This is a genomic window from Vannielia sp. ABF1_015, from assembly GCF_056160745.1.
Map to the genome: position 1 here is coordinate 55,678 of NZ_JBSWXT010000003.1, position 51,772 is coordinate 107,449.

The 51,772-nt window shown below is 65.8% G+C and carries 64 protein-coding genes (1 of these 64 cut by a window edge); 31 read left to right on the forward strand and 33 right to left on the reverse strand.

The window, feature by feature from the left end; genetic code table 11:
• The 3 genes in view from glcF to ACXAG6_RS17460 are tightly spaced (at most 56 nt apart) and all read right to left on the reverse strand, a layout consistent with a single transcriptional unit that may run on beyond the window.
• A protein-coding gene (gene glcF / locus ACXAG6_RS17450) for a glycolate oxidase subunit GlcF (protein WP_475339144.1) crosses the window boundary here: on the reverse strand, window positions 1–1,092 show its 5' portion. The gene continues 270 nt to the left of window position 1, outside the view; the window shows 1,092 of its 1,362 coding nt (coding positions 1–1,092); it begins with the start codon at window positions 1,090–1,092; its stop codon lies off the left edge, out of view.
• A complete protein-coding gene (locus ACXAG6_RS17455; RefSeq protein WP_475339511.1) occupies window positions 1,089–2,192 on the reverse strand; it encodes an FAD-binding protein in 1,104 nt (367 codons plus the stop codon). Before ACXAG6_RS17455 ends, glcF begins: the two co-directional genes overlap by 4 nt.
• Window positions 2,193–2,248: 56 nt before the next feature.
• Window positions 2,249–3,694 carry an FAD-linked oxidase C-terminal domain-containing protein gene (locus ACXAG6_RS17460; RefSeq protein WP_475339145.1) on the reverse strand — a complete coding sequence of 482 codons (1,446 nt, stop codon included), beginning with the start codon at window positions 3,692–3,694 and terminating at the stop codon, window positions 2,249–2,251.
• 91 nt (window positions 3,695–3,785) lie between these two features.
• Between ACXAG6_RS17460 and ACXAG6_RS17465 the strand changes: the two genes are divergently transcribed.
• Window positions 3,786–4,484, forward strand: a complete 699-nt coding sequence (locus tag ACXAG6_RS17465) for a DUF599 domain-containing protein (RefSeq protein ID WP_475339146.1) — start codon at window positions 3,786–3,788, stop codon at window positions 4,482–4,484.
• A gap of 63 nt (window positions 4,485–4,547) precedes the next feature.
• On the forward strand, window positions 4,548–4,892 hold the full coding sequence (locus tag ACXAG6_RS17470; protein ID WP_475339147.1) for a hypothetical protein: 345 nt from the start codon (window positions 4,548–4,550) through the stop codon (window positions 4,890–4,892).
• Between the two features lie 67 nt (window positions 4,893–4,959).
• On the opposite strand, the gene ACXAG6_RS17475 is transcribed toward ACXAG6_RS17470, so the two are convergent.
• From ACXAG6_RS17475 to ACXAG6_RS17490, 4 genes are read right to left on the reverse strand one after another with little or no spacing between them, the layout of a single operon-like run.
• Complete coding sequence (locus ACXAG6_RS17475; protein WP_475339149.1) at window positions 4,960–7,065, reverse strand: hypothetical protein; 2,106 nt, start codon at window positions 7,063–7,065, stop codon at window positions 4,960–4,962.
• The gene (locus tag ACXAG6_RS17480) at window positions 7,062–9,878 is read right to left on the reverse strand and encodes a DUF4159 domain-containing protein (RefSeq protein WP_475339150.1); all 2,817 of its coding nucleotides are present in this window, start codon (window positions 9,876–9,878) and stop codon (window positions 7,062–7,064) included. The genes ACXAG6_RS17475 and ACXAG6_RS17480 overlap by 4 nt, the downstream gene beginning before the upstream one ends.
• Window positions 9,878–10,807, reverse strand: a complete 930-nt coding sequence (locus tag ACXAG6_RS17485; RefSeq protein ID WP_254695358.1) for a DUF58 domain-containing protein — start codon at window positions 10,805–10,807, stop codon at window positions 9,878–9,880. Before ACXAG6_RS17485 ends, ACXAG6_RS17480 begins: the two co-directional genes overlap by 1 nt.
• Window positions 10,804–11,811 carry an AAA family ATPase gene (locus ACXAG6_RS17490; protein ID WP_475339151.1) on the reverse strand — a complete coding sequence of 336 codons (1,008 nt, stop codon included), beginning with the start codon at window positions 11,809–11,811 and terminating at the stop codon, window positions 10,804–10,806. Before ACXAG6_RS17490 ends, ACXAG6_RS17485 begins: the two co-directional genes overlap by 4 nt.
• A 61-nt stretch (window positions 11,812–11,872) precedes the next feature.
• Here ACXAG6_RS17490 and ACXAG6_RS17495 point away from each other — a divergent pair, with 61 nt between their 5' ends.
• The 3 genes from ACXAG6_RS17495 to ACXAG6_RS17505 all read left to right on the forward strand — a co-directional run bounded on the left by ACXAG6_RS17495 (window position 11,873) and on the right by ACXAG6_RS17505 (window position 13,762).
• Window positions 11,873–12,463 (forward strand): DUF1285 domain-containing protein, encoded by a 591-nt coding sequence (locus tag ACXAG6_RS17495; RefSeq protein ID WP_475339153.1) that lies wholly within the window; start codon window positions 11,873–11,875, stop codon window positions 12,461–12,463.
• Window positions 12,464–12,634: 171 nt separating this feature from the next.
• Window positions 12,635–13,042 (forward strand): VOC family protein, encoded by a 408-nt coding sequence (locus ACXAG6_RS17500; RefSeq protein ID WP_475339154.1) that lies wholly within the window; start codon window positions 12,635–12,637, stop codon window positions 13,040–13,042.
• Between the two features lie 3 nt (window positions 13,043–13,045).
• Window positions 13,046–13,762: a helix-turn-helix transcriptional regulator gene (locus ACXAG6_RS17505; RefSeq protein ID WP_475339155.1), complete on the forward strand. Its 717-nt coding sequence runs from the start codon at window positions 13,046–13,048 to the stop codon at window positions 13,760–13,762.
• On the opposite strand, the gene ACXAG6_RS17510 is transcribed toward ACXAG6_RS17505, so the two are convergent.
• The 11 genes from ACXAG6_RS17510 to ACXAG6_RS17560 form a co-directional block, all read right to left on the reverse strand.
• Complete coding sequence (locus tag ACXAG6_RS17510; protein WP_475339156.1) at window positions 13,759–14,334, reverse strand: pseudouridine synthase; 576 nt, start codon at window positions 14,332–14,334, stop codon at window positions 13,759–13,761. The genes ACXAG6_RS17505 and ACXAG6_RS17510 overlap by 4 nt on opposite strands.
• A gap of 79 nt (window positions 14,335–14,413) precedes the next feature.
• A complete protein-coding gene (gene polA / locus ACXAG6_RS17515; RefSeq protein WP_475339157.1) occupies window positions 14,414–17,239 on the reverse strand; it encodes a DNA polymerase I in 2,826 nt (941 codons plus the stop codon).
• A gap of 82 nt (window positions 17,240–17,321) precedes the next feature.
• A complete protein-coding gene (locus tag ACXAG6_RS17520; RefSeq protein ID WP_475339158.1) occupies window positions 17,322–18,023 on the reverse strand; it encodes a DUF2459 domain-containing protein in 702 nt (233 codons plus the stop codon).
• A 93-nt stretch (window positions 18,024–18,116) separates the two neighbouring features.
• Entirely contained in the window at window positions 18,117–18,782 is a 666-nt protein-coding gene (gene trhA / locus ACXAG6_RS17525) for a PAQR family membrane homeostasis protein TrhA (RefSeq protein WP_475339159.1), read from the reverse strand.
• Between the two features lie 105 nt (window positions 18,783–18,887).
• Window positions 18,888–19,325: a hypothetical protein gene (locus tag ACXAG6_RS17530; RefSeq protein ID WP_475339160.1), complete on the reverse strand. Its 438-nt coding sequence runs from the start codon at window positions 19,323–19,325 to the stop codon at window positions 18,888–18,890.
• 29 nt (window positions 19,326–19,354) lie between these two features.
• Window positions 19,355–19,735 (reverse strand): hypothetical protein, encoded by a 381-nt coding sequence (locus ACXAG6_RS17535; RefSeq protein WP_475339161.1) that lies wholly within the window; start codon window positions 19,733–19,735, stop codon window positions 19,355–19,357.
• 114 nt (window positions 19,736–19,849) lie between these two features.
• Window positions 19,850–20,416, reverse strand: a complete 567-nt coding sequence (locus tag ACXAG6_RS17540; RefSeq protein WP_475339162.1) for a F0F1 ATP synthase subunit B — start codon at window positions 20,414–20,416, stop codon at window positions 19,850–19,852.
• Window positions 20,416–20,997, reverse strand: coding sequence for a F0F1 ATP synthase subunit B' (locus tag ACXAG6_RS17545; protein ID WP_475339164.1), 582 nt, complete (start codon window positions 20,995–20,997; stop codon window positions 20,416–20,418). Before ACXAG6_RS17545 ends, ACXAG6_RS17540 begins: the two co-directional genes overlap by 1 nt.
• Before the next feature lie 80 nt (window positions 20,998–21,077).
• Window positions 21,078–21,314, reverse strand: coding sequence for a F0F1 ATP synthase subunit C (locus ACXAG6_RS17550; RefSeq protein WP_140015448.1), 237 nt, complete (start codon window positions 21,312–21,314; stop codon window positions 21,078–21,080).
• A 56-nt stretch (window positions 21,315–21,370) separates the two neighbouring features.
• Window positions 21,371–22,147 (reverse strand): F0F1 ATP synthase subunit A, encoded by a 777-nt coding sequence (locus ACXAG6_RS17555; protein ID WP_475339165.1) that lies wholly within the window; start codon window positions 22,145–22,147, stop codon window positions 21,371–21,373.
• 1 nt (window position 22,148) lies between these two features.
• The gene (locus ACXAG6_RS17560; protein ID WP_140015450.1) at window positions 22,149–22,475 is read right to left on the reverse strand and encodes an AtpZ/AtpI family protein; all 327 of its coding nucleotides are present in this window, start codon (window positions 22,473–22,475) and stop codon (window positions 22,149–22,151) included.
• A 205-nt stretch (window positions 22,476–22,680) separates the two neighbouring features.
• Between ACXAG6_RS17560 and ACXAG6_RS17565 the strand changes: the two genes are divergently transcribed.
• Window positions 22,681–23,028: an ArsR/SmtB family transcription factor gene (locus ACXAG6_RS17565; RefSeq protein WP_475339167.1), complete on the forward strand. Its 348-nt coding sequence runs from the start codon at window positions 22,681–22,683 to the stop codon at window positions 23,026–23,028.
• A gap of 83 nt (window positions 23,029–23,111) precedes the next feature.
• Here the strand turns inward: ACXAG6_RS17565 and ACXAG6_RS17570 are convergent, their stop codons facing one another.
• Window positions 23,112–23,996, reverse strand: coding sequence for a LysR family transcriptional regulator (locus ACXAG6_RS17570; protein ID WP_475339168.1), 885 nt, complete (start codon window positions 23,994–23,996; stop codon window positions 23,112–23,114).
• A 331-nt stretch (window positions 23,997–24,327) separates the two neighbouring features.
• On the opposite strand from ACXAG6_RS17570, the gene ACXAG6_RS17575 reads away from it, so the two are divergent.
• The 20 genes from ACXAG6_RS17575 (at window position 24,328) to ACXAG6_RS17670 (ending at window position 37,800) form a co-directional block, all read left to right on the forward strand.
• Window positions 24,328–24,834, forward strand: a complete 507-nt coding sequence (locus tag ACXAG6_RS17575) for a hypothetical protein (protein ID WP_475339170.1) — start codon at window positions 24,328–24,330, stop codon at window positions 24,832–24,834.
• Window positions 24,835–25,191: 357 nt separating this feature from the next.
• Window positions 25,192–26,685 carry a signal recognition particle protein gene (gene ffh / locus ACXAG6_RS17580; RefSeq protein ID WP_475339171.1) on the forward strand — a complete coding sequence of 498 codons (1,494 nt, stop codon included), beginning with the start codon at window positions 25,192–25,194 and terminating at the stop codon, window positions 26,683–26,685.
• Window positions 26,686–26,687: 2 nt separating this feature from the next.
• A complete protein-coding gene (locus ACXAG6_RS17585) occupies window positions 26,688–27,212 on the forward strand; it encodes a GNAT family N-acetyltransferase (protein ID WP_475339172.1) in 525 nt (174 codons plus the stop codon).
• Between the two features lies 1 nt (window position 27,213).
• Complete coding sequence (locus ACXAG6_RS17590) at window positions 27,214–27,783, forward strand: GNAT family N-acetyltransferase (protein ID WP_475339174.1); 570 nt, start codon at window positions 27,214–27,216, stop codon at window positions 27,781–27,783.
• Complete coding sequence (locus ACXAG6_RS17595) at window positions 27,780–28,316, forward strand: GNAT family N-acetyltransferase (protein WP_475339175.1); 537 nt, start codon at window positions 27,780–27,782, stop codon at window positions 28,314–28,316. The genes ACXAG6_RS17590 and ACXAG6_RS17595 overlap by 4 nt, the downstream gene beginning before the upstream one ends.
• The gene (locus ACXAG6_RS17600) at window positions 28,313–28,843 is read left to right on the forward strand and encodes a GNAT family N-acetyltransferase (RefSeq protein ID WP_475339176.1); all 531 of its coding nucleotides are present in this window, start codon (window positions 28,313–28,315) and stop codon (window positions 28,841–28,843) included. The genes ACXAG6_RS17595 and ACXAG6_RS17600 overlap by 4 nt, the downstream gene beginning before the upstream one ends.
• Entirely contained in the window at window positions 28,840–29,511 is a 672-nt protein-coding gene (locus tag ACXAG6_RS17605; protein ID WP_475339177.1) for a GNAT family N-acetyltransferase, read from the forward strand. Before ACXAG6_RS17600 ends, ACXAG6_RS17605 begins: the two co-directional genes overlap by 4 nt.
• A complete protein-coding gene (locus ACXAG6_RS17610) occupies window positions 29,504–29,818 on the forward strand; it encodes a chorismate mutase (protein ID WP_140015460.1) in 315 nt (104 codons plus the stop codon). The genes ACXAG6_RS17605 and ACXAG6_RS17610 overlap by 8 nt, the downstream gene beginning before the upstream one ends.
• 46 nt (window positions 29,819–29,864) lie before the next feature.
• Entirely contained in the window at window positions 29,865–30,275 is a 411-nt protein-coding gene (gene rpsP, locus ACXAG6_RS17615; protein ID WP_475339179.1) for a 30S ribosomal protein S16, read from the forward strand.
• A gap of 6 nt (window positions 30,276–30,281) precedes the next feature.
• Window positions 30,282–31,079: a hypothetical protein gene (locus ACXAG6_RS17620; protein WP_475339180.1), complete on the forward strand. Its 798-nt coding sequence runs from the start codon at window positions 30,282–30,284 to the stop codon at window positions 31,077–31,079.
• Window positions 31,080–31,111: 32 nt separating this feature from the next.
• Window positions 31,112–31,330: a hypothetical protein gene (locus tag ACXAG6_RS17625; RefSeq protein ID WP_475339181.1), complete on the forward strand. Its 219-nt coding sequence runs from the start codon at window positions 31,112–31,114 to the stop codon at window positions 31,328–31,330.
• Complete coding sequence (rimM, locus tag ACXAG6_RS17630) at window positions 31,327–31,830, forward strand: ribosome maturation factor RimM (RefSeq protein ID WP_475339183.1); 504 nt, start codon at window positions 31,327–31,329, stop codon at window positions 31,828–31,830. Before ACXAG6_RS17625 ends, rimM begins: the two co-directional genes overlap by 4 nt.
• Window positions 31,831–31,833: 3 nt before the next feature.
• Entirely contained in the window at window positions 31,834–32,232 is a 399-nt protein-coding gene (locus tag ACXAG6_RS17635) for a hypothetical protein (RefSeq protein ID WP_475339184.1), read from the forward strand.
• 87 nt (window positions 32,233–32,319) lie between these two features.
• Window positions 32,320–33,123 (forward strand): tRNA (guanosine(37)-N1)-methyltransferase TrmD, encoded by an 804-nt coding sequence (gene trmD, locus ACXAG6_RS17640; protein ID WP_475339185.1) that lies wholly within the window; start codon window positions 32,320–32,322, stop codon window positions 33,121–33,123.
• Window positions 33,124–33,257: 134 nt separating this feature from the next.
• Window positions 33,258–34,076: a hypothetical protein gene (locus ACXAG6_RS17645; protein WP_475339186.1), complete on the forward strand. Its 819-nt coding sequence runs from the start codon at window positions 33,258–33,260 to the stop codon at window positions 34,074–34,076.
• A gap of 169 nt (window positions 34,077–34,245) precedes the next feature.
• Complete coding sequence (locus ACXAG6_RS17650; protein WP_475339188.1) at window positions 34,246–34,440, forward strand: hypothetical protein; 195 nt, start codon at window positions 34,246–34,248, stop codon at window positions 34,438–34,440.
• Window positions 34,441–34,863: 423 nt separating this feature from the next.
• Window positions 34,864–35,256, forward strand: a complete 393-nt coding sequence (gene rplS / locus ACXAG6_RS17655; RefSeq protein ID WP_140015468.1) for a 50S ribosomal protein L19 — start codon at window positions 34,864–34,866, stop codon at window positions 35,254–35,256.
• 11 nt (window positions 35,257–35,267) lie between these two features.
• The gene (gene rpmE, locus ACXAG6_RS17660) at window positions 35,268–35,489 is read left to right on the forward strand and encodes a 50S ribosomal protein L31 (protein ID WP_140015469.1); all 222 of its coding nucleotides are present in this window, start codon (window positions 35,268–35,270) and stop codon (window positions 35,487–35,489) included.
• Between the two features lie 405 nt (window positions 35,490–35,894).
• A complete protein-coding gene (locus ACXAG6_RS17665; protein ID WP_475339189.1) occupies window positions 35,895–37,286 on the forward strand; it encodes a sensor histidine kinase in 1,392 nt (463 codons plus the stop codon).
• 55 nt (window positions 37,287–37,341) lie between these two features.
• The gene (locus ACXAG6_RS17670) at window positions 37,342–37,800 is read left to right on the forward strand and encodes a hypothetical protein (protein ID WP_475339190.1); all 459 of its coding nucleotides are present in this window, start codon (window positions 37,342–37,344) and stop codon (window positions 37,798–37,800) included.
• Window positions 37,801–37,816: 16 nt separating this feature from the next.
• On the opposite strand, the gene ybgC is transcribed toward ACXAG6_RS17670, so the two are convergent.
• The 5 genes from ybgC to ruvC are packed head-to-tail and all read right to left on the reverse strand — an operon-like array spanning window position 37,817 to window position 41,055.
• Window positions 37,817–38,197, reverse strand: coding sequence for a tol-pal system-associated acyl-CoA thioesterase (ybgC, locus tag ACXAG6_RS17675; RefSeq protein ID WP_475339192.1), 381 nt, complete (start codon window positions 38,195–38,197; stop codon window positions 37,817–37,819).
• Window positions 38,194–38,811 (reverse strand): hypothetical protein, encoded by a 618-nt coding sequence (locus ACXAG6_RS17680; protein ID WP_475339193.1) that lies wholly within the window; start codon window positions 38,809–38,811, stop codon window positions 38,194–38,196. Before ACXAG6_RS17680 ends, ybgC begins: the two co-directional genes overlap by 4 nt.
• 45 nt (window positions 38,812–38,856) lie before the next feature.
• Window positions 38,857–39,879: a Holliday junction branch migration DNA helicase RuvB gene (gene ruvB, locus ACXAG6_RS17685; protein ID WP_140015474.1), complete on the reverse strand. Its 1,023-nt coding sequence runs from the start codon at window positions 39,877–39,879 to the stop codon at window positions 38,857–38,859.
• Between the two features lies 1 nt (window position 39,880).
• Complete coding sequence (gene ruvA, locus ACXAG6_RS17690; RefSeq protein ID WP_475339194.1) at window positions 39,881–40,549, reverse strand: Holliday junction branch migration protein RuvA; 669 nt, start codon at window positions 40,547–40,549, stop codon at window positions 39,881–39,883.
• Complete coding sequence (gene ruvC, locus ACXAG6_RS17695) at window positions 40,546–41,055, reverse strand: crossover junction endodeoxyribonuclease RuvC (protein ID WP_475339196.1); 510 nt, start codon at window positions 41,053–41,055, stop codon at window positions 40,546–40,548. Before ruvC ends, ruvA begins: the two co-directional genes overlap by 4 nt.
• A gap of 334 nt (window positions 41,056–41,389) precedes the next feature.
• Between ruvC and ACXAG6_RS17700 the strand changes: the two genes are divergently transcribed.
• The gene (locus ACXAG6_RS17700) at window positions 41,390–41,587 is read left to right on the forward strand and encodes a DUF1127 domain-containing protein (protein WP_140015477.1); all 198 of its coding nucleotides are present in this window, start codon (window positions 41,390–41,392) and stop codon (window positions 41,585–41,587) included.
• Between the two features lie 72 nt (window positions 41,588–41,659).
• On the opposite strand, the gene ACXAG6_RS17705 is transcribed toward ACXAG6_RS17700, so the two are convergent.
• Both ACXAG6_RS17705 and mscL read right to left on the reverse strand, forming a co-directional pair.
• Window positions 41,660–42,352: an adenylate kinase gene (locus ACXAG6_RS17705; protein ID WP_475339197.1), complete on the reverse strand. Its 693-nt coding sequence runs from the start codon at window positions 42,350–42,352 to the stop codon at window positions 41,660–41,662.
• Window positions 42,353–42,515: 163 nt separating this feature from the next.
• Window positions 42,516–42,947 (reverse strand): large conductance mechanosensitive channel protein MscL, encoded by a 432-nt coding sequence (gene mscL / locus ACXAG6_RS17710; RefSeq protein ID WP_475339198.1) that lies wholly within the window; start codon window positions 42,945–42,947, stop codon window positions 42,516–42,518.
• A 150-nt stretch (window positions 42,948–43,097) separates the two neighbouring features.
• Between mscL and ACXAG6_RS17715 the strand changes: the two genes are divergently transcribed.
• On the forward strand, window positions 43,098–43,799 hold the full coding sequence (locus ACXAG6_RS17715; RefSeq protein WP_475339200.1) for a glutathione S-transferase family protein: 702 nt from the start codon (window positions 43,098–43,100) through the stop codon (window positions 43,797–43,799).
• A gap of 86 nt (window positions 43,800–43,885) precedes the next feature.
• Here the strand turns inward: ACXAG6_RS17715 and ACXAG6_RS17720 are convergent, their stop codons facing one another.
• The 5 genes from ACXAG6_RS17720 to ACXAG6_RS17740 all read right to left on the reverse strand — a co-directional run bounded on the left by ACXAG6_RS17720 (window position 43,886) and on the right by ACXAG6_RS17740 (window position 47,955).
• A complete protein-coding gene (locus ACXAG6_RS17720) occupies window positions 43,886–44,374 on the reverse strand; it encodes a hypothetical protein (protein WP_475339201.1) in 489 nt (162 codons plus the stop codon).
• Between the two features lie 83 nt (window positions 44,375–44,457).
• Window positions 44,458–44,940, reverse strand: a complete 483-nt coding sequence (locus tag ACXAG6_RS17725) for a hypothetical protein (protein WP_475339202.1) — start codon at window positions 44,938–44,940, stop codon at window positions 44,458–44,460.
• Between the two features lie 20 nt (window positions 44,941–44,960).
• A complete protein-coding gene (gene pheT, locus ACXAG6_RS17730; protein WP_475339203.1) occupies window positions 44,961–47,354 on the reverse strand; it encodes a phenylalanine--tRNA ligase subunit beta in 2,394 nt (797 codons plus the stop codon).
• A gap of 80 nt (window positions 47,355–47,434) precedes the next feature.
• Window positions 47,435–47,668 carry a hypothetical protein gene (locus ACXAG6_RS17735; protein ID WP_475339205.1) on the reverse strand — a complete coding sequence of 78 codons (234 nt, stop codon included), beginning with the start codon at window positions 47,666–47,668 and terminating at the stop codon, window positions 47,435–47,437.
• A gap of 5 nt (window positions 47,669–47,673) precedes the next feature.
• A complete protein-coding gene (locus ACXAG6_RS17740; RefSeq protein WP_475339206.1) occupies window positions 47,674–47,955 on the reverse strand; it encodes a YrhK family protein in 282 nt (93 codons plus the stop codon).
• Window positions 47,956–48,108: 153 nt separating this feature from the next.
• On the opposite strand from ACXAG6_RS17740, the gene ACXAG6_RS17745 reads away from it, so the two are divergent.
• Together ACXAG6_RS17745 and ACXAG6_RS17750 are read left to right on the forward strand one after the other, a co-directional pair.
• Window positions 48,109–48,360, forward strand: a complete 252-nt coding sequence (locus ACXAG6_RS17745) for a hypothetical protein (RefSeq protein ID WP_140015485.1) — start codon at window positions 48,109–48,111, stop codon at window positions 48,358–48,360.
• A 261-nt stretch (window positions 48,361–48,621) separates the two neighbouring features.
• Window positions 48,622–48,813: a hypothetical protein gene (locus tag ACXAG6_RS17750; protein ID WP_475339207.1), complete on the forward strand. Its 192-nt coding sequence runs from the start codon at window positions 48,622–48,624 to the stop codon at window positions 48,811–48,813.
• A gap of 110 nt (window positions 48,814–48,923) precedes the next feature.
• Here the strand turns inward: ACXAG6_RS17750 and pheS are convergent, their stop codons facing one another.
• On the reverse strand, window positions 48,924–49,994 hold the full coding sequence (gene pheS / locus ACXAG6_RS17755; protein WP_140015487.1) for a phenylalanine--tRNA ligase subunit alpha: 1,071 nt from the start codon (window positions 49,992–49,994) through the stop codon (window positions 48,924–48,926).
• 141 nt (window positions 49,995–50,135) lie between these two features.
• On the opposite strand from pheS, the gene ACXAG6_RS17760 reads away from it, so the two are divergent.
• Entirely contained in the window at window positions 50,136–50,957 is an 822-nt protein-coding gene (locus ACXAG6_RS17760; RefSeq protein WP_475339209.1) for a MauE/DoxX family redox-associated membrane protein, read from the forward strand.
• Here the strand turns inward: ACXAG6_RS17760 and ACXAG6_RS17765 are convergent.
• Entirely contained in the window at window positions 50,930–51,733 is an 804-nt protein-coding gene (locus ACXAG6_RS17765; RefSeq protein ID WP_475339211.1) for a Hint domain-containing protein, read from the reverse strand. The genes ACXAG6_RS17760 and ACXAG6_RS17765 overlap by 28 nt on opposite strands.
• Between the last annotated feature and the right edge of the window lie 39 nt (window positions 51,734–51,772).

Consider the following 51,772-nt stretch of genomic DNA (forward strand, 5'->3'; position numbering starts at 1 on the left):
GCCCGCCGCTTTCAGCAGCGCCTTGGGGTGATCCTTGATCTTCTGGCCGTGCTGAAGCGAGCAGGCGGCGTGATAGGCCACGCGGATCGGCCCGCTGCCCTCGCCGGGTTGCGCCTTGGCATCGGTGCCGGCGATCTCGGTTTTGGCGAGGTTATGCGCCTCCACCGGGGCCTCGGGCATCAGGTCGGCCAGCACCTCGGAGATATCCTTGGCGATCCCGGCCACCCGGGCGGCCTGATCGGCAAGCTCGGTTTGCGCGAACATGTGGCCATAGTCCTTGACCGTGGTGCCGCAGCCGGAGGTGTTGATGACAATAGCATCGAGCCCCTGCCCCTCCATCTCTGCCGCCCATGCGCGGATGTTCTTGCCCGCCGTCCCATGGGCCTCACCCTCGCGGCCCATGTGATGCGTCAGCGCCCCGCAGCAACCGGCGCCCTCGGCCACCACCACCTCGCAGCCAAGCCGGGTGAGCAGGCGGATGGTGGCATCGTTGATGTCGGTGTTCAGCGCCTTCTGGGCGCAGCCTGTCATCAGGGCCACGCGCTTGCGGCGCGGCGCGATGGGCGCGAAGCTTTGCGGGTCGTCATTGCGGGAGACCGGCGGGATGACGGCGGGGGCCATCTCCAGCATCGCACGCAGCCGGGCCGAGGGGATCAGCCCGCGAAACGGCCGCCCGATCTTGGCCCCCAACAGCGCCAGCCGGAACCGCCCCGGATAGGGCAGGATGCGGGCGAGGATCCAGCGCAGGGCGCGGTCACCCAGAGGCCGTTTGTAGCGCTCTTCGATATAGGCGCGGGCGTGGTCGACGAGGTGCATGTAATGCACGCCGGAGGGGCATGTCGTCATGCAGGCGAGGCAGGAGAGGCAGCGGTCGATATGCTTGACGGTTTTCTCATCGGGCACGCGCTCGTTTTCGAGCATGTCCTTGATCAGGTAGATCCGGCCCCGGGGGCTATCCAGCTCGTCGCCAAGTACCTGATAAGTCGGGCAAGTCGCAGTGCAAAAGCCACAGTGGACACAGGCGCGCAGGATCTCGTTGGCGCGCGCGGTGCCGGGATCAGCCAGCTGGGCTTCGGTGAATTCGGTCTTCATGCCATCAGGCCCCTGTTCAGAATGCCGCGCGGGTCAAACTTGGCCCGCAGTCCAGCGGTGAGCGCGGCCAGCGCGGGCGGCTCGGGGTGGAAGCGGGCAATGCCGCCGCCCTGCCCGCGCACCCGCGTTGCATGGCCGTCGAAAGCCCCCAGCGCCGCCCGCAGGTCGGTGCCCGGTGCGACGGCGGCCCAGATCAGCCCGCCGCCCCAGTCGAGCAACGCCTTGGCACCCTCGGGTAGCCGCGCCACGAGGCCGGGCGCGTCGGAGGGCTTGCAATGCAGCCGCCAGACATCCTCTTCCCCGCCCGCAAAACGCGCTACGTCACGGAACCACGGCCAATCGTGGCTGTCGCTTGTGGCCGTTTCGACCTCGCCGAAAGCGGCAAGATGGTCCTTCAGCCGCCCGAGTCTGTAGGCGACCGATTCCGCCATGCCCTCGATCCGCAGCTGCGTCGAAGGCCGGTCACTGGCGTCAAGATCGGTGTGGCAGGCCGCCGTCACCTCCCAAGGGGTGCCCAGCGCCGCGCTCATCGCCGTCACGGCCTCGGCCACGGACAGCCCGTCGATCGAGAGCACACCGGCCACCTCGGGCTTGGGCAGCACCTTGAGCGACACTTCGGTCAGCACCCCCAGCGTGCCGTGGCTCCCCGCCATCAGCTTCACCAGATCGTAGCCGGTGACATTCTTCATCACCCGCCCGCCGTTCTGCACCACGCGGCCCGCGCCATCGACAAAACGGACACCGAGGCAGAAGTCCCGCGCCGCGCCCACCGAAACCCGCCGGGGGCCGCTGGCATTGGCCGCCACCACGCCGCCAATGGTGCTCTCTCCCTCGGTGCCGAGCAGCCCGCGCATGTCGGGCACCTCGAAGGCCAGCCGCTGCCCTTCCGCCTCCAGCGCCGCCTCAATCTCTGCCACCGGCGTGCCCGCCTGCGCCACCAGCGTCAGCGCGCCCGGCTCGTAGAGCGAAATGCCGCGCCCCGCGTAGCGCAGCGCCGCGCCCTCGGCGACCACGCCCCGCGTGCCGCCACCGCGCACCGAAACCGGCCCTCCCGCGCCTGCAAGCGCCTCTGCCAGTTCCGTTTCACTCGACGGCTCCATGATGCTCAACCCGTTCATTTTCTTGCTCTAAATACTCAATCCCAAGCCCGCCACCTTCACGCCGCCTGATCCGGCGCGCGCCGCCGCCCGGCCGAAACCGTCAGCGGAAACACCTTGGCCGGGTTCAGGATCCAGCTCTCATCGAACACGTCCTTTACGTCCATTTGCGCGGCCAGATCGTCGGGACGATATTGCACCTCCATCAGGTCGCGCTTCTCGATGCCCACGCCATGCTCGCCAGTCAGGCAGCCGCCCACCTCGACGCAGAGCTTGAGGATCTCGGCACCGAATTGCTCGCAGAGCTCCAGCTGCCCCTCCTCGTTGGCGTTGAACAGGATCAGCGGGTGCATGTTGCCATCCCCGGCGTGGAAGACGTTGGCCACCTCCAGCCCGAACTCCTCGCTCATTTCCCCAATGCGGCGCAGCACGCGCGGCAGCTCGCTGACCGGGATCGTGCCGTCGAGGCACATGTAATCGTTGATCTGGCCCATCGCGCCGAAGGCCGATTTGCGCCCCAGCCAGATGCGGGCGCTTTCGTCGGCGCTTGCGCTTTGGCGTAGCTCTACCGGGTTCAGCTCTTCAGCGATGCCGCAGATCAGCCCGAGCTGGTGGTCGATCTCCGCCTCGGAGCCCTCGACCTCCACGATCAGCAGCGCCTCGCAATCGGGGTAGCCCGCCCCGGCGAAGGCCTCGGTGGCGCGGATGCAGGGCCGGTCCATGAACTCGATGGCCACGGGCAGCACGCCCGCCTTGATGATGTTGGTCACGCATTGGCCGGCCACCTCGGAGCTGTCGAAACCGATCAGCACAGGCCGCGCGCCCTCGGGCTTGGGCAGGATGCGCAGCCATGCTTCAGTGACCACGCCTAGCTGGCCCTCGGAGCCGCAGATGAGGCCGAGCAGGTCGAGGCCGTTCGCGTCCATCCACGGGCCGCCGACCTTGGTGATCGTGCCATCGGCCAGCACCATCGTCACGCCGAGCAGGTTGTTGGTGGTGACACCGTACTTGAGGCAATGTGCGCCGCCGGAGTTCATGGCGATGTTGCCCGCGATGGCGCAGGCGAGTTGGCTGGAAGGGTCGGGGGCATAGAAGAAGCCATCGGCCTCCACCGCGCCGGTGACGGAGAGGTTGGTGCGCCCGGTTTGCACATGAACGTAGCGGTCGGGGTAGTTGCTTTCGAGCACCTCGGCCATGCGGGCAACGCCGAGGATGACGCAATCCGCCGTGGGAAGCGCCCCACCCGCAAGCGATGTGCCCGCGCCGCGCGGCACCACGGGCACGCCTTCCTCGTGGCAAACCTTCAGCGCGGCGGCGACCTCCTCGGTTGTCGAGGGCAGCACCACGGCAAGCGGCGGGCACTTGTAGGCGGTGAGCGCGTCACACTCATAGGCCCGTACCTCCTCCTCCGCGTCGATCACGCCGCCGGGCAGGGCCGCGCGCAGGCGGGCGACGATCCGGGCCTTGCGGGCGAGGATTTCCGGGTCTGGCTGGGGCATTTCCATGGGCGCGGTTCCCTCCCTTGCTGAATTGGTCAGAAAATATAACCAATTTTGCCATCTGGCAACCGGCGCTGGCGCGACATAGGGTCCGGCCATGGATCTGATGCCGCTTCTTGCCCCTTTCACCAGCACCGATGGCGTTGCCGTCGCGCTCATTCTGGCGCTTTGGGCCGGGCTGGGCTGGGTGGTGGAGCACCCGCCTTCGGGCAAGCCCTCGGTTTCAGTTTTGATGCAGGAGTACCGCCGCAACTGGCTGCGCGAGCATGTCACCCGGCAGCCGCGCATCTTTGACGCCACCATTCTGGGCAGCCTGCGGCAGGGCACCACGTTTTTTGCCTCCGCCTGCATGATTGCCATCGGTGGCGGGCTGGCGGTGATCGGCAATCCCGAGCAACTGACCGGCCTTGCCGAAGATCTCTCGCTTGGCACCACCTCCACGCTGGCCTTCGAGGTAAAGATCACGCTGATCCTGTTTTTCCTCGCCAATGCCTTCCTCAAATTCGTCTGGGCGCACCGGCTGTTTGGCTACACCTCGGTGGTGATGGGGGCGATTCCGAATGATCAGGATGATCCCTCCACCTACCCGCGTGCCGCCAAGGCTGCCGAGATCAACATCGCCGCCGCCAAGAGCTTCAATCGCGGGATGCGGTCGATCTACTTTGCGCTGGGGGCGCTTGGCTGGCTGGTGGGGCCGTGGGGGCTTGGGCTAGGCGCGGTGGTGACATCGGTGGTGATCTGGCGCCGGGAGTTCTGGAGCCAGTCGCGCGAAGTGCTGATGCGGCCCGATAACTGACTGGCCCGACATCTGACAGTCATGTGAGTGCGCTGCGGCGTCATCTATGCCATGCTGCGCCACATGCGCTGGATTGCTCTTACCCTCTTCGCCCTTCCCGCCCACGCCGACCCTGCGGTTGTAGAGGCAGTCAAGGCCACGCCATCGGGCGGGGCTTGGCGCTTTGACGTGACGATCAGCCACAGCGATACGGGCTGGGAAGATTATGCCAACGGCTGGCGCGTGACGAATGAAACCGGAAAGGTTTTGGGCACTCGAGTGTTGGCGCATCCGCATGTGGATGAGCAGCCCTTCACCCGCAGCCTCGGCGGCGTGAAAATTCCGCAAGGGGTGACCCGCGTTTGGATCGAAACGAGCACGCTCCCCGAAGGCTGGGATGGGGCGCGGTATCAGGTGGATTTGCGTTAGGCGGGTGGTGGGTTGCCCCACACACCACAGTGGGTGCCAAGCCAATGAGCGCGGGCTATCTGCGGCCTCAAGCCGCTTTCGCGCCGCGCCGCCCTTCCACCAGCCATGCGCCCAGTGTCAGCAGCGCCGCCAGCACGAGGAACAGCAGCGGGTTCACCAGCGGAATCACCGTGATATCGGCCGTAACATAGGCCCCGCGCGGGTTTATCCCGATCCAGCCCCGGCCCGAGGCCACCCGGCCCTCGCGCACTTCGCGGATCGCCGGGGTGCCCTCTTCCAACGGCATCACGCCACCGCGCCGGGCGTCGACCGCCGGTTCCACAACAGCACCGGTGGCGATTGTCTCTTCAAATTCCTTGGGCGCTGACGGGCCAAGCGCGACGACGGCTGTCTTTTCGCCCTCGGCGAGCCGGTAGAGGCCAAGGTCGGGGCCTTCGAATACGCCCTGATAGAGCCCGGGTGACACCTCTTTAAGCGGCACCACATGCACCGTGCCATCGGGGGCCGTCACCTCCACCTCGGAGGGCGCATCCCCAAGGGTGCGGCGGGTGATTGTCATCTCCTGACCCACGGCTTCGGCTGTCAGGCTCTCTTCTTCGAGATCCGGCTCTTTCATCATCCAATGCGCCAGCCGCCGCAGAAGCTCCAGCTGCGGGCCACCGCCCTCAAAGCCGCGTGACCAGAGCCATGCGTGATCGGAGGCCATCAGCGCCACCCGGCCCTCGCCGTGGCGTTGGAGCACCAGCAGCGGGCGCTCTTCCAGCCCCGACATCACCACCTGCCCGCCGTTCTCACCGGGCGCAGGGATCAAGTCGACAAGGCGGAACCAGCGGCCCCAGCCCGGCACGCCCTCTTCCTCGGAGGGGTAGAGCGCCTCCAGCCCTTCGGTGACGGGGTGCTTTTCGCCCAGCTCGGTCACTTCGGGAAGGTAGCCCTCTTCAACCACGCGTGCCGATGGCGAGGCGGGCATGATCTCGCCCAGCGGCGAGCGATAGATGGACTCGGCGCTGGCAAAGTCTGGCCCTGCCGCCACCAGCACCGCGCCGCCGCGCTCGACGTAATCGCGGATGTTGTCGAGGTAGAGCGTGGGCAGGATGCCGCGGCGCTTGTAGCGATCGAAGATGATAAGGTCGAACTCGTCGATCTTTTCGATGAAGAGCTCGCGGGTGGGGAAGGCGATGAGGGAAAGCTCGCTCACGGGCACGCCGTCCTGCTTTTCAGGCGGGCGCAGAATGGTGAAATGGACGAGGTCCACCGAGGAGTCGGACTTCAGCAAATTGCGCCATGTCCGCTCGCCGGGGTGCGGCTCGCCGCTCACCAAGAGCACGCGCAGGCGGTCGCGCACGCCGTTGATCTGCACCACGGCGGCATTGTTGCGGTCGGTCAGCTCGCCTTCTGCGGTGGGGGTGATGAACTGGATCACGTTCTTGCCGCCGTGGCTGAGCGTGACGGGCAGCGAAAGCTCCTCGCCCACCGGCACGTCATAGGTGCGCGGCTCCTCACCGTCGATGGCGATGGAGAGCGGCACGGTGGCGCCACGGCCTGCGCCGGAGGGCAGATCGCCCTGATCGTCGATCATTAGGGTAAGGGTGATCTCTTCGCCGAGGATGCCGAAGGCGGGGGCGTTTTGCACCACCAGCCGCCTGTCCCAATCGGTGGAATGGCCGGTCATCAGCAGGTGCAGCGGGCCGGGCAGATCGGGGGTGCGCTCCATGTCATGCACGCGCCCGTCCGAGATGAGGATCGCCCCGGCCACCCGGGCGCGCGGCTCTTCGGCCAGCGCCTCGGAGAGCGCCGCCATGGCGCGGGTGCCCTCGTCACCCTCGCCGTCACCCAGCTTGGCCACACGGGCCTCGGTGTTTGGCATGGCGTCGATCTGGGCCAGCACGCGGCCAAGGGCGGCTGAGGTTTGCTCGGCCCGGTCGGAAAGCCCCTGCGAGGAACTTTCATCAACCAGCACCAGCACGATATCGGAGAGCGGGTTGCGCTCTTCCTGTTGCAGCGAGGGGTTGGCCAGTGCGACCAGAAGGGCCATGGCAGCCAGCGCGCGCAACCACCAGCCGGCCAGCTTGCGCCAGATCGCCAGCGCAATGAAAAGCACGGCGAGGCCGCAGGCGGCATAGAGCGCAACCCACGGCAGGTGGGGGGCGAAGATGAGGGTTTCGGCGTTCATTGGCCCAGCCTGTCGAGCAGCGCAGGCACGTGGACCTGATCGCTTTTGTAGTTGCCGGTGAGCACATGCATGATCAGGTTCACCCCGAAGCGATAGGCGATTTCGCGCTGCTGCTCACCCGCGTAGCCGCGCCCCACCGGGAACATCGCCGCGCCGTTGTTTTCCACCGCCCAGGCTGCGGCCCAGTCGTTGCCGCCGATCACCACCGGCGTCACCCCGTCATTGAGGTTGCGGAAGGGCATGCCCTCGACCACCTCGGCATCGGGCGGGGCGGCCTCGACCCAGACATCGCGGCTCGCCCAGCGGCCGGGGAAATCCTGCAGCAGGTAAAAGGTGCGGGTGAGCACGTGGTCCTGCGGGATCGGCTCCAGCGGCGGCACATCCAACGGGGCGGCCAGCTCTTGCAGCTTGCGGCCCTCGGGCGTGGCCGCGCCGAAGCCGCCGATATCGGCATCGCGGGTGTCAAACAGGATCATCCCGCCGGTGCGCAGGTAGCGGTTGAGCTTTGCATAGGCCTCGGCGGAGGGGATCGGCTGATTGGGGCTGACCGGCCAGTAGAGGAAGGGGAAGAAGGCCAGCTCATCGGTTTCGAGGTTCACCGCGATGGGTTCGGCGGGTTCGATGGAGGTGCGGCGGAAGAGCGTGTCGGAGAGGCCAGTGAGCCCGGCGTGGGCCACCTCGTCGAGCCGGGGATCGCCGGTGATGACATGGGCCAGCACGACCTCGGTTGTGGCGTCCAGCGCAAAGATCTCGGCGGTCTCGTCGGTCTGGGCCTGCGCGCCATCGGGCGCGGCTGCGAAGAGGGCCGCGATAAGCAGCGCGCCCGCCGCCGAAGAGCGCCGCGCAATGCCCTTGGCGCGAGGCGCGAAGAGGCGGCCGCCGAGCCAGAGCGAGGCGATGATATCGAGCGCCAGCGCCACCAGGGCGGCCGTGAGCACGAAGCCTTTCAGCGCCGTTTCCCGGCTCACCGCCAGCCCCTCGACGGGGATGCGGGCGGGCCATGTGACAGGCTCCAGCGTGGCATTAGCCCCCAGCACGTTGAGCGCGATCAGTCTGTCTTCACCCGCGTAGAGGCCGGGGCGCAGCGCGGGGCCGATTGGCGCGTCACCGGCCAGCGCCGCTCCAAGGTCTGCGCCGTCAACGCCCGCCAGCGTGCCTGCATCTTGAACCACGCCAAAGCCATCGAGCACCCGTTCCGGGGTCCAGACGGTGCCCTCCAGCTCGCTGGCCTCCGGGGTTGCGGGCCGGGTGGAAATCGCCAGCCGTTCGAGCATTTGCACGAAGAGGCCGGAGAGCGGCAGCGTGGACCATTCGGCATTGGCCGTCACATGAAACAGAACCACAGAGCCCTGACCGATCCGCTTGCGCGTTACCAGTGGCGTGCCATCGGCCAGCGCGGCAATCACCCGGTCGGCAAGGTCCGGGTCGGGCTGGGCCATGACCTGCGCCGTCACCGTCACGTCATCGGGCAGGGCGAGGCCATAGAAGGGCGAATTTTCGGGGAAGGGGCGCAGGGCCTTGGGTTCGCCCCAGCTCATCGCGCCGCCCACCGAGCGCCCGCCTTCCCGCAGGCGCACCGGCATCAGCGGGTCTTCATCGCGGCGGCTGAGATCGGAGGCCGCAAGCTGCGGCCCGGCGAAGCGCAGCAGCATGCCGCCCTCTTCGACCCACTCCAGCAGATCATCCTTTTCGGCCTGCGGCAGATCGGCGACATCGGCAAAGACGATGGCATCGGGGTTGGCTAGCAGGATATCGGGCAGCGTGCCTTCCACAAGGTCAGCCGTCGGCTCCAGCGCGCGTTGCAGGTAGTGCAGCGGCGAGAGCAGCTCCAGCCCCTCGCGGTCTTCGCGGCCCGCGATCAGGGCGACCTCGCGGCGGCGCAGCCCGTCATCGGTGAGGCTCACGGCCCCTGCCCCGCGTGCGGCCTGAAGCTCAAAGCGTGTGATCCGGTTGCGCAGCTCGGCGGGCAGCACGAGGGCCACCTCGGCCTCGGTGGCCTCCGCCTCGAACGCCGCCTCGGCGCGGGCCAGCACCCGCTCTGTGCCCGAAGGATCACGGCCATAGGCCAGCACGGTGGCGGTTTGCGCAGCGGTCTCGTCCGGGCGCAGCACGGTCAGCCGAACTTGCCCATCCTCAAACCGGGCCGGGCGAAGGCCGAGGGGGCGGCGCGGGCTTTCAAACACCGTCACCGGGCCCTTGTCTTCAAAGGCGGCGAGCACATCGGCCCGGCCCTCGTGTGCGAGGCCATCGGAGAGCCAATAGGTCTCAAACCCCTCGCCGAGGCTTTCCACCCACGCCACCGCATCGCCGCTTTCGGGCGTCCATGCCATCGGCTCCAGCCCGGCAAGGCGCGGGCCCCATGCGGCGGCGGCGAGCATCGGCAACTCGCCCGGTGCGGGCAGCGCGGTGAGCGAGACCACGGCCACCGGCCTGTCAGTTGCGGCGGCATCGGCCAGCAGCCCCTCGATCCGGGCCATGCGCCCCGGCCAGTCGCGGGCATCGGCCCAGCCGCCATCGAGCGCGATCAGCAGCGGGCCGGTGCCCTCGCGGCGCTCTTCGGGGTTCAGCACCGGGCCGGCGAAACCGATGATGATGGCGGCGACCGCGAGCATCCGCAGCAGCAGCAGCCACCACGGGGTGCGGTCGGTCTGACTGTCTTCATCCTCCAGCCCCAGCAGCAGCGCCACACCGGGAAAGCGGCGGCGGATCGGCGCGGGGGGCACGGCGCGGAGCAGCAGCCAGAGCAGTGGCAGCACAACGAGCGCCCAGAGCAGGAGCGGCGCGGTAAAGCCTATGGGACCGATTGCAAACATCAGCGGCCATGCTCCAGCGCACCGTAGAGCCAGAGCAGCGCCGACTGCGCGGGCGTATCGGTGTGATGAGTGGAAAACTGCCAGCCGGTGGTGCGGGCGAGCGCCTCCAACCGGTCCTTGCGGGCGGCGAGACGGTCGAGATAGCGGGCGCGCAAATCACCGGCCTTGCGGGTTTCATGCGCGAGGGAGCCGCCCATGCTTTCAAAGATGGTGCGCCCGTCGAAGGGAAACTCTTCTTCCACCGGATCGAGAATCATCAGCATCGCGCCGCGCACGCCCCGGTCGGCGGCGCGGGACAGGGCGGCTTCGGCGGCGTCGATCTCGCCCATGAAATCAGAGAGAAAGACGGCGCGGGAGTGGAGCGGAAGGGTATCGCCGCGCGGTGCGCCATAGTCAGGGCCGGGCAGCGCCTTTTCTTCGGCCTCCATCGCGCCGCCAAGGGCATCGGCGATGCGGATCAGTTGCAGCGGGCCGGATCGGGCGGGCTGGTCGAGCCGGGCGAGGCCCACACGCTCGCCCCCGCGCACCAGCAGCACGGCGATGGCCAGCGACAGAAGCCGGGCGCGGCCTGCCTTGGAGGGACGTTTGCCCGGCTCACCGGAAAACCGCATCGACATCGCCTCGTCGCACCAGAGCATGACAGATTGCGCGGCCTGCCACTCCTTCTCGCGCACGAAGTGCTGATCGGACTTGGCAGAGCGGCGCCAGTCGATGCTGCGCGCCTCATCGCCCACCGCCAGCGGGCGGTATTGCCAAAACTCATCGCCCATGCCGCTGCGGCGGCGCCCGTGGGCGCCCAGCAGCACGGTTTGCGCAAGGTGCTCGGCATCGGCCAATAGCGGGGGCAGCGCGGCGGCCAGCCCCTCGGCCTTCGAGCGCAGTCCGCGCCCGACGCCGGCATGGAGAGCAACTGGACCGGCGTCGCTCAAGCGGCGGCCTCCACGCGGGTGACGCTTTGGGCAACGGCGCGGATCACGGCAGAAAGCTCTTCGCCCCGCGCACGGGCGGCGAAGGAGAGCGCCATGCGGTGCGTCAGCACCGGGGCGGCCATCGCCAGCACGTCCTCGGCGGAGGGCACGAGGCGGCCTTCCAGCAGGGCGCGGGCGCGCACTGTCATCATCAGCGCCTGTGCCGCACGCGGGCCGGGGCCCCAGCTGACCGAGCGCTGCACCTGCTCGGGCGCGGTCGGGTCATCGGGGCGGCAGGCGCGGACGAGGTCGAGGATCAGCTCGACCACGCTATCTCCCACCGGCATCCGCCGCAGCAGGCCCTGCGCGGCGATCAGCTCTTCGGCGGAGAAGATCTGGTGGCTCTCGGCCTCCTCCGCGCCGGTGGTGGCGAGGATGATATCGCGCTCGGTGTCGCGGTCGGGGTATTCAACGTCGATCTGCACGAGGAACCGGTCAAGCTGGGCCTCGGGCAGCGGATAGGTGCCCTCCTGCTCGATCGGGTTTTGCGTGGCGAGCACGTGAAAGGGCTTTTCCAGCACGCGGTGCTGGCCGCCGACAGTGACCTCCTTTTCCTGCATCGCTTGCAGCAGGGCGGATTGGGTGCGCGGGCTGGCGCGGTTGATCTCATCGGCCATCAGCAGCTGGCAGAAGATCGGCCCTTCGATGAAGCGGAAGGCGCGGGAGCCGTCCTCGGCGGTTTCCAGCACCTCGGAGCCGAGAATATCGGCGGGCATCAGATCGGGGGTGAACTGGATGCGGCTGCCGTTCAGCCCCATCACGGTGGAAAGTGTATCGACCAGCCGGGTCTTGCCGAGGCCGGGCAGGCCGATCAGCAGGCCGTGGCCGCCGCAGACAAGCGCCGACAACACGAGGTCCACCACCTTCTCCTGGCCGATGAACCGGCGGGAGATGGAGGCCCGCGCCTGGCCCAGCTTTTCGGCCAGCGCCTCGATTTCTGGCACGAGGCCCGCGTCGTCGGACATGACATTTCTCCTTGGTCGGCTAGGTTATGGCCTAGTAAGCCATCTATCGCATGTGAGACCAATGGCGAAATCGAAGGCCAGACAAGATATTGTGAAACCAGACGCACAAAGCATCGAAACCGCGGCCCGCAGCGCCGCCAAAACCGGCAAGCTGCCGCCGGTTCACCTGTGGAACCCGGAGTTTTGCGGCGACCTCGACATGCGGATTGCCCGCGATGGCACGTGGTTTTACCTCGGAACGCCGATCGGCCGCCCCGAGCTGGTGCGGCTGTTCTCAACCATCCTGAAGAAGGAAGGCGCGGATTACTTTCTCGTGACCCCGGTGGAGAAGGTCGGGATCACCGTGGATGACGCGCCATTTGTCGCGGTGGATTTTACCGCCGGGGGCGAGGGCAAGGCGCAGGTGCTCCGGTTTGAGACCAACGTGGGCGATTTCACCGAAGCCGGGCCGGAGAACCCGATTCGGGTGGAGCGCGACCCGGACACCGGCGAACCGTCACCCTATGTGCATGTGCGCGCGGGGCTGGAGGCGCTGATCGACCGCAAGAGCTTTTACCGGTTGGTGGAGATTGGCTGCGTGGAGGACGCGTGGTTTGGGCTTTGGTCGGGCGGTGCGTTCTTTCGCATCATTCCTGCGGCGGAGCTGCCCTGAGCTCGTGTTAAATTGAGCGCCTGCGGCGCGTTACATTTTTTGCGTGAGTATTTTTGGCAAGAAAATGAACAGGTTGCGCGAAAGTGGCGTGGGGCTGACAGGCTCCTGACAGGTAGGTGTCAGGAGGGGGGTGCGATGATGAGGTATCGAAACCCTATGAGGACATCTGCCATGACCGATACCATGACCAACCCCGCCGTTGATGCCGCCCTCCCCGACGATGCGCTCGTCTGGTGCGAGATCCCCGTGACCGACCTCGACGCCGCAATGGCCTACTATGGCGCGGTGCTGGGCCACCCGCTGGAGAAGGACGAGAGCGGCCCCAACCCCACCGCCATGCTGCCGGTGAAATCGCCGATGGATGGGGTGGCCGGCCATCTCTACCCCGGCAAACCGGCGGGCGATGGCTCGGGCGTAACGGCACACCTGGCCGTGCCCGCGCTTGAGGCGGCGCTGGAGCGGGTGATGGAGGCCGGGGGAAAGGTGCTGCCGGGGATTATTCCCATTCCTTCCGGCCGGTTTGCCTATACGATTGATCCAGATGGAAATTCCATCGGGTTGTTCGAGACCAAGGATTGAGTGATGCGCCGCGCTGATCGCCTGTTTCAGATCGTCCAGCTGCTCCGAGGGGGGCGGCTGGTGACGGCGCGGATGTTGGCCGAGCGGCTGGAGGTGAGCGAGCGCACGATTTACCGCGACATCGCCGATCTCGTCGGCTCCGGTGTGCCGATCGAGGGCGAGGCGGGCGTGGGGTATCTGATGCGCGCCGGGTTTGACCTGCCGCCGCTGATGTTCAACCGCAGTGAGATTGTTGCGCTGGTGGCCGGGGCGCGGCTGATCCGGGCATGGGGCGGGCTGGAGATGGCCGAGGCCGCCGAGGAGGCGCTGGTGAAGATCTCCGCGGTGCTGCCCGAGGCCGAGCGCGACAAGGCGGCGGGCTTGCAGATCCACGCGTTTTCAATGCCCTACCTGATGGATGATGACACGCGGCGGCGGCTGGACGCGATTGAGCGGGCGGTGGATGCGCGCGAGCGGCTGGTGCTGGAATACGGCGATGCCGAGGGGGCGCAGACGGCCCGGGTGGTGCGGCCTCTGAGCCTGATCTTCTGGGGCCGGACGTGGACGCTGATCGGCTGGTGCGAGCTGCGCGATGATTTTCGGATGTTTCGGGTGGACCGGGTGAAGGGCATGGAGACGGGTGAGCGCTTCCGCATCGAGCCAGGCAAGAGCCTGCAGGATTTTTACCGGATGGAACGGCACCGCGGCGGGTTTGACGAGCGGCGCGAGGGGGCCTGTTAGCGCTTGAGGCGCAGGGTCTTGCGGCGTGGTTCGGGTGGGGTGTCATCCAGTTCGCGCCATGCGCCGGGGGCGAGGCCGCCCAGCGCCCATGGGCCGATTTGTGCGCGAATGAGGCGGAGGGTCGGGTGGCCCACGGCGGCTGTCATCCGGCGGACCTGACGGTTGCGGCCTTCGCGAATGGTGAGCAAAAGCCATGTGTCGGGGGCCTTGCGGATGCGCACGGGTGGATCGCGCTCCCATAGGCCTTCGGGCGGCGCGATCACCGCCACCTCGGCGCGTTTGGTGGGACCGTCCTTGAGGGTGACGCCCATCTTGAGGGCTTCGAGGGCGGTGGCGGCGGGCGTGCCTTCGACCAGCACCCAGTAGGTTTTGGCCATCTTGAATTTGGGCGAGGAAATGCGGGCCTGTAGCTTACCGTCATCGGTGAGCAGGAGCAGGCCTTCGCTGTCACGGTCGAGGCGGCCTGCGGGGTAAACGCCCTTGGGCAGCCCTAGGCCGGAGAGACCCTGCCATTTGCCCTCGTCAGTGAATTGCGAGAGCAGGTTCATCGGTTTGTTGAGCGCGAGGAGCATTGGCTTTCAGCGTGGTGGGCAGATTGCCCACCCTACCCGGCGCTCGTAGGGTGGGCAATCTGCCCACCATTCGTCCGGCTCAATGCGCTTCAGCCCAGCTGTCGCCCTGCCCGGCGTCCACCTCAAGCGGCACGTCGAGGTGCACGGCCGGGGCGGCGGCGCCTTCCATGACCTTTTTCACCACGGCGATGGTGTCGTCGATGGCCGCCTCTTCGACTTCGAAGATGAGTTCGTCGTGGACCTGTAGAAGCATCTTGGCGGGCAGCCCCTCAATCGCTTCGGGCATCCGCACCATCGCGCGGCGGATCACATCGGCGGCGGTGCCTTGGATGGGCGCGTTGATCGCCGCGCGTTTGGCAAAGCCCGCGCCGGGGCCCTTGGCGTTGATCTCCGGTGTGTGGATCTTGCGGCCAAAGAGGGTTTGCACGTGGCCGTGCTCCTTGGCGAAGGCAATCGTGCTGTCCATATAGGCGCGGATGCCGGGGAAGCGCTCGAAGTAACGGTCGATGAAGGCCTGGGCCTCGGCGCGGGGGATGCGCAGGTTGCGCGCAAGGCCGAAACCCGAGATGCCGTAGATGACGCCGAAGTTGATCGCCTTGGCCTGGCGGCGGATGTCGGGCGTCATCTCTTCGAGCGGGACGTTGAACATTTCAGACGCGGTGAGGGCGTGAATGTCCTGCCCCTCGCGGAAGGCCTGCTTCAACTCTTCGATGTTGGCGATATGGGCGAGGATGCGCAGCTCGATCTGGGAATAATCGAGCGACACCAGCTTGTTGCCCTTCTCAGCCACGAAGGCCTCGCGGATGCGGCGGCCCTCTTCACTGCGCACGGGGATGTTTTGCAGGTTCGGGTCGGTCGAGGCCAGCCGCCCGGTGTTGGCGCCGGTGATGGCGTAGCTGGTGTGTACCCGGCCCGTTTCGGCGTTGATGTGGGTTTGCAGGGCGTCTGTGTAGGTGCTTTTGAGCTTGGAGAGTTGCCGCCAGTCGAGCACCCGCGCGGGCAGGTCATGCTCAGTCGCAAGGTCTTCCAGCACATCCGCCGGGGTGCTGTATTTGCCGGTCTTGCCCTTTTTGCCGCCTTCCAGCCCCATCTTCTCGAAGAGGATATCGCCAAGCTGGGCGGGGGAGCCGACGTTGAAGCTTTCTCCGGCGAGTTCGTGAATCTCGGCCTCCAGCCCGGCCATCTTTTGGGCGAAGGCGTTGGACATGCGGGAGAGCGTGTCGCGGTCCACCTTTACGCCGTGCATTTCCATTTCGGCCAGCACCGGCACCAGCGGGCGCTCCAGCGTTTCATACACAGTCGTCACCTTGGCGCGGTGCAGGCGGGGCTTGAAAACCTGCCAGAGCCGCAGGGTGATGTCGGCATCCTCGGCGGCGTATTTCACCGCTTCTTCCAGTGGCACCTTGTCGAAGGTGATCGCGGATTTTCCAGTGCCGATCAGCTCCTTGATCGGGATCGGGTTGTGGCCGAGGTAGCGCTCGGAGAGCGCATCCATCCCGTGGCCGTGCAAGCCGCCGTGCATGGCGTAGCTGAGCAGCATGGTGTCATCGAAGGGGGCCACCTTCACGCCGTAGCGGGTGAAGATCTTGGCGTCATACTTGATGTTCTGGCCGATCTTCAGGATCGACGGATCTTCGAGCATCGGCTTGAGGGCATCGAGCGCCTCGTTCAGCGGCAATTGGCCCTCGGCGGGGGTTTCATCGGCAAAGAGGTCATCGCCGCTGCCCTTCACATGGGCCAGCGGAATATAGCAGGCCTCGCCTGGTGTGACGGAGAGCGAGATGCCCACCAGATCGGCGGTCATCTCGTTAAGGCCGGTGGTTTCGGTATCCACCGCCACATGGCCCGCACTGGCCACGCGCATGAGCCAATCGTCAAGCTGCTCACGAGTGGAGACATGCTCGTATTTGGCGTGATCGAAGGGGATTTCGCTCGCCGTCGGGTCCGGCATGTCGGAGGCTTCGGCGCCGTCAGAGCCGCCGGAGGTGCCGGGCGTGTCGTCGATCACCGGGGCCTCGGTGCCGAACTGCTCGGCCACGCGCTTGGCCAGCGTGCGAAATTCCATTTCCGCGAGGAAGGCGAGCAGCGCTTCCGGGTCCGGGTCTTTCACCTCAAGGTCATCGAGGGTGAAATCCAGCGGGGTGTTGCAATCGAGCTGGACGAGGCGCTGAGAGATGCGAATGAGCTCTGCGTTGTCTTGCAGGCTCTCGCGGCGCTTGGGCTGCTTGATCTCGCCGGCCCGCTCCAGCAGCGTGTCGAGGTCGCCATACTCTTTGATGAGCAGCGCGGCGGTTTTGATGCCGATGCCGGGGGCGCCGGGCACATTGTCGGTTGAATCGCCGGCCAGCGCTTGCACGTCGACCACGCGCTCGGGCTTCACCCCGAACTTCTCAATCACCCCGTCCACGTCGATGCGTTTGTTCTTCATCGCGTCGAGCATTTCCACCCCGCCGCCGACCAGCTGCATCAGGTCTTTGTCGGAGCTGATGATGGTGACGCGCCCGCCTGCCTCGCGGGCCTGACAGGAAAGGGTGGCGATGATGTCATCGGCCTCGTAGCCCTCGATCTCTTCGCAGGCGACGTTGAAAGCGCGGGTGGCCTCGCGGGTGAGCGGGAACTGCGGCACAAGGTCTTCCGGCGCGGGCGGGCGATTGGCCTTGTACTTGTCGTAGATCTCGTTGCGAAAGCTCTTGCCAGAATAGTCGAAGATCACGGCAGCATGGGTCGGGGCATCGGGGCCGGTGTTGGCCTCGATATACTTGTGCAGCATGTTGCAGAAACCCGCCACAGCGCCAATCGGCAGCCCGTCAGACTTGCGGGTGAGCGGCGGCAATGCGTGATAGGCGCGGAAGATGAAGGCCGAGCCGTCGATCAGGTGAAGGTGGCAGCCTTTGCCGAATGCCATGGTGTGGGCCTCCCGAATGCGTTGCGGATTACATGCCACGGGGCGGCGGCGGGGGCCAGCCGGTTGCTGACAGCGGGCGCGCTCATCCGCCCTTCGAGGCGTCTTCGCGCGGGGCGCCGCCGTGCCACCAGAGCGAGAGAGTGACGGCATAGGGCGTGGGCGTCCAGATGCCTGCGGGGTGGCCGGCGGCGCGCAGGGCCTCGGTGATCCATGTGTTGCAGGTACGGAAGAGGTGGAAGCCTCCGTTTGCCTCGAAAAAGGCGTCGGTGTCGCTGAAGCCCGCGCCGCGCACCACCGGGCCGCTGCGGGTTTTGGCGATGAAGGCGAGGAGCGCGGTGTATTGGCCTGCGCTGAGGCGGAGGCGCGGATAATTGAGCCCTTCGGGCAGCGCCCCATAGACCTCGACGCGTAAAACCGAGGCATCGCCCGTGGCGGCCCGCAGCACGGTGGAGGCGGCAATGTCGCCGTAGCTGCCTGCCGTTGTGTAAAACCCAGCAGAGCCCCAGCCGACCAGCACATGCTGCACGCCGGGTGCCTCGACGGGCACGCCCCCCTCTGCCGCGAAGCCGAGGACGGTGCGGGTTTCGGGCGTGGCCGGCAGGATGAAATCATAGTGGATCGGCCCGGCGATCAGCCCGACCTCCACCGGCGCGCCCTGTTTCTGAGGCACCTCGGCCACCCGCCCTGGCACCAATGCGCCCAGCACCGCCGCCGCGAGGTAGGCCAGAGCCGTCACCAGAAGCCAGAGCAGCCCCCTCCCAAGCCATCGCCCAACCCGTCGCACCGCTGCCACCTTTCCTCAACCGTCCGGCCAGAGTGGCACAGTGCCCTCAGCGCAGCAAACCGTAGGGTGCGCATTCATGGCGCACCACCCGGCCTAAACCGCCGATTGCGCGGCGTGCATGAAGACCGCGACGAAGAAGACGATGGAGGCGATGGCGACGAAGAGGTGCCATATCGCGTTATGAAACCGCATCCGCCCCAGCATCAGAAACAGCGTGCCTGCCGAGTAGAGCCCGCCGCCCACCGCCATCAGCACGATGACGGGGGTGGAGGTGACGGCCAGCAGATCCTGCCCGCCGATCAGCACCGCCCAGCCCATGCCGAGGCACAGCGCCACGCCCACCGTTGTGGGGCGGCGTGGCAGGGCGAAGTTGGCCACCGTGCCCACAACTGCCAGCGACCAGACAAAAACCAACAGCCCCTGCCCGGCCCCGGCCAGCAGCGCGAAGGGCGTGTAGGTGCCCGCGATCTTGAGATAGATCGCCGACTGGTCAAAGCGCAGGAGGGTGCGGCGCCATTCCGGGCGCGGCAGGTGGTTGTAGAGCAGCGAGCAGGTGAGCATTGCGATCAGGGTGGCCCCGTAGATCGACACGCCGAGAATGCCCATCGCGTCGCCCCGCCACACCGCCGTGAGGGTAATGAGCACCGGCACGGCACCAATCGCCAGCGCCAGCGCCGCGATATGCACCCATGCGTCCACCGCCAGCTCCACCCGGCTATAGGGGCGGGAGGCGTGAGGCAGGATTTGAGCGTCGCTCATCTCACTCATTTCAGTCATGTCGGTCATGGCCTTAACCTATGCCCCCGGCGCGCGCCTTCAACCTAAATTGCCCCGGCCTAAGGAAACGTGACTGTCGTTGCCCGATCATTGGGCACAGGACCAGAAGCCGCGGTAACCGCGCGTCGGACCTTGGGCGATGGAAAGCACAAGCGCCGCGTCGGAGCGCACCCCAGACGCCTCGTCATCAAGCGGCGTGACCTCGGCCGCAATCCTGCCATCCGCAAAACGCCCCTCGCCGCCTGACAGGCTGAGGTAGGTGCCATTGAGAAGCATTGCGGCGGTATCTCCTTTGGCGTTTGTCCAGAGAATCGGCACATCGGCCTTGGTCTGGCGAAAGTTGCAGCCGCCGGTCGGGCCATCCACCAGTTCAGCAGCCTCTGCGGCGGTGAGGGGTGCGGGATAAAGAGTGGAGAGGCGCAGGGTGCTCAGCGCCTCCTCCGCGCGCCCTTCCCCGGGGGGCGGATCTGCGTAAGCGCTTTCCACCACGCGGCCCGCTTCCAACTCGGCGACGAGCCAGCGCATCTCGGCAATCTCGCGGCGCTGCGCGGCGATTATTTCATCGGCCAGCTCGCGGACCCGTGCGTCCTCGATTTCGGCCCCCCCGAGGTCATCACCGCAATCGAATGGTGCGGGATCATCGCGCGCATGTAGCTGAGCCCGCCCACCGTGGCCTGGCTGCGGACAAGCCAGAGCGTGAGTGCGATAACCATCGCCGCCCCGGCGAAGATGCCCAGCTTCACCATTCGGCCCTCATACTTCGCCCACATGAACCCCATCATAATCACCGCCATAACCGCGCCCATGAGCAGCGCCATGTAGAGCCGCGTTTCGGGAAAGAAGACGTGCCCGAGCGCATAGGTGTTGAGGTACATCAGGCCAAACATCACCACCGTGGAGGTGGCGATCATGGCGGCAAAGCGGGTGTAGGTCATGCGGCTCTCCTGCGGTGCCCTCTGCCACCTCAACCCGCGCACAGCCCTGTAAGGTTCGGCAAAAAAGCAAACGGCCGCCCCAAAGGACGGCCGCTGCAATGGTTTTCCGGAGGGTCAGTGCAGCTTGGCACCGGCCTCTTCGATGGCGCTGTCGATCAGCTTGTTCGCCTCGGCGGCGCCCATCTGCTTGGCAATCACATCGCCAGCGGCGGCCACGGCCACCTGCACGGCGCGGTCACGCACGGAGCGCACGGCGGCGGCTTCGGCAGAGGCGATCTGCTCGTCGGCCCCGGCCAGACGGCGGGCGATGGATTTCTCCAGATCGACCTTGGCCTGCTCGGCGGCCAGCTTGGCCTCTTCCTTCGCATGGGCAACGATGCGCTCGGCCTGTTCGGCCACCTCGGCCTGCTTGCGCTCGAAGCCGGCCAGAACGGTCTGGGCCTCTTCGCGCAGGGCGCGGGCTTCATCGAGCTCGGCGCGGATCGTGTCGGCGCGCTTGTCGAGCAGCCCAGCAATCATCGAGGGCACCTTGAAGAACAAGAGCACGCCGATGAACAGCAGGAAGGCGATGAGCACAACGAAGTTGGAGTTGCGCAGCGAGAAGAACGGGCCAGACGCGGCCAGCGCGGGCGAGGCCGCGAGGGTGATGGCAGCGGTGGTGAGCCAGTAGCGGATCATCATCACGAGGCTCCTTTCAGCCGGGCTTCCACCGCGGCGTTGACGGCAGCGGCATCTGCCGTGCCACCGAGGGCCGAGACGATTTCGCCAGCCGTGTCCTTGGCCACTTCCTCGACATTGGCCAGCGCGCTTTCACGGATTTCGGCAATCGCCTTCTCCGCTTCGGCAGTCCGGGCCGCAATCTCGGCATCGGCCTTGGCAATGGCAGCGTCCACATCTTTCTGGACGTCGGCCTTGGCCTCGGCAGCAATCGCCTGTGCCTCGGCGCGGGCATCGGCCAGCGCCTTCTCATAGGCTTTCTCGGCCTCACCGGCCTTCATCTTGAATTCTTCGGCCGCCGCGATGTCATTGGTGATCGTGCCGGAGCGCTCGGCCAGAACCGCGGCGATGCGCGGCAGGGCGATGCGGCTCAACACGAAGTAGATCGCGACAAGCGTGACGAGGAGCCAGAAGATCTGGTTGGGGAACCAGTCGAAGCACAGCTGCGGCATGCCGATGGCACCGCCATCGGGCCCGACACAGCGGCCAGCCGCCTCAAGATCGGCGGGGCTGACGTGCTCGGCTACAGAGTTTTCAGTTGCCATGGGCTCTCTCCGGAAACCTTAAAGGGACACCGGGGGACGCGGATCGCTGCCCCCCGGCCGTAAGGATCAGAAGTTTTGCCTCAGACGGCGAACATCAGCAGAAGCGCGACGAGGAACGAGAAGATCCCCAGGGCTTCCGCAAATGCGATGCCGATGAACATGGTGGCCGTCTGGCCGCCAGCGGCGGAGGGGTTACGCAGAGCGCCGCTGAGGAAGTTGCCCACAACATTGCCCACACCGATAGCAGCGCCGCCCATGCCCACAGAGGCCAGGCCTGCACCGATGAAAGCACCCATTTGAACGATATCGCCTTCCATGTCGAATTCTCCTTACGTTGGAATTGGCTAGAAACTTGGTTGTCTGACCGCCGGCCTTAGTGGGCCGGGTGCAGCGCGTCTTTCAGGTACACGCAGGTCAGGATGGTGAAGACATAGGCCTGAATGAAGGCCACGAGCAGCTCGAGCGCGTAGATCGCGGTGATTGCCAGGATCGACAGCGGCGTAACCGCGATGCCAACGGCAGAAAACAGGACCAGCGGCGCGAAGGCTGCAAAGACTTTGATCACGGCGTGACCGGCCATCATGTTGCCCATCAGACGGATGGAGTGGCTGACCGGGCGCACGAAGTAGCTGATGACCTCGATCAGCGCGAGGATCGGGCGCAGCGCCAGAGGGGCCGAGGAGACCCAGAAAAGCTCGAGGAAATGCGCGCCGTTCTTCACGAAGCCGATCACGGTGACCGAGATGAAGACGAAGAGCGCCAGAACCACGGTAACCGCAAGGTGCGAGGTGGTGGTGAAGGCACCGGGCAGCAGGCCCAGCATGTTCGCCAGCAGGATGAACATGAACAGCGTCATGATGTAGGGGAAGTACTTCAGCCCGTCCTTGCCGCAGACATCCTCGATCATCTTGTGCACGAGGCCATAGGCCATTTCGGCCACCGACTGGCTGCGCGACGGGATCACCGCACGGCGGCGGGTGCCGATGACGAGCAGCAGGATCACGGCAAGCACGGTGAGAGCCATCCAGAACGTCACGTTCGTCGGAGTGTACCACGCCACCGGGCCGTCTCCGAAGAGCGGCTTGACCATGAACTGGTCCATCGGGTGGAACGCGAGGCCGTCCTCTGCGCCGTGGGCTTCTGTCGCCATGTCAGTCCCTCTTCTCGTCCTCTGCCCCGCTTGGCGGGGCGTTTTGAAACTCTGCTGCCGTGCGCATCATCACGCGAACACCGGCGGCAAAGCCCAGCAATGTGAACAGCAGCAGGAAAACAGGCAGCGTTCCGAACAGAACGTCGAGCCCGTACCCGATGCCAAAGCCAATCCCCAGACCGGCGACCAGCTCGATCACCATGCGCCAGCCCTGCGAGGCGGCGTGGTAGTGATCGTCTTTCGGCGGGGGCGGCGCGTATTTGGCCCTGTGTGCCAGAAGCTTTTCGTCAAGCTCCCGCAGCTTTTGCTCGTCATCCGAGCCGGCCATGCTGTGCCCCCATCGACAGTTGCGCGGAAACTAGGGAGCAGGGGCGGCAGAGTCAATTGGCTGGATTTCCGGTTAAGACATTGATTTTATTTGAGAGTGCCAGCCTGTCGCAGGGCCATTTTTGTGCGATGTGGCGGCTTAGGAGCGGTTTCGTATATTCAACCAAACGGTTGACGATAGCCAGGCTCCGCCCTACCGCTGCGCCATGACCCTGCGCTCGCGCCCCACGCTCGACACCGTCTTCGCCGCCCTCGCCGACCCGACCCGGCGGGCGATCCTGACGATGCTGCTGGAGGACGACATGGCCGTCACGGATGTGGCCGAGCCCTTCGAGATGAGCCTAGCGGCGATCTCCAAGCACCTCACCATCCTCGCTGGCGCGGGCCTGATCAGTCAGGAAAAGCGCGGGCGGGTGAAGTGGTGCAAGCTGGAGCCCGATGCGCTGAAGGGCGCGAGCGTGTGGATGCAGGGGTTTGGGCAGTTCGAGCCGGTAAACCTTGATGCCTTCGAGCGGTTTCTCGGCGCGGAGCTGGGGCTCGGCGGCGAGGAATAGCCCGTAGGGGCAGCTCTTCGCGGCCCTGCTGCCCCATCATCGCAGCTGCGAAGAGGGCCGCACGGGCCGATGAGCCGCCTCTGTCAGAAACTGCCCGGATCGAAATCGTCTTTCAGATGCGTCAGGATCGACTGCACCTTGGCGGTGCGGTGCAGGTCCACATGGGTCACCAGCCAAACGGTGGCCGTCCACGCATCGCGTGGGGCCATCATCTGCACGAGGTCCGGCGAGCGGTCGCCCACGGCGGAGGGCAGAAAGCCGATGCCCGCCCCTGCTCGGATCGCGTCGACCACCGAGCGCTGCGCCGAGGCGCGGTAGCTGATGCAACGGTCGGGCACCATCTCGTGCAGCCAGCGATAGAAGGGGGCGCGGCTTTCGCGGTCATCCTCCGAGACAAAGCGGTGGCGGGCCATGTCGGCCTCGTCGAGCGGCCCCATCTCTTCGACATAGTCGCGGGTAGCATAAAGCGCATGCGTCAAATCAAAGAACTTCTGCACCACGTTGTCGGGCTGATCGGGCCGCTTTCCGGCGCGAATGGCCACATGCGCTTCGCCATACTCCAGCCGGAACAGCCGCTCGTCTGTCATGAAGCGCATCACAACCTGCGGGTTGGCGCGGCTGTAGCGGGCCAGCGTGGCCGTCAAAGAAGGCGAAAGCGCTGGGATGGAGGTGATGATGAGTTCGCCCGTCACCTCTTCACCCCGGCCCTTGATCCGTCCCGCAAGCTGCGAAAACTGGTCATCGGTGGCCTTGGCGACCTGCAACAGGTCCAGCCCGGCTTCGGTGGCGGTATAGCCGCGCGCGTGCCGCTGAAACAGCTTGGTGCCCAGCCGCTGCTCCAGCGCGTCGATGTGGCGGATCACCGTGGCATGGTGCACGCCCAACGCGTCGGCCGCGCCGGACACCGTGCCAACACGGGCCACGTGGTAAGCTGTGCGCACCTCATCCCAGGCATCTAGGCTATTCATCCGTCGCCCTCCGGCAGAAATCTGTTCACCATCCAACATGAGCCACAACCTTCCTGTTTTCTGTGCGCCCACGCAAGGGCGATAGCTATTCTGAACCGTTCAGTATAGTTTACCACGTTCCGCTGCCACCGCAAGAAGCCTCTGCTCTTTTCACAGCGGCTCAGGCCAGTTCCTGCCAAACTGCTGAACCCCACGCCCTTTAGAATGGTCATGAGCGATACGGAGCCTGCGGCCAATTCCGTCGCATTTGGCACGACTTTCTGCACCGCACAGCCTGCGAAGGCACCGCCCCGGCTTGACGCCGGGCCAACGGCGGGCCTCAATGCGGGATATGGGAGAGGACCACAGCGAAAGCATCACGGCAAACGGCGCGGGCCAACGGCTCACGCTGCGCAGCCATCCGCCGCCCCAGCCTTGGGCGGTGTGGCTGGCACTGGCCGGGGCCGGGCTGGTGGTGGCCGGCCTGCTCTTGCGCACCCCCACGGTGACGCCGCTGCTTGGTGTATCTGGAATCCTTGCCGCGCTGCCGCTGCTCTGGGGCCTGCGCCCCGGCCCGGTCACGGTGATCGACCGCCGCGCGGGGCGCATCGAGGAGCGCAACGCCTTGGGGCGTGTCTGCCGCTCGGCCAGCTTTGGGCAGGTCGAACGGGTGGCCTGCGATCACATCACCCTGCCCTCCAGCTCACCGGATGGCCCCGAGTTCACAATCTACCGCACATTGCTGATCACCGCTGACGGCCCGGTCACGGTTTGCGGCTTCGGCGCCCCCGGCCCGGCCCGCAAACTGAAGACCAAACTGGAGCAGTGGCTCCCCACATCCCCAACCAGCACGCCGTAAATGCAACAAAGCAGAGGGCTAGCTGGCGGGTGCAGCTGACCAAGGCCGAGCCAGCGCCGCTTTACACCGCCTTCACGCGAGCAAAACACCGCCAAGCCGCCCGCCTGCGCTGTGCTCCATTGGCTTTTGGGCGAGGGCGCCCCCGAGCCGCCTCTGCTTGACTCACAGGGCGGGCCGCCTTAAACGCCCTGCAAACCTTCGGAAGTGGCACAACTTCCGGTCCTGCCCCGGTTCAGGATCGCCCCCCGTCAGCGAGTTTCGCCCACGGGGGCGCAACTGCATTCGGGCTTGCGATATGAGCCGCCCGCCCCATCTGGGGAAGGCACATCCCGAAAAGGCCTAAGGAGGGCCGAGAGCATGTTTGAAAATCTGTCCGAACGTCTCTCTGGCGTCTTCGACCGGCTGACCAAGCAGGGCGCCCTTTCCGAGGATGACGTGAAGACGGCGCTCCGCGAGGTTCGCGTGGCGCTGCTGGAGGCCGACGTTTCGCTGCCCGTGGCCCGCGACTTCGTGAAAGCCGTGCAAGACAAGGCCACCGGGCAGGCCGTGACCAAATCGGTCACCCCCGGCCAGCAGGTGGTGAAGATCGTCCATGACGAGTTGGTCCACGTGCTTGAAGGAGAGGGCGAACCGGGCGAGCTGAAGGTGGATAACGCCCCTGCCCCGATCCTGATGGTTGGCCTGCAGGGCGGCGGTAAAACCACCACCACCGCCAAGATCGCCAAGCGGCTGAAGGAAAAGCAGGGCAAGCGGGTGCTGATGGCCTCGCTCGACATCTACCGCCCCGCCGCCATGCAGCAGCTTGAGGTTCTGGGCCGTCAGATCGGCGTGGACACCCTCCCCATCGTCGAAGGCCAGAGCGCCGTGCAGATCGCCAAGCGCGCCCAGCAGCAGGCGACGATGGGCGGCTATGACGTGTATATGCTCGACACCGCCGGTCGCCTTCAGATCGACGAAAAGCTGATGGGCGAGGTCGAGGACGTGCGCAACGCCGTCTCCCCGCGCGAGACGCTGCTCGTGGTCGATGGCCTCACCGGCCAGGTCGCCGTGGAGGTCGCCGAGGAGTTCGACGGCAAGATCGGCATTTCCGGTGTGGTCCTCACCCGGATGGACGGCGACGGGCGCGGCGGTGCGGCGCTTTCGATGCGGGCTGTCACCGGCAAGCCGATCAAGTTCGTCGGCCTTGGCGAGAAGATGGAGGCGCTGGAGGAGTTTCGCCCCGAGCAGATCGCCGGCCGCATCCTCGGCATGGGCGACATCGTGGCCCTCGTCGAGAAGGCGCAGGAAACCATCGAGGCCGAACAGGCCGAGCGGATGATGAAGCGCTTCCAGAAGGGTCAGTTCAACATGAACGACCTGAAGATGCAGCTCGAGCAGATGCTCAAGATGGGCGGCATGGAAGGCATGATGAAGATGATGCCCGGCATGGGCAAAATGGCCAAGCAGGTGGAAGAGAGCGGCTTTGACGACACCATCTTCCGCCGCCAGATCGCGCTGATCCAGTCGATGACCAAGCGCGAGCGGGCCAACCCGGCGCTGCTTCAGGCCTCGCGCAAGAAGCGGATCGCCAAGGGGGCCGGGCAGGAGGTCAGCGAGCTGAACAAGCTGCTGAAGATGCACCGGCAGATGGCCGACATGATGAAGAAGATGGGCAAGGGCGGCATGCTGAAACAGGCCATGAAGGGCATGTTCGGCAAGGGGGGGCCGAGCGAGGCCGATCTTGCGGCGGCGCAAAAACAGATGGGCGGCGCAATGCCCAAGGGCCTCGGCGGCATGCCCGGCGGCGGCCTGCCCGGCCTTGGCGGCGGGGCCCTGCCCCCCGGCCTCAGCGGGTTTGGCAAGAAGAAGTAACCATGCCCTCCGCCCCCACCATAACCACCGAGCGCCTGCGCCTGCGCCCCCACCGGATCGAGGATTTCGAGCCGATGGCCGCGCTGTTTGCGACCGATTGGGCGCGCTACATGGGCGGCCCGATTTGCCGGAAGGAAATGTGGTACTGGCTCTCTTCCGAGGTGGGAAGCTGGCCGCTGCTGGGGCACGGCAGCCTTGCGATCGACCTGCGCGAGAGCAACGCCTTCATCGGCCAGATCGGTCTCACCAAGCCCGAGCAGTTCCCCGAGCCGGAGCTGGGTTGGTGCGTTTGGCCCGAGTTTGAAGGCAAGGGCTACGCTTTTGAAGCAGCGCAGGCCCTGCTGGCCTGGGCCTGGGCCAACCTGCCCGCGGCAACCGTCGTCAGCTACATCGACCCGGAGAATGACCGCTCCATCGCCCTCGCCCGCCGTCTCGGCGCGGCGGAAGACGGGCAGGCCCGGCGCCCCGATGGCGAAACGCCCGAAGACACGGTGGTGTATCGCCACCCCCGCCCGGAGCACGCCTAAGATGCCCGAGATGAACCGCGCCCCGCATGAACGCCCCATTCCCGGTGCCGCCGCAAAGCTGGCCGCGCAGGTCTCTGCCCTGCTGCCGGTGGCCGACACCGCCCGCACCCGCCTGCGCCCGGCCACGCTGGCAGACTTCGATGTCTTTGCCGAGATCGCCTGCGACCCTGTGCGCGGCGCGGGCATGGGCGGTGCGCAGGACCGTGAGAGCGCGTTCCGCGAATATGCCGCCATGGTCGGCTGCTGGCTGCTGCGCGGCCACGGGCTTTGGGCGGTGATGCACGAGGGCGCCTGCGCCGGTTTCGTCCAGATCGGCTTTGAGCCGGGCGACGAGGAGCCGGAGCTTGGCTGGTTTTTCACAGAAGCCTACGAGGGCAAGGGGCTGGCCCGCGAGGCCGCTGAAGCGGCGCGCGAGATCGGCTTTTGCCTGCTCGGCCTGCCCTCGATGGTCAGCTACGTCGACAGCTTCAACAGCCGCTCCAACACGCTGGCGCAGCGGATGAACGCCGACCGCATCCCCTCGCCCAACCCCGATCTCTTCATCTGGCGTCACAAGAGGCCAGACCAATGATCCCGACACTGGAAACCGAGCGCCTTGTGCTGCGCGCGCCCGAGATGGGCGACTTCGAGCCTTTCGCGGCGTTCTATGCCTCGGAGCGGTCGAAGTTTGTCGGCGGCCCGCTGAACCGCGAGGGCAGCTGGCGGATGCTGGCGATGGAAATCGGCCATTGGACGCTGGCAGGCTTCGGGCGCTGGATCGTTGACATCAAGGGGGGCGCCAAGACGGCGGGCCTCGTCGGCCTCTTCGCCCCCGAGGGCTGGCCCGAGCCGGAGATCGGCTGGGATCTGTTCGAGGGCCACGAGGGCAAGGGCTATGCCACCGAGGCCGCATTGGCCGCCCGCAGCTATGCCTATGACGTGCTGGGCTGGCAGACGGCGATCAGCCTTGTGAAGCCGGGCAACGTGGCCTCCGCCCGCGTGGCCGAGCGGATGGGCGCGCGGCCTGACGGCGACTTTGTGCACGAACGCCACGGCACCGTGCACATCTGGCGCCACCCCGGCCCCGCAGACACCGCCGAGGGCGGCATGGAGGCCTACGCATGAGCCGCATGTCCGCCCTGAACGTCCCGGTGATCGAAACCGAGCGCTGCATCCTGCGCGCGCCGGAAGAGCGCGACTTTCCCGCTGCCGTGGCCTTCGGCGAATCCGAACGCTCCAAATGGGTCGGCGGCCCCTACCCGCGCCGCGCGGCCTGGGGCGTGATGCTGGCCTCCATCGGCCATTGGGCGCTGCGCGGCTACGGCCAGTGGATGATCGAGGATCGCGCCACCGGCGAAGCGGCGGGGCGCACCGGCTTCCTGTTCAACGACGGCTGGCACGAGCCGGAAATCGGCTGGTGGCTGCACGACGGCTTCGAGGGCCGCGGGCTGGCCTTCGAGGCAACGCAGGCGGCGCTTGCCTATGGCGCAGAGCACTTCGGCATCGACGGCCCAATCTCCTATATCCGGCAGGGCAACACCCGCTCCGCCGCGCTTGCCGAACGGCTGGGCGCCGCGCCCGAGCGCGAGGTGGAATTTTTCAATGCGCCCTGCGTGATCTGGCGTCACCCGAAGCGGGAGGCAGCCGCATGAGCCAGCCCCCCGAAATCTTCACCGGCAACCCGCTGGAAAACCCGCTGACCGTGCCCGGCCCGCGCCCGGTGACGATTCCCACGCTGGAAACCAAGCGCCTGCGCCTTGAGCCTCCTGCGCCCGAGGATTACCCGAACTTCAAGGCCACGTTCGCCTCCTACCGCAGCCGCTTCATGGGCGGGCCGCTTAACCCCTATGAAAGCTGGATGCTCTATGCCGCCGAGATCGGCCACTGGCATATCCGGGGCTTCGGCATGTGGATGATCCACCTCAAGGAGACGGGCGAAACCGTGGGCATGGCCGGCGGTTGGGCCCCTGCAGGCTGGCCCGAGCGCGAGATTGCCTGGATCATCTGGCCCGAGAAGGCCGGCAAGGGCTTTGCGCTGGAGGCAACCGACCGGGCGCGGCGCTATTTCTACCACGATCAGGGCTGGGAGGGTGCGGTGAGCTACCTCGACCCCTATGACCTCAGCTCGATCAAGCTGGCCGAGCGGCTGGGCTGCACCAAGGACAAGGAGGCCCCGAGCATCGGCAACGATGAGGCCGCCGTCTATCGTCACCCCAGCCTCGAAACCCTGCGCACCACCCAGTTGGGCGACGGGATCGCGCTGGAAATCGAGCACCATATCGACCCGATCTTCAAACCAAAGGGAGGCACCGTTGACTGACGCGACCACCACTCAGGACGACGCCACCCGTGCGGCGCAGCTGCTCAAGGGCCACCGCGAAAGCATCGACCGGCTCGATGCCATCCTTGTCTACACCCTCGGAGAGCGCTTCAAGCACACCCAGGCCGTGGGCGTGCTGAAGGCCGAACACGACCTTCCCCCGTCCGATCCCGCCCGCGAAGCGGTGCAGATCGCGCGGCTCGAAGACCTTGCGAAACGGGCCGACCTCGACCCGGAATTCGCCAAGAAATTCCTGAACTTCATCATTCAGGAAGTCATCCACCACCACGAGGCACACCAATCGTAGGGGCTCGGCCCCTCACCATGACAGCCATTCCAAAGGAGAACTCACAATGGCCATGAAAATTCGTCTTGCACGCGGCGGCTCCAAGAAGCGCCCGTTCTACTCAATCGTCGCTGCCGACAGCCGGATGCCCCGCGACGGCCGCTTTAAGGAGAAGCTCGGCACCTACAACCCGCTGCTCCCCAAAGACAGCGAAGAGCGCGTGAAAATGAACATGGAGCGCGTGCAGTACTGGCTCGATCAGGGCGCCCAGCCGACCGACCGGATCGCCCGGATGCTCGAAGCCGCTGGCGTGCGCGAGAAGACCGAGCGCAACAACCCCAACAAGGCCAAGCCGGGCAAGAAGGCCGAAGAGCGCGCCGAGGAGAAGGCCGCCAAGGCTGCTGCCGCCGCCGAAGCCGCCAACGCCCCGGCTGAAGAGCCCGCCGAGGAGGCTGCTGCCGAAGAAACCGCCGAGTAATCCGGCGTGGCTGACGCGCGGGATCGCCCGGTGCGGGCGCTCGTCCACATGGGCTTTCACAAGACCGGGACGACCTCTGCCCAAGCGTTTCTGCGCGCCAATGCCAAACATCTCTGGCCAGTCATGGCCCTCGGGCTCCGGCAACAGCTGGAGCCCGTTCTTTTTGCCACCCGCGCATTTTCCACATGGCGAGACCCGTTCTCGCTGGAAAAGCTGCGGCGGCGCTTTTCCGACTACCTCGCCGGGCTCGACCTTGGCCGAAAACGCGATCTGCTCCTCTCGTCCGAGGAGCTATCGGGCCATATGGCGGGCCGCGCCGGGCTGCCCAGCTATGGTGCCGTGCCGGAGATTGCCGAGGTTCTGGAGCAATGCATCATCGAGCGGTTCGGGCCGCAGACGGAGCTCTGCTTTTTCTTCTCCCTGCGCGACGCCGGACCTTGGCTGCAAAGCGCATGGGCTGAGCACGTGAAGAGCTCGCGGATGGAGCTGGATTTTGAGACCTTCAGCGCGGCCAACCCGACGGCTGCCGATTTTGCCCCGGTGATCGAGGCCACCCGCGCGGCGGTGAAAAGCCCGGTCAAAACCGCGCGGCTGGAAGAGCTTGCCGAGGCAGAATTCGGCCCTGCCACCCCGCTGCTGGATCTCATCGGCCTGCCAGTGGCCCGCCGCGCCAAGCTGAAGCCCCCGCGCCACATGAACCAGCGCCGCGACCCGGAGGTGCTGGAGGCCCTGCTGGAACTCAACCGCTCCGACCTCGACAAGGAGGCACTGAAACAGGCCAAGTATTCGCTGCTTGGCCGCTAGAGCCGGCACCTGCGAAGAGGGTCATTGGCCCGATGAGCCGCCTGCCGGCCTTCTTCGCGCTGCTTCCCCATTGCCCCGCCCCCGGCAAATCCACTAACAACCGCCCCATGTTCTGGCTCTTACGCAAACTTCTCATCCCCGCCGCCGCCTTCGCCTTTGGCTATGCCGCGCATTGGCAACTCTCGGTCGATGCCTGCGAGGCCGAGGGCGGCAGCTACGCGGCGCGGCTATGTATCGGAGACGGGCGATGAGTGACGGGATGATCTGCGTCGGCGCGATCGGTGGGGCCTTCGGGGTGCAGGGAGAGGTGCGGCTGAAGAGCTTTTGCGCCGAGCCATCCGATATTGCCGACTACGGGCCGCTTGCCACCGAGGACGGCAAGCGGCAGTTTTCCGTCACCCTCACCCGCCCGCTCAAGGGGGCCCTCGGCGCGCGGCTGACCGGCATCACCACCAAGGAGCAAGCCGATGCGCTGAAGGGCACGCGGCTTTACGTGCCCCGCACCGTGTTGCCCGCGCTGCCTGATGACGAGTTTTACCATTCCGACCTGATCGGCCTCACCGTCACCGATGCTGGCGGCGAGAAGCTGGGCCAGGTGCAGGCGGTGCATGATCATGGCGCGGGCGACCTGCTGGAGATTCGCCGCGTTGGCAGCAGTGACAGCTTTCTCATCCCGTTCACCCGCGAGGCCGTGCCCACGGTGGACCTTGCCGCGGGCCGCATCGTCGCCGACCCGCCCGAGGAGAGCTGACCGATGCGCTTGCGGCTCTTCTGGCTTGCCATCGCCGTGCTCTACATCGCGCCTGTGACGGCGGGGCTTTATGGCGCGGGCTGGTGGGCCGTGGCGGGATTCGGGGCGATCTTTGCCCTGTTCAACCTCGCCATGGAGCGCATCCCGCCCCAGCCGCTGCTGGCCGCCGCCTCGCTTGCGGTGGTCGCCGCGCTGGCACTGGTGCTGCTGGCCTTCGGCTGGGGCCTGCGCTCGCTCACCGGCTTTGCCGCCGCCCTTCCCGTCTGGCCGTGGCTCGCGCTTGGCCTCGGGGCCACCGCGCTGGCCCGCCTCGCCTTTCCGCCCCGGCTCAGCCGCGAGCTTGATGCGCTGGTGGACGACACCACGCGCCGCGTTGAAGAGGCGAGCCGGGCAGATGACTAGCCTCACCCCCGACATCGCCGCCTCGATGTGCTTTGCCACTGCGCCCGGCCCTCATGCCGAACGCCCGACCACAGGCAGGATCGTCGAATGAGTGACAGCCCAAAGAGCCATGGAAACAAATCCCACGGGCGCCTCTCGATCTCGGCCTCGCGCACCCCTCGCGACCTGATGGGCCCCGGCCCGCGCCTTGCCACGTCATGGACCGCCAAGATCATCACCCTTTTCCCCGAGGCCTTCCCCGGCGTGCTTGGCCAGTCGCTCACCGGGCGGGCGCTGGAAGAGGGCAAATGGGCGCTCGAAACCCTGCGGCTGCGCGACTACGGCAAGGGCCGCCATCGCAATGTCGATGACACGCCCGCAGGCGGCGGCGCGGGCATGGTGCTGCGCGCCGATGTGGTGGGCGAGGCGCTTGAAGACGCTGCCCGTGGCACCCCGCCCGACCGGGTCGAATGGCCGGTGCTCTATGCCTCGCCGCGCGGCAAGCCGTTTGATCAGGCCATGGCCCGCCGCTTTGCCGCCGGGCGCGGGCTGACCCTGCTGTGCGGGCGGTTTGAGGGCGTGGACGAGCGCGTGCTGGAAGAGTTCGGTGTCGCGGAGGTGTCACTCGGAGACTTCGTGCTGACCGGCGGCGAGATTGCCGCGCAGGCGATGCTCGATGCCACCGTGCGCCTGCTGCCGGGCGTGCTCGGCAACGAGGCCTCGACGGAAGAAGAGAGCCATTCCAACGGGTTGCTGGAGCATCCGCAATATACCAAGCCTGCCACATGGCGCGGGCGGGCGATCCCCGAGGTGCTGCTGTCGGGCCATCATGGCCGGATTGCCGATTGGCGCCGCGAGATGAGCGAAACGCTCACGCAGAGCCGCCGCCCCGACCTTTGGAAGAAGCGCTAAAATCGCCTCTGCGGCCCACGCGCCAATGGTGCCGAGAAACCCCCTTTGCCCCGCGAATTCCTGCCCTTTGCCACGTATTTGCCGGGTTTACTGCTCAAATCTGCATCGAATTCAGACGGCTTTGAGGCAGAACATTGGGCAAACTACTCGAACTCCCCGGATTGGCCTTCGGCTTTCTGGTTCTGCTCGGCTTGGTGCAGGCCTTCCCGCAGGCTGCGGTGACGGTTGTTTTGCCGCTGCTTCCGGTGATCTGCGTGGTGTTGCTGCGCGAGCTGATCTGGCCCGACGCGATGGCCGCCAAGCGCGCCGCACGGGATGATGCGCGCAGGCAGGCCCGGGCCGAGCGCCGGAGGAGCCGTTGGGCCAGCGCCGCCACAAATGCCGCCTCGGCAACACGTAGGGCCGAGCGCAGCACCGGCCCTGCCGCCAAGGCCAACCACCTCATCGTCGGAGGCTGGCTGCCCTTCCTGCGCGCCATGCCGCCCGACGTGGAGCTGTGGGATGACATCGCCACCCAGTTTGACGGGTTGGAGGGCGACCGCCTCGCCGCCGCGTTCTGGATTCTCGAACAACCGGCCTGCGACCGCGCCACCGCATGGCACTTCATCGCCGGAGCGGTGATGGGCAGCCTGCTGGAAGAAAACGGGCGCTGGGGCCGCGAGCGGGCAATTCAGCGCTGGAACGTTGTGGTAACCCGCTGGAACGCAGGCTTTTATCGCTACCACGCGCTGCCGCTGGACGGGCCGGTTTGCAGCCTGACGGCAGAAGCGCTGGAGGCCCGGCTGCTGCGGCTGGAAGCCCGGCACAACACGCAGGTGCCGCGCCCGAAGTTTCCCCATGAGATCGACATGCCAACGAGCAACCTCGCCCACTCCACCCGCTCCGGCTTCAGCTTTACAAGCGATCTGGGCCTCCTGCGCCATCATGAGCCAAAGGCAAAAGCCGCCGCCTGAGCGCACCCCTGGGTGGCACGGCCTCGCCGGTGCGCGGGGCACCGGGGAGGCCACAGGGCAACACAGCGTTTCGTCCCTGTGAACCAACCGCCAAACCCTCGCCACCCTGTTGCCCGGTTTCATCATTAGTTGCGGCAGAAGACGCGCATAGAAGGCCCTGCACCGAGCCGTGAAAGAAAAACTCTCCAATCTCCCCCTCGCCACCAAGGCGCTGCTGGCCACCCCGGCGGCGGTTTTGCTGGTGCTCCTCATCCTCACCACCCCCGCAATCGGCGTGCCGCTTGCGGTGATCCTGCTGCTGGTGTTCCGCCCCGAGCTGCTGAGCCCGCGCTGGTGGAGAGATTTTCTTCGCCAAGGGCCCTGAGCCACGGGTTTGACGCACCAGAGCGGGCGATGGAGGGCCGCCGCAGTGGTAGGCGTGATCCTTGCAATCGGTATCTGGCTTGGCTTCACCCCCACACAGTTCAGGCTGGCCAACGAGCTGCTTGCGGTGCTCACCGTCTTTGCCCTGTGCGTGAAGCCGCCCGCGCCTGCTCGACTGGCTCACAGACGCCGACGCCCACAAACCCCTTGATCCAAAGCCTCCATCCCCCTAAACAGCGCCAGTCTGCGGGCGGAATCGCCCCCGGACCGTTCGGGTATGGGCCAAGGCCCTTCGGACGTAGACCAAGGAACAGTGGCTGAACTCTTCGGCGGGCGCAAAATGGCGGACCCGGTAAAAAACCCGAAGCTCTGAGACACGCCAAACCTCCGTGGCATACCACGGGCAACGATAGGAGTGGATCAGATGGACCTGATCGCTGAACTGGAGGCCGAACAAGTCGCCTCCCTCGGGAAAGACATTCCCGATTTCAAAGCCGGCGACACCGTGCGCGTTGGCTACAAGGTGACCGAGGGCACCCGCACCCGCGTTCAGAACTACGAAGGCGTGTGCATCTCCCGCAAGAACGGCGACGGCATTGCCGGCTCGTTCACCGTGCGCAAGATCTCTTTCGGCGAAGGCGTCGAGCGGGTGTTCCCGCTGCACGCAACCAACATCGACAGCATCACCGTGGTGCGTCGTGGTCGCGTTCGCCGCGCCAAGCTCTACTACCTCCGCACCCGCCGCGGCAAATCGGCCCGGATCGCGGAAGACACCAACTACAAGCCGCTCGCTGATAAATCCGGCGCCGAAGCTTAAGGAGCAGAGATATGAAAAAAGACCTGCATCCCGAATATCACCTCATCGACGTCAAGATGACCAATGGCGACGTTGTGCAGATGAAATCGACCTGGGGCGCCGAGGGCGACACGCTGTCGCTCGACATCGACCCCTCGGTTCACCCGGCCTGGACCGGCGGCAACACCCGCCTGATGGACACCGGTGGCCGCGTGTCGAAGTTCAAGAAGAAATACGAGGGCCTCGGCTTCTGAGCCTGTTCCCTTAGCATGCCAAGCGCCGCCCCGGATCATACTCTGTGGGCGGCGCTTTCAGTTTCGGGCTCCTGCGCGAGCCTGACTAGGCCCCGCCTTCCCGACCCCGACAATCGTTACACCTGGCAGGCAGCTGCCCCAGCGCAAGCCGAGCCGCGGCTTGGCTTTGGCGCGTGCTGGGCAGGTTGAGACAGGGCCACGAATTTCAAAGTTGTATTTAATATATGTGATTAGTCACATTCTTTCTAGTTATTAATTTCCAAATAAAATTTAATTCCGCTCCTCGCCTTTGGATTGAAATCTTTTTTTTTGCACGCTAGCCTCAAGATAGTTACACGAGAGAACTTTCGTCTCGCCCACTCAGAAGCTTGCTGGATTCTCTGAGCGCGGCGGCCTGTGGGAAGCATGACGGACAAAAGCGATTATAGCGCACACCTTGGCGTGTTGCGCAGCGCAGAACGTGTGCGCAGCGCAGAATTCTCCGCCAGATTGCTGCTGATGCTCATTGGCACAGCGGCCGGCACCCTGCTCACAAGTCTGACCCTGCTTCCGCTTTGGCTTGGCGCTTACTATGCTGCCGTGGGCTTGGAAAAATACGTGCTCTGGCGCTGGCCCCAGGCCACCTCCGGCAAGTTCTTTGCCGCTATGGTCGGCATCTCTGTTCTGATCGCCTCTATTTACGCTGCACTCCCGGTTTATCTTTGGCTTCATGAAAACCACTCCATGAAATTTGGCGCACTAATTTTACTGGTTGGCGGCGTGCTTAATGTCTTTTTGGTCCGTGCGCGGATATGGCAAATATCTGCAGCCTATATGGCCCCCCTCGGGGGCGCATTCCTGGCAATTTCCGCATCCACCTATGAGGCCCCCGGCGGCGGGCCGTTGTTTTACACCGCCATGATTCTGTCCGCAGCGATCATCAGCTATTTTCTCATCGCCGTTTACGAGGCCAACAGATCTCATCGCAGATTGCTGGATACAGAACGGCAGTTCTTTCAGGCCCAGAAGATGGAAGCCGTCGGCACGCTGGCCGGAGGGCTGGCGCATGACTTCAACAACATGCTCAGCGTGGTTCAGGGCAACCTTGAGATGATCCGGACTGCAGAGAGCGACAGCGACCGGGAGGCCTTCAGCACAGAGGCGCTCACCGCCTGCTGGCGCGGCGCGGCCCTGACCCGGCAGTTGCTTGCCCTGAGTCGCGCGCCGATGACCGAGCCTGTGCGGCTGGACCCTGAAGAGGTGCTGTTGGAGGTTGAGCGGCTGGTGCGGCGCGTGGCCCCGCCCAACATTGGCCTGAGCGTGACGGCCGAGCCTGACCTGCCGTACATCCTCGCCGATGAAACCACGCTGCAAGCCGCCCTGCTCAACCTTGCGATCAACGCCCGCGACGCCATGCCTGAGGGCGGAAGAATGCACTTTCAGGCCAAGCACCTCACGCGCGGGGATCCGCACCCGGCTTGGCTTCCCTCCGGGGCCTATGTGGCGCTTTCGGTCTGCGACAATGGCATCGGCATCCCCGAAGAGATTATCGGCAAGGTCTTCGACCCCTTCTTTTCAACCAAGGCCAAGGGCCATGGCACCGGGTTGGGGCTTTCGATGGTGGAGGGGTTTGCACATCAGGCGCACGGCCATGCCCATGCCGAATCACAAAGCGGCCAAGGCAGCCGGTTCACGCTCTACCTGCCCGCCGTTTCCGCTGTGCCCCAACCCGCCGAGCCGGCGCGGGGAGAGGCAAACACCGACGCGCGGCCATGCCCCAAGGTAAGGCCGCCTCGGCCACAGCCCACCACAGGCTAGGGCACCCGCCATCGCCCCTCTTGCGCCCGGCGGCGCGCAGGCTAGGCTCGCGCCCATGCATCGCCCCCTCCTTACCCTTCTGGCCTGTCTCACCACCGGCGCCGCTCTGGCCCAAACACCCGAGCGTCCCTTGCCGCGCGATATCTTCGCCCATCTCGCCGCCAACACATGGGCCTTTCCCGATGTCACAGGGATGCACTGCGACGAGAACCCCCACAGCATTACCTTCGATGCGGCCCGCAAAACCTCGTGGTTCGACTGGCGCGGCCCGATGACAAACTATCTTGGCGAGATTGATCAGCAGGGCGTCTATGACGTGCTGGAAAGTGATGATGGCTCCATCACCATGTTTCTGCACGGCGAGCAGCGGACAACTGACGCGGGCGAGCCTGTGGTGTGGATCCTGCGGCTGATTGACGGTGGCGAGGCCTATTGCTGGGATCGCACCGATTGGTCGCCGCCCCGCTGCACCCACCTGCATATCCGCTGCTACGGCCCCGCCCCGATGAGTTGAGCCCCGGTTGGCCCTCTCAGGCCCCGCGCAGCGCCTCGGGTAGCCGCACAGGTCGCCCGCCGGTGCCCATTGCCACGAGCGTCACCTGCGCCTCAAACAGCGCCACGCCGCCCCGCAACACCCGCTGCGCCAGCACCATCCGCGCCGCCGTCTGGCTGGCCACGCGAGTTTCTACCTCCAATGCGTCGCCCAGCCGCGCGGGGGCCAGAAAATCCGCCTCGATCCGCCGCACGGCAAACACCAGCCCGGCCTCGCGCATCGCGTTCTGATCCACCCCAAGCCCGGCGACCCAAGCTGAGCGGGCGCGCTCGATGAATTTCAGGTAGTTGGCGTGGTAAACAAAGCCCGACAGGTCGGTGTCTTCATAATAGACCTCGCAGGGGAACAGATGGCTCATCGCCCCACCCTCGCGGCCAGTCGCAGGGCGTGGCTGGGGTCATGGGCCACCGCCGGCATCACCGGATCATAGGCCGCTACGATCACCTCCGCGATCTCGGGCCGCAGCACCGCCCGCCCCTTGGCCAGCGCCAGCGGCGACGCCCCGGCAAAGGCCCCCTCGCCCCAGTCAAGCATCACCCGCGCCATCTGGTTCAGCGCCAGCGCCTCCGCTGAGAGCGCGCGGTTCGCCTCATCCATCCGCACAAAGACAAACCCCGCCCGAATGGCCCCCGCCGTCTCAAAGCGAAACGCCCGGTAAGACGAGGCCCCGGCCTTCTCCAGCCGCTCCACAAGGGCCTCCAGACCCGGGATCATCCCGCCAAGGTCGGGCACCGCCAGCAGCTCTTCCCATTCGCGAAAGAAGAAGAAAAACAGGTTGGCCCCCTGCTCATTGTCCATCTCGGCCATCTTGTGGCCCGCCATCGCAACAACGGCTTCGCAGGCGCCTTTCACCACGCCAAGCGTTTCATCTTCGACACCGAAGACGATGGGCACGATGGGTCGCTCCCAGCGGGCGAAATGATAAGTCCCGTCGGTGCGGGTGAAGAGGCGGGCAATGTCGTCTGGGCTCATGGCCCGGTTGTGCCAAAGCCTGCGCGTCGCAGCAAGGCGGCGCGGTTACTCAAACAGGTCGCCCGGCCCGCGCGGCGCGGCAAGGCCGAGGTGGCTCCACGCCCGTTGCGCCAGCATTCGCCCGCGCGGGGTGCGCTGGATCAGCCCCTGTTGCAGCAGGTAGGGCTCGATCACCTCTTCAATCGCGTCCCGGCTCTCGGAGAGCGCGGCAGAGAGCGTTTCCACCCCCACCGGCCCGCCCTGATAGGCCTCTGCAATGAGGCTCAGGTAGCGCCGGTCGGCCCCGTCGAGCCCCAGCTTGTCCACCCCCAGCCGGGTCAGCGCACCATCGGCAATCGCCTTGGTGATCCGCCCGTCACCCTCGACCAGCGCAAAATCCACCACCCGCCGCAGCAACCGCCCGGCAATGCGCGGCGTGCCCCGTGAGCGGGCCGCAATCTCGCGTGCGCCGTCTTCCTCGCAAGCGATCTTCAGCATCCGCGCCCCGCGCATGGTGATGCTGTGCAGCTCGTCCACGGTATAAAAGTTCAGCCGCGTCGGAATGCCGAAACGGTCGCGAAGCGGCGTTTGCAGCAGCCCCAGCCGCGTGGTGGCGCCCACCAGTGTGAAGGGCTCCAGCTCGATCCGCACCGAGCGCGCCGCAGGCCCCTCGCCGATGACGAGATCGAGCGCGAAATCTTCCATCGCCGGGTAGAGCACCTCTTCCACCACCGGGTTCATCCGGTGGATCTCGTCGATGAAGAGCACATCGCGCGGCTCGAGGTTGGTGAGGATCGCCGCAAGGTCGCCCGCCCGCGCCAGCACCGGCCCGGAGGTCATGCGAAAGCCGACGCCGAGTTCCTTTGCCATGATCTGCGCCAGCGTCGTCTTGCCAAGGCCGGGGGGGCCGTGAAACAGCGTGTGATCCATCGCTTGCCCGCGCCGCTTGGCGCTTTCGATGAACACCTTCAGGTTTGCCCGCGCCTCCGCCTGACCGGTGAAGTCATCAAGGCTCTCGGGCCGCAGCGCGCCCGATGCGGCATCCTCTTCGCGCGGCTCGGGGCGCAGGGTTGGGTCCGGTTCTGCCATATCAGCCCTTCGGCGCCAGCAGCTTCAGCGCCGCGCGGATCAGGGCGCCGGAGTCTTCGCCCTCCACCTGCGCCACCGCCTGTGCCGCCTCGCTCTGCCCGTAGCCGAGGTTGACCAGTGCCGATAGCGCATCGGCCTGCGCCTCTGCCCTGCCGCTCGCCACGGGTGCCGAGGCGGCCGCGGGGGTGGCAACAGGCGCATCGGCCTCCACAACTTCCACCGTCTCTGGCGAGAGCGCGCCGCCTCCAAAGCTGCCCATCGCCATGACGGCGGCGGCTTTTTCCTTCAGCTCGTTCACCACCCGTGCCGCCAGCTTCGGCCCCACGCCCGGTGCCGATTTTACCGCCGCCGCGTCGCCCAGCGTAATCGCCCGGCCCACGCCCTCCGGCCCCAACGTGCCGAGAATTGCGAGCGAAACCTTCGCGCCAACGCCCTGCACGGAGGTCAGCAGCCGGTGCCATTCCTTTTCCAGCAGGGTCGGAAAGCCGAAGAGTTGCAGGTTGTCCTCGCGCACCAACAGGTCGGTATAAAGCGCCACCGCCTCGCCGGGGCCGGGCAGCGCGGCCAGCGTCCGCTCGGAGACGTAAACCAGATAGCCCACGCCGCGCACGTCGATCAGCACGTGATCGGAAGCCCGATAATCCAGCCGCCCTGCGATCCGCCCGATCATCCTGCCGCCCTCAGCGCAGCGGCCAGCTTGGCAGCGCCCGGGCCGGAATGGTGCGAATGGCAAATGGCAATGGCCAGCGCATCGGCGGCATCGGCACCTGCCACCTTCGCGCCCGGAAAGTAATGCGCCACCATATGGGCAATCTGCCCCTTGGCGGCATGTCCAGTGCCGACCACCGCCTTCTTCACGGTGTTGGGGGCGTATTCGCCCGGGGCCAATCCGGCCTCGGCCAGCGCCAGCAGCGCCACGCCCCGGGCCTGGCCCAGCTTCAGCGTGCCCTGCCCATCGCGGTTGACGAAGGTTTCCTCGATGGCGGCCGCCTCAGGGGCGTATTCGGTGATGATGGCGCTCAAGGCGCGGAAAAGCGATTGCAGGCGCGTGGCGAGCGGCGCGGCGGCGTCACTCTGGCAAATCCCGTTGGCGACATGAATCATGCGGCTGCCCTCGGCCTCGATCACGCCCCACCCAAGGTTGCGCAGGCCCGGATCGACCCCGATTATCCTCATGCTCGCCCTCTCACATGCCCGCAATTCGCAGCGCTTTTTAACCGATTAGCACGAAACGTGAACAATCCCAAGCGGGAATGCGGTGGGCCGCGCCGGGCAACCGGGCGGAAAACGACGCCCCAAGGGGCGGAAACGGCACTTTCTGCACCACCCTGTCACGGAAATTTCACAAGAGTTTCCAAGTGGTTACGAATTACATGACCCATGCACAAATTGCATGGCGGGCATGTTTTAACTGCGCTTGTTAAATGAGCAATCCGCTTCTAATTGAGCCTCAGAATGCAGCGGTTACAAAACCGCCCCTCCCCGATCCGCGCCTATAAGGAAAACCCCGATGGCATATTTCTTTGACCCGACCGCCCGCGCCTCCGGCAGCACTCTCGCCGGTAAGCTCGCCCACTTCCTCACCCGCCCCGCCGGCGTTATCGCCGACTGGAACGATCGCCGCATCACCCGCAAGGCGCTCTCCAAGCTCAGCAACCGCGAGCTGGACGACATCGGGCTGAGCCGCGCCGATATCGCAGACATCTGAACTCTCCCTGCCAGAAATGGCAAACTTGAAGGGCGGCCCCGCAAGGGTGCCGCCCCTTTTTTTGCGCTGCGGTCAGACTTGGGCCGGGGCGCGCATCCGCTCGACAAGAGCGGTCAGCGATGCCGTTACCGCGTCGATCTCGCCCATTGCATCCACCCGGTCCAAAACGCCTTGCCCGGCATAGTAGCCAATGAGCGGTGCGGTCTGGGCGTGGTAGGCCTCCAGCCGTGCGGCCACGGTCTCGGCCTTATCATCAGCGCGGCGCTTCATCTCGGTGCCGCCGCAGGCATCGCACACGCCCTCCACCGCGGTGGGTTTGAAGCTGTCATGGTAGCCCTCACCGCAGGCCCCGCAGGTAAAGCGCCCGGCAATCCGTGCGACCATGGCGGCATCGTCAACCTCCATCGAGATCGCCCCTGTCACCCGCTCTCCGCGTGCGGCCAGCATCGCATCCAGCGCCTCGGCCTGCACCGTGGTGCGCGGAAACCCATCGAGGATCACACCGCCCGCCACATCCGGCTCGGCCAGCCGGTCGGCGAGGATATCCAGAACGATCTGGTCACTCACCAGCCCGCCAGCCTCCATCACCGCCTTGGCCGCGCGGCCCGCTTCGGTGCCCGCAGCCACCGCCGCGCGCAGCAGATCGCCGGTCGAAAGCTGAACCAAGCCAAAGCGCTCCTCCAGCCGCCGCGCCTGCGTGCCCTTGCCCGCGCCGGGCGGGCCGAGAAGGATGAATACGGGCCGTGCGCCCATCTGTGCCCCCATGGTGTGTCCTCCAAAACCATCCACAACGTGACGCTTGGGTAACACGAAAGCGTGAACACCCGACTGCGGCAAAACCGCCCCATTGCATACCGTGGCACACCGAAACTCCGGGCACAAAAAAGGGCGCCCCGCAGAGCGCCCCTTTCCGTCAGATCAAACCGGATCAGCCCTTTTTCAGCGAGTCCCGGATTTCGAGCAGCACGTCCAGCTCGGAGGGGCCGCTTTCCACTTCGGGGGCCACTTCCTCGGGCTTCTCGGCCATCGCCTTCACCTTGTTGACGTAGCGCACCAGCATGAAGACCACGAAAGCGATGATCAGGAAGTTGATCACGGCCATCACGAAGCTGCCCCATGCAAACACGTTAGCCCCGGCCTCACGCGCGGCTTCCAGCGAGGTGCCCTCGGCCACGTCGCCGCTCAGCACGGCGTAGTTGTTGGTAAAGTCGAGCCCTCCAGTGAAGAGGCCGATGATCGGGTTGATCAGATCGGCCACCATCGAGCTGACGATCGCGGTAAAGGCAGCACCGATAATGATACCCACCGCCATGTCCATCACATTGCCCTTGGCAATGAAGTCCTTGAATTCTTTCATCATGTCCTTGGTCCCTCTCGCACGTGTTAGCGCACTGTTTAACAGCCCCACCGAGGCTGGCGGGCTTTTAAACAACATTTGCCACAATTTCAGCTTTTTTTATGCGTCGGTGACGCTACGTAGCCCGAAAGCAACATTTCAGGGACATGCCGAATGACAGACCTTTCAAACTTCAACGTCACCAAGCGCTGGCCGGTCGAAGACCCGTCCAAGCTGCAGCTGTTTTCCTTCCCCACGCCGAATGGCCGCAAGATCGGCATCGCGCTGGAAGAGATGGGCCTGGCCTATGAGGCGCATCGGGTGACGGTGTCCGACAAGGACGTGAAGAGCCCCGAGTTTCTCAGCCTGAACCCCAACAACAAGATCCCCGCCATCATCGACCCAGACGGCCCGGGCGGCGAGCCGCTGGCGCTGTGGGAGAGCGGGGCAATCCTGATCTATCTCGCTGAGAAGACGGGCAAGTTTTATGGCGAGAGCAGCACCGGCAAGCATATCGTCAACCAATGGCTGATGTGGCAGATGGGCGGGCTTGGCCCGATGCTGGGGCAGCTCGGCTACTTTGTGAAGTTCGCCGGAAGCCAGATCGAAGACCCGCGCCCCCGCGAGCGCTTCATCGGTGAGGCCAAGCGCCTGCTCGGCGTGCTCGACGGCGCGCTTGAGGGCAAGAACTGGGTGGCGGGTGAATACTCCATCGCCGATATGGCCATCGTTCCGTGGCTGATGGGGCTGGAGTTCTATGGTGCGGAAGAGCTGGTTGGCCTGCCCGAGCGCAAGAACGTCACCGCCTATATCGAGCGCTTCAAGGCGCGCCCCGCCGTGCAGGCCGGGCTCAACGTGCCCCCGCGCGAGGGCTGAGGCGAAGAGATGCCAAAGGCGTGGATGAGCGGCCAAAGGGCTGGCTCATCCGCCCTTCAAGGCGTCTTCGCCCGGCTCAATCGCGCCTACCGGTGCATCCATGTGCGGCGGAAGCTGTCGACCGATTGCATGAGGTTGCAGGCCGCCGAGAGCCGGGTCGCCGCAGGGCGCGGAAACAGCCGCACATGCCGCCGCCCCTCCACCATCAGCAGCCGGTAGCGATAGCGGGTGGCCGTGCCCTTGGCTTCACGCGCAAGGGTGATCTTGCCAAAGCGGGTCTCACTATCGGCCACCACGCGGCATGTGCGTTTGCCGCCGGTCCGGGCACAGGTGGCCGCGGTGTTCTTGGCCGTCCAGGCGTAGGTCTTGCCATTGTGGGTCAGGTGAATGGTGTCGAGGTAGTTTTCATTGAGGTACTCAAACGCCCCGGCCCCCGAGGGCAGGCTTGTCAGCTGATCGAGCGGCGCGTCGAGATCGGCAAACATGCCTTCGGCCAGCGGCAGCGAGATATCGCAGGCCGGGGCTGGCGTAGCCAGCAGGGCGGCGCAAATCGTCGCCACCGATAATCGGGCCATAATGGGCCTCCTTGAAACCAATTGGGTTTCAAACGCGCGAACAGCGGCGCGGGTTCCATGCTTTTTCGAGATTTCTTGGCTGGTCAGCCCGGCGGCGCGAGCTCTGTCCGGGCAAAGGCGAACCATCCCGCCAGCGCGGCGCAGGCTGCCCCTTCGGCAGTCTCCTCGGCGCGGCCCGAAAAAGTAACCCGCCGGTCCGCCGAATCTTGCACCACCAACGCCCCGGCATAGCCCTGCTCCGCCGGTTCGACCCAGAGCAGCGCAAAGCGGCTCTCGCTTTCGACCTTCAGGGCGCAGGGCAGGCCCTCATGGCACAGCTGGCGGGCATGTTCGGCCCGCCATGGCACCAGCCCCGCCTCGGTTTCGATCCCTTGGTTTGAAAGGCTGCCCGGCCCGGAGAGGTGCCATGTGGCGCGCACGCCGGGCAGCTCGTGCACCACGCCCTCGGGCCCGGCCCCATCCAGCAGGCCGCTGCGCACCACCATCTCGGGCAGGCACTCCACGCTCACGTCACGGCGTAGCAGGTGGGGCCATGCAAGCAGGTCGGCGGCAGCGACAGCCGCCACCAATCCCCAGCGCCAGCGTCTCACCCGCGCAGCGCGCCGCCGGTGGCCTTGCTGACCTTCTCCACCACCTTGGTGGCAACGCCTGCGATATCTTCATCGGTCAGGGTCTTGCCCGTGGGCTGCATCCGCACGGTGATCGCAAGGCTCTTCTTGCCCTCACCGAGGCTGCCGCCGATGAACTGGTCAAACAGGCGCACCTCTTCGATCAGCGCCTTGTCGGCCCCGCGTGCGGCATTGATCAGGTCCATCGCGGCCACGCCCTCGTCGACAACAAAGGCAAAATCGCGCTCCACGGCCTGCAAATCGGCCATCACCACCGCCCCGCGTGAAGCGCCCTTGGCCTTCTTCGCCGGCACCGCCTGCGGCCAGATGGTGAAGCCCACCGCCGGGCCCTTCACATCCATCTCGCGCAGGATGCGGGGGTGGATCTCGCCAAAGACGGCCAGCACATTCTTGCCCAGCGCCATCACCGAAGAGCGCCCCGGGTGCCACCAGTCGCTCGCCTCGCGGCGAAACTGCACGCGCTCGGGCGCACCGAGGGCCGCCAGAACCGCCTCGCAATCCGCCTTGGCATCGTAAACATCCACGTCGCGGCGTGCGCCAAAGCTGTCACGCGGGCCGGTTGCGCCCACCAGAAGGCCAGTGGCCAGCATGTGCTGCTCGCCCGGCTCGCCGCCGTGGAAGGCCGCACCCACCTCGAACAGCGCCATATCGGCAAAGCCGCGCGCCTGGTTGCGAGCCGCCGCCTGCAACAGCCCGGGCAGCAACGCGGGGCGCATATGGCTCATCTCGGAGGAGATCGGGTTTTCCAGCTTGGTCGCAGCCTCGCCACCGTTGAAGAGCTTGGCCGTCGCCTCATCAATGAAGCTGTAGGTCACACATTCATTGTACCCTAGCGCCGCAATCGTCCGCCGCGCAATCCGCTCGCGCTGCTGGCTTTCGGTCAGGATCGCCTCGGGCACACCGGCAGAGACGCGCGGCATCGGCTTGCCCACCAGCCCGGTCAGCGAAGCGATGCGGGCGACTTCTTCCACAAGATCCGCCTCGCCCTTCACATCCGGCCGCCAGCTTGGCACCTGCGCCATATCGCCATCCATCACGAAGCCCAGCGCCTCCAGCGAGGCGCGTTGCGTGGCTTCGGGAATTTCCATTCCCACTAGGCTCTCGATCCGCTGGGGGCGCAGCTTGTAGGCCCGGCTCACATCGGGCACCTGCCCGGCCTCGATCAGCTCGGAGGGCTCGCCGCCACAAAGCTCGATGATCATCGCCGCGGCGTCATCCACCGCCTGCCGGTTGTAGCCCGGATCAATCCCGCGCTCGTTGCGATAGCGCGCGTCGGAGTTGATCTTCAGCGCCCGGCCCGTCAGCGCGATCTGCACGAAGTCCCAATAGGCCGCCTCAAGGATCACATCCGTGGTCTCCTCGGTGCAGCCAGACTCCTCGCCGCCCATGATCCCGCCGATGCTCTCCACGCCCTTATCGTCTGAGAACACCATTGCGCCCTCGGGCATGGCATAGGTCTTGCCGTCCAGCGCCAGCAGCTCCTCGCCGCCCTTGGCGCGGTGGATGAGCAGATCGCCGGTCACCTTGCCACCGTCAAACACGTGCAGCGGGCGGTTGCGGTCGTGGGTGAAGTAGTTGGTGATATCGACCAGCGCGGAAATCGGGCGCAGCCCGATGGCGCGCAGCTTCTTTTGCAGCCACTCCGGCGAGGGGCCGTTCTTGACGCCCTTGATGTAGCGGCCCTGAAACACGTGGCAGCCGTCTGCCGTGTCTTCGGCGATGCGCACCTTCACCGGGCTCTCAAACTTGCCCTCGATCGTGTGGGCGGTGAGCGGCTTCAGGGTGCCCAGCCCCCGCGCCGCGAGGTCACGGGCAATGCCGTGCACGCCCAGCGCATCGGGGCGGTTGGGGGTGATAGCGATCTCGATCACCGGGTCCACCGCCTCGGGGCGGTTGGCCGCGAGCCAATCGGTGAACTTGTCACCCACTTCGCCGCTCTCCAGTTCGATGATGCCATCGTGCTCGTCCGAAAGCTCCATCTCGCGCTCGGAAGCCATCATCCCGTGGCTCTCGATCCCCCGGATCTTGCCCACCTGAATTGTCGTGTCGATCCCCGGCACATAGGTGCCCGGCTTGGCGACCACCACGGTGATCCCCTCGCGCGCATTGGGCGCGCCGCAGATGATCTGCTTCTCACCCTCATCGGTGGCCACCTGACACACCTTCAGCCGGTCGGCATCGGGGTGCTTCTCGGCGGCGAGCACCTTGCCGATGGTAAAGGCCTCAAGCCGGGAGGCCGGGTCTTCGACCCCCTCCACCTCAAGGCCGAGATCGGTCAGCGCTTCGAGGATATCGTCAAGGGGGGACTCGGTTTCGAGGTGTTCCTTGAGCCAGCTCAGGGTGAATTTCATCGGGTCGTCCTTATCCGCCGTGTCGGGGGTTTGCGCGGGTCTTAGCGCAATGGCGTGGGGGGGAAAAGGGCAAGCCGGGTTCAGCGCCGCCCGCGCCAACGCCGCCAGAGGGGGCGCAGATCAAGCGCGGCCACGGCAATGCCGAGCGGGATCATCCAGAACCCCAGCACCGGCAAAAACCCCAGCAGCCCGCCGCAGACCAACAGCACCCCCACAACCGCCCGCCACCCGGGCCGCACATGATGGCGCACCCAGAGCCGCAGCCGCGCCAGCCGCGCTTTCAGGTCTGTCCGGGCGTGCTGCGAGCGTGCCACCTGCCCTAACGCTCCATCCGCTCTGCCAGCGTTTCATACTTGCCCATGCGCAGCAGCTTCACCTCCCGCGCCAGCCGGATCGCGGGCTTGGCGAAAAACAGCAGCGAGCCGATGGTAAAGAGCCAGACGCCGGGCGTTTCCCAGGCGGGCCAGAAAAACAGCACCGAACCGATCAAAAAGCAGGCCGCCGCGCCGAAATCCACCAGCGTGTAGGCCAGCTCGTAAAGCGCATAAATACGGCGCGTATCATGGTTTCTCTCGCGATTCTCGTGGCGAAACAGCTTCATCGCACAGGCTCCTTTTCTCAGGTCGCTCCCCCTGTAACTTCCTTGCAGCATCGACACAAACCCGCCGCGTTTGCCCAAGTTTTGCCACAATTAAGCCCTATCAAGACCGTGAACCGGTGGGGGCCGATTCACTTGACGAATATTGGGGGTACCATGCTTTCGTCCGTTCTCGACTCCCTTGGTGGTTTTCTCCGCCCACTTGCGATTGCTGTGCTTGTGCTCATCGGGCTCGGCTTCATTTCCAACTCGCCAGATGGTGCGGGCGGCACAACATGCCGTCAGTTGACCGATAACATCGAGCTGAACCGCGCTCTCTGCCGGATGAACCCGGCCCGCCTGTGGAACACGCCGGTGGCCGATCTGATCCCCGGGCTGCGCTCCGAGGACAAGAACGCCACAAACTAGGGCGCCCCTCCGGCGCCCGCCACCGCCCTGCCCTTCGGCCGCTTTCCCTCGTTTCCGGCCGCAGGGCGGGGCGACTCTCGTTTCGGAGTGGAAACAATGCCACCACCTGCGGCAGAACTGTTTCTGCAAAATTACCTAAAACTCGCCCAGATCTCGCCGCTTTTGCCGCGCTAACTGACGCTGCGACACCCGAAAACGGGGCGCAACAAGAGACCCGTGTAAGCCGGAAAACCGGCACGCGGACAGTGCAAGGACGAGCAGATGCAAACCATTTTCAAATCCGCAGCCGGCGGAGCACGATTTCCCGTGCTTGTCGTGCTGACACTCACCGCCGCCGCCGCTCTGGCCGTGCCGGTGCTTGATGCGAAGGCGGTCAGCCTTGCACGTGGAACCATCATGGATGTGATCGACCAAGATTCGATGGCCTTCGTGAAGGGTTTTCTGCCCGAGTAACATTCGGGTGGGGGCAAAAGCGTGGGCGCGGCGATGTTCCAGGGGGCTGGATATCGCCGCGCCCTCTTTCGTTTGTGTAGGGCGGGCAATCTGCCCACTATCCGGCCAGCCTAGCGCGACACGCCCGCATGCAGCGTGGGCACATCCAGCGCCGCAAAGCCGTAATGCCGCAGCCAGCGCAGGTCGCTCTCGAAGAAGGCGCGCAGGTCGGGGATGCCGTATTTCAGCATCGCCAGCCGGTCGATTCCGATGCCGAAGGCGAAGCCCTGCCACTCTTCCGGGTCCACCCCGGCGGATTTGAGCACATGCGGATGCACCATTCCGCTGCCGAGCACTTCAAGCCAGTCGTCGCCCTCGCCCACCTTCACCGTGCCGCCCTCGAAGCTGCACTGAATATCCACCTCCGCCGAAGGCTCGGTGAAAGGGAAGTGGCTGGCGCGGAAGCGGGTTTTCACGCTGGTGCCGAAATAGGCGGTGAAGAACTCTTCCAGCACCCATTTGAGGTTGGCCATCGAGATATCCTTGTCGATCGCAAGGCCCTCGACCTGGTGGAACATCGGCGTATGCGTCTGGTCGTAATCCGCGCGATAGACCCGGCCGGGGCAGATGATCCGCGTCGGCGCGCCGCCCGCTTCCATCGAGCGGATCTGCACCGGGCTGGTGTGGGTGCGCAGTACATGCGGCGGGCGATTGTCGCCCTCTTCGCGGGCCATGTAGAAGGTGTCCATCTCCGCCCGCGCCGGGTGGTGGCCGGGGATGTTCAGCGCGTCGAAGTTGTACCAATCGGTCTCGATCTGGGGGCCTTCGGCCACGGCAAAGCCCATGTCGGCAAAGATCGCGGTGACCTCCTCCGTCACTTGGCTCACCGGGTGGATCGTGCCTTGGCGGCGCGGGCGCGAGGGCAGCGTCACATCCAGCCACTCGGCCTTCAGCCGCTCGTCGAGCGCAGCATCGGCCAGCGCCATCTTGCGGGCGGCCAGCGCGGCGTTGATCTCATCCTTCAGCGCGTTCAGCGCGGGGCCGGCCACTTGGCGCTCTTCCGGGGTCATCTTGCCCAGCTCGCGCATTTTCAGGCTCACTTCGCCCTTCTTGCCAACGGCCTGCAGCCGCAGATCTTCCAGCGCCGCTTCGTCGGCAGCTCCGGCAATCGCCTCGATGTATTTTCCGCGCAGCTCGTCCATCAGCGGGGCCTCCTTTGCACCGCCGCTTGCCTATAGCGGTGCGCGTGGGGGTGCAAGCCGTAGGGCGGGAGTTGCCGCGCCTTGCCGCCCTGACGGAACCCCATGATGGCCGCCCTCGTTGTCCTCCTCAAAGGAAAGCCCATGCACGCCCAAGCCAGCCCGCCCGGAATGACCCCCGACATCACGGATCGCCGCGCGCCACCGCGCGATCAGGCAAAAGCCAAGGCCCGCCTCTATCGCATGGCCACGCCCGATCACCTCTGCCCCTTTGGCCTGAAGTCCAAGGCAATGCTCGAACGCTGGGGCTATGACGTGGAAGACCACCCGCTGGAAACCCGCGAAGAGACCGACGCCTTCATCCACGAGCACGGCGTCGAGACCACCCCGCAAACCTGGATCGGCACCGAGCGCATTGGCGGCTATGATGATCTGCGCGCCTTCTTCGGCATCCCCCTGCGCGACGAAAACGCCACCACCTACCAGCCGGTCATCGCCACCTTCGCCCTCGCCGCGCTGATGGGGCTTGCCGTGTCATGGCTGGCGACCGGAGCAATCACTGCCGCCGCGCTCGTGCCCATCATTGCCATCGCCATGTGCATCCTCGCCTTCCAAAAGCTGCGCGACGTCGAGAGCTTTTCGACCATGTTCCTCGGCTATGACCTGCTGGCCCGCCGCCGGGTGGAATATGCCTATGCCTACCCCTTCCTCGAAGCCGCCGCTGGCCTCCTGATGCTCGCGGGCATCGCCACATGGCTGGCAGCGCCCATCGCCATCATCATCGGCGGCATCGGCGCGGTCTCGGTCATCAAGGCTGTTTACATCGACAAGCACGAGTTGAAATGCGCCTGCATGGGCGGTGGCTCCAACGTGCCGCTGGGGTTCGTATCGCTGACCGAAAATCTGATGATGCTGGGCATGGGGCTTTACATGGCGGCTCAGGCCGCGATCAGCGCCGCCTCGTAGCGCCGAAGCTCGGGGCGGGCGAGCGCGCCATAGGGCCTGTGCCCGGCCAGCAGCCCCGGGAAGATCGCCTCAATCTCTTCCCGCGCGGCCTCGGTGAGGGCCTCTGCGCCCACCTCACCGGGATAAAAGCTCTCGGTCTGCGCGCCCTCGGCATAAACCACCTCATGCGCATCCAGAAGCACATGGTAATAGGAGACTGTGCAGCAGGGCACGAAGCGGATCGCGGTGCCATCCACCAGCGCCTTCGCGGCCACCAGCGCTTCGGGCTCGCCAAAGAGCAACTCAGCGCGCCAGCCGCCCACCAGCATCCTGTGGTTGGGCGACACCACGAGGCGGCCATGATCGCCCAGCGCCCCCGCCTCGATCACCACCGGCGCAAGAGCGCCCTGCCCGCTCACCCGGCTGCCGCCAACCCAGCGGATAACCTGCCAGCCGTTATCCCGCGTGCGCAGCTTCATACCGGGCTGCAAAAATTCCACCTCGCAAAGCCCGGCCTCGGTTTCGAGCCGGGTGCCCGCCGCAAAGCAGGGAAATTCCGTTTCGGTCTCCGCATCGAGGTCTGACACCTTCAGCGATGTGGAGCCGTTGGGCAGGTTTGGATAATCCGGGTCGTCCCGGTCTGTCAGGTCGATGGCAAAGGTGCTGCCCGCCTCATACTCCGCCCCCGGTGGGCCGGAGGTGATGCGGATGAAGGCCGCCGCGTTATCGGGATTGCCACGAATTTCGCCGGAGCCGAGGTATTCGTACTCGTAGCTGACACCGTTGATGACAAGCACATCTTAACTGGCCACCGTGGAGAGCGAAAACTCTCCCGA

Excerpts from the sequence above, each read along its gene's own strand:
- ACXAG6_RS17460 (WP_475339145.1), bottom strand. The coding sequence starts at position 3,694 with ATGGAAATGCCCCAGCCAGACCCGGAAATCCTCGCCCGCAAGGCCCGG.
- ACXAG6_RS17570 (WP_475339168.1), bottom strand. The coding sequence starts at position 23,996 with ATGAATAGCCTAGATGCCTGGGATGAGGTGCGCACAGCTTACCACGTG.
- ACXAG6_RS17590 (WP_475339174.1), top strand. The coding sequence starts at position 27,214 with ATGCCCGAGATGAACCGCGCCCCGCATGAACGCCCCATTCCCGGTGCC.
- ffh (WP_475339171.1), top strand. The coding sequence starts at position 25,192 with ATGTTTGAAAATCTGTCCGAACGTCTCTCTGGCGTCTTCGACCGGCTG.
- ACXAG6_RS17495 (WP_475339153.1), top strand. The coding sequence starts at position 11,873 with ATGGCGAAATCGAAGGCCAGACAAGATATTGTGAAACCAGACGCACAA.
- ACXAG6_RS17550 (WP_140015448.1), bottom strand. The coding sequence starts at position 21,314 with ATGGAAGGCGATATCGTTCAAATGGGTGCTTTCATCGGTGCAGGCCTG.
- ACXAG6_RS17745 (WP_140015485.1), top strand. The coding sequence starts at position 48,109 with ATGCTTTCGTCCGTTCTCGACTCCCTTGGTGGTTTTCTCCGCCCACTT.
- pheT (WP_475339203.1), bottom strand. The coding sequence starts at position 47,354 with ATGAAATTCACCCTGAGCTGGCTCAAGGAACACCTCGAAACCGAGTCC.
- ACXAG6_RS17635 (WP_475339184.1), top strand. The coding sequence starts at position 31,834 with ATGCGCTTGCGGCTCTTCTGGCTTGCCATCGCCGTGCTCTACATCGCG.
- ACXAG6_RS17700 (WP_140015477.1), top strand. The coding sequence starts at position 41,390 with ATGGCATATTTCTTTGACCCGACCGCCCGCGCCTCCGGCAGCACTCTC.
- ACXAG6_RS17535 (WP_475339161.1), bottom strand. The coding sequence starts at position 19,735 with ATGACCTACACCCGCTTTGCCGCCATGATCGCCACCTCCACGGTGGTG.
- ACXAG6_RS17585 (WP_475339172.1), top strand. The coding sequence starts at position 26,688 with ATGCCCTCCGCCCCCACCATAACCACCGAGCGCCTGCGCCTGCGCCCC.
- rpsP (WP_475339179.1), top strand. The coding sequence starts at position 29,865 with ATGGCCATGAAAATTCGTCTTGCACGCGGCGGCTCCAAGAAGCGCCCG.
- pheS (WP_140015487.1), bottom strand. The coding sequence starts at position 49,994 with ATGGACGAGCTGCGCGGAAAATACATCGAGGCGATTGCCGGAGCTGCC.
- ruvC (WP_475339196.1), bottom strand. The coding sequence starts at position 41,055 with ATGAGGATAATCGGGGTCGATCCGGGCCTGCGCAACCTTGGGTGGGGC.
- mscL (WP_475339198.1), bottom strand. The coding sequence starts at position 42,947 with ATGATGAAAGAATTCAAGGACTTCATTGCCAAGGGCAATGTGATGGAC.
- trmD (WP_475339185.1), top strand. The coding sequence starts at position 32,320 with ATGAGTGACAGCCCAAAGAGCCATGGAAACAAATCCCACGGGCGCCTC.
- ACXAG6_RS17720 (WP_475339201.1), bottom strand. The coding sequence starts at position 44,374 with ATGGCCCGATTATCGGTGGCGACGATTTGCGCCGCCCTGCTGGCTACG.
- ACXAG6_RS17665 (WP_475339189.1), top strand. The coding sequence starts at position 35,895 with ATGACGGACAAAAGCGATTATAGCGCACACCTTGGCGTGTTGCGCAGC.
- rpmE (WP_140015469.1), top strand. The coding sequence starts at position 35,268 with ATGAAAAAAGACCTGCATCCCGAATATCACCTCATCGACGTCAAGATG.
- ACXAG6_RS17565 (WP_475339167.1), top strand. The coding sequence starts at position 22,681 with ATGACCCTGCGCTCGCGCCCCACGCTCGACACCGTCTTCGCCGCCCTC.
- ruvA (WP_475339194.1), bottom strand. The coding sequence starts at position 40,549 with ATGATCGGGCGGATCGCAGGGCGGCTGGATTATCGGGCTTCCGATCAC.
- ACXAG6_RS17560 (WP_140015450.1), bottom strand. The coding sequence starts at position 22,475 with ATGGCCGGCTCGGATGACGAGCAAAAGCTGCGGGAGCTTGACGAAAAG.
- ACXAG6_RS17555 (WP_475339165.1), bottom strand. The coding sequence starts at position 22,147 with ATGGCGACAGAAGCCCACGGCGCAGAGGACGGCCTCGCGTTCCACCCG.
- ACXAG6_RS17490 (WP_475339151.1), bottom strand. The coding sequence starts at position 11,811 with ATGTCCGACGACGCGGGCCTCGTGCCAGAAATCGAGGCGCTGGCCGAA.
- ACXAG6_RS17500 (WP_475339154.1), top strand. The coding sequence starts at position 12,635 with ATGACCGATACCATGACCAACCCCGCCGTTGATGCCGCCCTCCCCGAC.
- ACXAG6_RS17465 (WP_475339146.1), top strand. The coding sequence starts at position 3,786 with ATGGATCTGATGCCGCTTCTTGCCCCTTTCACCAGCACCGATGGCGTT.
- ACXAG6_RS17600 (WP_475339176.1), top strand. The coding sequence starts at position 28,313 with ATGAGCCGCATGTCCGCCCTGAACGTCCCGGTGATCGAAACCGAGCGC.
- rimM (WP_475339183.1), top strand. The coding sequence starts at position 31,327 with ATGAGTGACGGGATGATCTGCGTCGGCGCGATCGGTGGGGCCTTCGGG.
- ACXAG6_RS17760 (WP_475339209.1), top strand. The coding sequence starts at position 50,136 with ATGCACGCCCAAGCCAGCCCGCCCGGAATGACCCCCGACATCACGGAT.
- ACXAG6_RS17455 (WP_475339511.1), bottom strand. The coding sequence starts at position 2,192 with ATGGAGCCGTCGAGTGAAACGGAACTGGCAGAGGCGCTTGCAGGCGCG.
- ybgC (WP_475339192.1), bottom strand. The coding sequence starts at position 38,197 with ATGAGCCATCTGTTCCCCTGCGAGGTCTATTATGAAGACACCGACCTG.
- ACXAG6_RS17705 (WP_475339197.1), bottom strand. The coding sequence starts at position 42,352 with ATGGGGGCACAGATGGGCGCACGGCCCGTATTCATCCTTCTCGGCCCG.
- ACXAG6_RS17480 (WP_475339150.1), bottom strand. The coding sequence starts at position 9,878 with ATGTTTGCAATCGGTCCCATAGGCTTTACCGCGCCGCTCCTGCTCTGG.
- ACXAG6_RS17740 (WP_475339206.1), bottom strand. The coding sequence starts at position 47,955 with ATGAAGCTGTTTCGCCACGAGAATCGCGAGAGAAACCATGATACGCGC.
- ACXAG6_RS17750 (WP_475339207.1), top strand. The coding sequence starts at position 48,622 with ATGCAAACCATTTTCAAATCCGCAGCCGGCGGAGCACGATTTCCCGTG.
- ACXAG6_RS17680 (WP_475339193.1), bottom strand. The coding sequence starts at position 38,811 with ATGAGCCCAGACGACATTGCCCGCCTCTTCACCCGCACCGACGGGACT.
- ACXAG6_RS17530 (WP_475339160.1), bottom strand. The coding sequence starts at position 19,325 with ATGCGCTGGCTCGTCGCCGAGTTGGAAGCGGGCCGCGTGGTGGAAAGC.
- trhA (WP_475339159.1), bottom strand. The coding sequence starts at position 18,782 with ATGAGCGACGCTCAAATCCTGCCTCACGCCTCCCGCCCCTATAGCCGG.
- ACXAG6_RS17625 (WP_475339181.1), top strand. The coding sequence starts at position 31,112 with ATGAGCCGCCTGCCGGCCTTCTTCGCGCTGCTTCCCCATTGCCCCGCC.
- ACXAG6_RS17595 (WP_475339175.1), top strand. The coding sequence starts at position 27,780 with ATGATCCCGACACTGGAAACCGAGCGCCTTGTGCTGCGCGCGCCCGAG.
- ACXAG6_RS17505 (WP_475339155.1), top strand. The coding sequence starts at position 13,046 with ATGCGCCGCGCTGATCGCCTGTTTCAGATCGTCCAGCTGCTCCGAGGG.
- rplS (WP_140015468.1), top strand. The coding sequence starts at position 34,864 with ATGGACCTGATCGCTGAACTGGAGGCCGAACAAGTCGCCTCCCTCGGG.
- ACXAG6_RS17470 (WP_475339147.1), top strand. The coding sequence starts at position 4,548 with ATGCGCTGGATTGCTCTTACCCTCTTCGCCCTTCCCGCCCACGCCGAC.
- ACXAG6_RS17475 (WP_475339149.1), bottom strand. The coding sequence starts at position 7,065 with ATGAACGCCGAAACCCTCATCTTCGCCCCCCACCTGCCGTGGGTTGCG.
- ACXAG6_RS17605 (WP_475339177.1), top strand. The coding sequence starts at position 28,840 with ATGAGCCAGCCCCCCGAAATCTTCACCGGCAACCCGCTGGAAAACCCG.
- ACXAG6_RS17545 (WP_475339164.1), bottom strand. The coding sequence starts at position 20,997 with ATGGCAACTGAAAACTCTGTAGCCGAGCACGTCAGCCCCGCCGATCTT.
- ruvB (WP_140015474.1), bottom strand. The coding sequence starts at position 39,879 with ATGGCAGAACCGGACCCAACCCTGCGCCCCGAGCCGCGCGAAGAGGAT.
- ACXAG6_RS17715 (WP_475339200.1), top strand. The coding sequence starts at position 43,098 with ATGACAGACCTTTCAAACTTCAACGTCACCAAGCGCTGGCCGGTCGAA.
- ACXAG6_RS17510 (WP_475339156.1), bottom strand. The coding sequence starts at position 14,334 with ATGCTCCTCGCGCTCAACAAACCGATGAACCTGCTCTCGCAATTCACT.
- polA (WP_475339157.1), bottom strand. The coding sequence starts at position 17,239 with ATGGCATTCGGCAAAGGCTGCCACCTTCACCTGATCGACGGCTCGGCC.
- ACXAG6_RS17670 (WP_475339190.1), top strand. The coding sequence starts at position 37,342 with ATGCATCGCCCCCTCCTTACCCTTCTGGCCTGTCTCACCACCGGCGCC.
- ACXAG6_RS17540 (WP_475339162.1), bottom strand. The coding sequence starts at position 20,416 with ATGATGATCCGCTACTGGCTCACCACCGCTGCCATCACCCTCGCGGCC.
- ACXAG6_RS17575 (WP_475339170.1), top strand. The coding sequence starts at position 24,328 with ATGGGAGAGGACCACAGCGAAAGCATCACGGCAAACGGCGCGGGCCAA.